This window comes from Rhizobium sp. UFLA01-1127, from assembly GCF_059803845.1.
Genome location: NZ_JAUQTZ010000009.1, coordinates 1 through 57,277, shown reverse-complemented (window position 1 = coordinate 57,277; position 57,277 = coordinate 1). Strand labels below are relative to the sequence as shown.

52 protein-coding genes and 1 pseudogene (1 of these 53 cut by a window edge) are annotated in these 57,277 nt (G+C 59.5%); 24 read left to right on the top strand and 29 right to left on the bottom strand.

Going from position 1 to position 57,277, the window contains the following annotated elements; all coding sequences use genetic code 11:
- The 6 genes from yjfF to Q4Q11_RS03945 form a co-directional block, all read left to right on the top strand.
- On the top strand, positions 1-747 hold the 3' portion of the coding sequence (gene yjfF, locus Q4Q11_RS03970; RefSeq protein ID WP_112507156.1) for a galactofuranose ABC transporter, permease protein YjfF. It extends 222 nt beyond the left edge of the window; 747 of the gene's 969 nt are visible here — the last part of the coding sequence; its start codon lies beyond the left edge, outside the window; its stop codon occupies positions 745-747.
- A 16-nt stretch (positions 748-763) separates the two neighbouring features.
- Positions 764-1,510, top strand: a complete 747-nt coding sequence (locus tag Q4Q11_RS03965) for a FadR/GntR family transcriptional regulator (protein ID WP_113215472.1) — start codon at positions 764-766, stop codon at positions 1,508-1,510.
- Between the two features lie 101 nt (positions 1,511-1,611).
- Complete coding sequence (glmU, locus tag Q4Q11_RS03960; protein WP_498568727.1) at positions 1,612-2,973, top strand: bifunctional UDP-N-acetylglucosamine diphosphorylase/glucosamine-1-phosphate N-acetyltransferase GlmU; 1,362 nt, start codon at positions 1,612-1,614, stop codon at positions 2,971-2,973.
- Positions 2,974-3,082: 109 nt separating this feature from the next.
- Positions 3,083-4,909, top strand: a complete 1,827-nt coding sequence (gene glmS, locus Q4Q11_RS03955; protein ID WP_112507150.1) for a glutamine--fructose-6-phosphate transaminase (isomerizing) — start codon at positions 3,083-3,085, stop codon at positions 4,907-4,909.
- 178 nt (positions 4,910-5,087) lie between these two features.
- On the top strand, positions 5,088-5,786 hold the full coding sequence (locus Q4Q11_RS03950; protein WP_498568726.1) for a DUF502 domain-containing protein: 699 nt from the start codon (positions 5,088-5,090) through the stop codon (positions 5,784-5,786).
- Between the two features lie 239 nt (positions 5,787-6,025).
- Complete coding sequence (locus Q4Q11_RS03945; RefSeq protein WP_498568731.1) at positions 6,026-7,513, top strand: esterase-like activity of phytase family protein; 1,488 nt, start codon at positions 6,026-6,028, stop codon at positions 7,511-7,513.
- A gap of 41 nt (positions 7,514-7,554) precedes the next feature.
- Here Q4Q11_RS03945 and recG read toward each other — a convergent pair whose 3' ends face one another.
- Positions 7,555-9,660 (bottom strand): ATP-dependent DNA helicase RecG, encoded by a 2,106-nt coding sequence (recG, locus tag Q4Q11_RS03940; protein ID WP_498568725.1) that lies wholly within the window; start codon positions 9,658-9,660, stop codon positions 7,555-7,557.
- A 173-nt stretch (positions 9,661-9,833) separates the two neighbouring features.
- Here recG and Q4Q11_RS03935 point away from each other — a divergent pair, with 173 nt between their 5' ends.
- Together Q4Q11_RS03935 and mfd are read left to right on the top strand one after the other, a co-directional pair.
- Positions 9,834-10,148 (top strand): FAD assembly factor SdhE, encoded by a 315-nt coding sequence (locus Q4Q11_RS03935; protein WP_498568724.1) that lies wholly within the window; start codon positions 9,834-9,836, stop codon positions 10,146-10,148.
- Positions 10,145-13,645 carry a transcription-repair coupling factor gene (mfd, locus tag Q4Q11_RS03930; RefSeq protein ID WP_498568723.1) on the top strand — a complete coding sequence of 1,167 codons (3,501 nt, stop codon included), beginning with the start codon at positions 10,145-10,147 and terminating at the stop codon, positions 13,643-13,645. Before Q4Q11_RS03935 ends, mfd begins: the two co-directional genes overlap by 4 nt.
- A gap of 81 nt (positions 13,646-13,726) precedes the next feature.
- Here mfd and ubiA read toward each other — a convergent pair whose 3' ends face one another.
- Both ubiA and Q4Q11_RS03920 read right to left on the bottom strand, forming a co-directional pair.
- Positions 13,727-14,641: a 4-hydroxybenzoate octaprenyltransferase gene (gene ubiA / locus Q4Q11_RS03925; protein WP_498568722.1), complete on the bottom strand. Its 915-nt coding sequence runs from the start codon at positions 14,639-14,641 to the stop codon at positions 13,727-13,729.
- A 149-nt stretch (positions 14,642-14,790) separates the two neighbouring features.
- Positions 14,791-15,213: a RidA family protein gene (locus Q4Q11_RS03920; RefSeq protein ID WP_498568721.1), complete on the bottom strand. Its 423-nt coding sequence runs from the start codon at positions 15,211-15,213 to the stop codon at positions 14,791-14,793.
- A gap of 169 nt (positions 15,214-15,382) precedes the next feature.
- Between Q4Q11_RS03920 and Q4Q11_RS03915 the strand changes: the two genes are divergently transcribed.
- The gene (locus tag Q4Q11_RS03915; protein WP_498568720.1) at positions 15,383-15,970 is read left to right on the top strand and encodes a TetR/AcrR family transcriptional regulator; all 588 of its coding nucleotides are present in this window, start codon (positions 15,383-15,385) and stop codon (positions 15,968-15,970) included.
- 76 nt (positions 15,971-16,046) lie between these two features.
- Here the strand turns inward: Q4Q11_RS03915 and Q4Q11_RS03910 are convergent, their stop codons facing one another.
- Positions 16,047-16,718, bottom strand: coding sequence for a DsbA family oxidoreductase (locus Q4Q11_RS03910; protein WP_498568719.1), 672 nt, complete (start codon positions 16,716-16,718; stop codon positions 16,047-16,049).
- A 92-nt stretch (positions 16,719-16,810) separates the two neighbouring features.
- Complete coding sequence (locus Q4Q11_RS03905) at positions 16,811-18,619, bottom strand: extracellular solute-binding protein (RefSeq protein ID WP_498568718.1); 1,809 nt, start codon at positions 18,617-18,619, stop codon at positions 16,811-16,813.
- Positions 18,620-18,883: 264 nt separating this feature from the next.
- Here Q4Q11_RS03905 and Q4Q11_RS03900 point away from each other — a divergent pair, with 264 nt between their 5' ends.
- Positions 18,884-19,543 (top strand): invasion associated locus B family protein, encoded by a 660-nt coding sequence (locus Q4Q11_RS03900; protein WP_112507132.1) that lies wholly within the window; start codon positions 18,884-18,886, stop codon positions 19,541-19,543.
- A 150-nt stretch (positions 19,544-19,693) separates the two neighbouring features.
- Here the strand turns inward: Q4Q11_RS03900 and hspQ are convergent, their stop codons facing one another.
- The 3 genes from hspQ to Q4Q11_RS03885 all read right to left on the bottom strand — a co-directional run bounded on the left by hspQ (position 19,694) and on the right by Q4Q11_RS03885 (position 22,050).
- Positions 19,694-20,023 (bottom strand): heat shock protein HspQ, encoded by a 330-nt coding sequence (gene hspQ, locus Q4Q11_RS03895; protein ID WP_112507130.1) that lies wholly within the window; start codon positions 20,021-20,023, stop codon positions 19,694-19,696.
- Between the two features lie 214 nt (positions 20,024-20,237).
- Positions 20,238-21,647 carry a type I glutamate--ammonia ligase gene (gene glnA / locus Q4Q11_RS03890; protein ID WP_112507128.1) on the bottom strand — a complete coding sequence of 470 codons (1,410 nt, stop codon included), beginning with the start codon at positions 21,645-21,647 and terminating at the stop codon, positions 20,238-20,240.
- A 64-nt stretch (positions 21,648-21,711) separates the two neighbouring features.
- A complete protein-coding gene (locus tag Q4Q11_RS03885) occupies positions 21,712-22,050 on the bottom strand; it encodes a P-II family nitrogen regulator (RefSeq protein WP_015339877.1) in 339 nt (112 codons plus the stop codon).
- Positions 22,051-22,397: 347 nt separating this feature from the next.
- On the opposite strand from Q4Q11_RS03885, the gene Q4Q11_RS03880 reads away from it, so the two are divergent.
- The gene (locus Q4Q11_RS03880) at positions 22,398-23,873 is read left to right on the top strand and encodes an NAD(P)H-hydrate dehydratase (protein WP_498568717.1); all 1,476 of its coding nucleotides are present in this window, start codon (positions 22,398-22,400) and stop codon (positions 23,871-23,873) included.
- Between the two features lie 16 nt (positions 23,874-23,889).
- On the opposite strand, the gene Q4Q11_RS03875 is transcribed toward Q4Q11_RS03880, so the two are convergent.
- Together Q4Q11_RS03875 and uvrA are read right to left on the bottom strand one after the other, a co-directional pair.
- On the bottom strand, positions 23,890-24,696 hold the full coding sequence (locus Q4Q11_RS03875; protein WP_113215461.1) for a DUF72 domain-containing protein: 807 nt from the start codon (positions 24,694-24,696) through the stop codon (positions 23,890-23,892).
- A 33-nt stretch (positions 24,697-24,729) separates the two neighbouring features.
- Positions 24,730-27,651 (bottom strand): excinuclease ABC subunit UvrA, encoded by a 2,922-nt coding sequence (gene uvrA, locus Q4Q11_RS03870; protein ID WP_112507122.1) that lies wholly within the window; start codon positions 27,649-27,651, stop codon positions 24,730-24,732.
- A 271-nt stretch (positions 27,652-27,922) separates the two neighbouring features.
- Between uvrA and Q4Q11_RS03865 the strand changes: the two genes are divergently transcribed.
- Positions 27,923-28,489: a single-stranded DNA-binding protein gene (locus tag Q4Q11_RS03865; protein ID WP_113215480.1), complete on the top strand. Its 567-nt coding sequence runs from the start codon at positions 27,923-27,925 to the stop codon at positions 28,487-28,489.
- A 65-nt stretch (positions 28,490-28,554) separates the two neighbouring features.
- Here the strand turns inward: Q4Q11_RS03865 and Q4Q11_RS03860 are convergent, their stop codons facing one another.
- Positions 28,555-29,187, bottom strand: a complete 633-nt coding sequence (locus Q4Q11_RS03860; RefSeq protein WP_113215481.1) for a MarC family protein — start codon at positions 29,185-29,187, stop codon at positions 28,555-28,557.
- 225 nt (positions 29,188-29,412) lie between these two features.
- On the opposite strand from Q4Q11_RS03860, the gene gyrA reads away from it, so the two are divergent.
- On the top strand, positions 29,413-32,205 hold the full coding sequence (gene gyrA / locus Q4Q11_RS03855) for a DNA gyrase subunit A (protein ID WP_498568716.1): 2,793 nt from the start codon (positions 29,413-29,415) through the stop codon (positions 32,203-32,205).
- Positions 32,206-32,351: 146 nt separating this feature from the next.
- Here gyrA and Q4Q11_RS03850 read toward each other — a convergent pair whose 3' ends face one another.
- The 4 genes from Q4Q11_RS03850 to Q4Q11_RS03835 form a co-directional block, all read right to left on the bottom strand.
- A complete protein-coding gene (locus Q4Q11_RS03850; RefSeq protein WP_498568715.1) occupies positions 32,352-33,242 on the bottom strand; it encodes an NAD-dependent epimerase/dehydratase family protein in 891 nt (296 codons plus the stop codon).
- Between the two features lie 181 nt (positions 33,243-33,423).
- Complete coding sequence (locus Q4Q11_RS03845) at positions 33,424-33,558, bottom strand: hypothetical protein (RefSeq protein ID WP_257713997.1); 135 nt, start codon at positions 33,556-33,558, stop codon at positions 33,424-33,426.
- Between the two features lie 39 nt (positions 33,559-33,597).
- Positions 33,598-33,756, bottom strand: a complete 159-nt coding sequence (locus Q4Q11_RS03840; RefSeq protein ID WP_498568714.1) for a hypothetical protein — start codon at positions 33,754-33,756, stop codon at positions 33,598-33,600.
- 91 nt (positions 33,757-33,847) lie between these two features.
- The gene (locus Q4Q11_RS03835; protein WP_498568713.1) at positions 33,848-34,147 is read right to left on the bottom strand and encodes a hypothetical protein; all 300 of its coding nucleotides are present in this window, start codon (positions 34,145-34,147) and stop codon (positions 33,848-33,850) included.
- Between the two features lie 126 nt (positions 34,148-34,273).
- On the opposite strand from Q4Q11_RS03835, the gene coaD reads away from it, so the two are divergent.
- From coaD to Q4Q11_RS03805, 6 genes are all read left to right on the top strand, one after another.
- Positions 34,274-34,786 carry a pantetheine-phosphate adenylyltransferase gene (gene coaD, locus Q4Q11_RS03830; RefSeq protein ID WP_112507114.1) on the top strand — a complete coding sequence of 171 codons (513 nt, stop codon included), beginning with the start codon at positions 34,274-34,276 and terminating at the stop codon, positions 34,784-34,786.
- 29 nt (positions 34,787-34,815) lie between these two features.
- Positions 34,816-35,388, top strand: a complete 573-nt coding sequence (locus Q4Q11_RS03825) for a peptidylprolyl isomerase (RefSeq protein ID WP_498568712.1) — start codon at positions 34,816-34,818, stop codon at positions 35,386-35,388.
- Positions 35,389-35,466: 78 nt separating this feature from the next.
- Complete coding sequence (locus tag Q4Q11_RS03820) at positions 35,467-35,976, top strand: peptidylprolyl isomerase (RefSeq protein ID WP_498568711.1); 510 nt, start codon at positions 35,467-35,469, stop codon at positions 35,974-35,976.
- 75 nt (positions 35,977-36,051) lie between these two features.
- Positions 36,052-37,137, top strand: coding sequence for a tRNA preQ1(34) S-adenosylmethionine ribosyltransferase-isomerase QueA (gene queA, locus Q4Q11_RS03815; protein ID WP_498568710.1), 1,086 nt, complete (start codon positions 36,052-36,054; stop codon positions 37,135-37,137).
- A gap of 6 nt (positions 37,138-37,143) precedes the next feature.
- Positions 37,144-38,274 carry a tRNA guanosine(34) transglycosylase Tgt gene (gene tgt / locus Q4Q11_RS03810; protein WP_498568709.1) on the top strand — a complete coding sequence of 377 codons (1,131 nt, stop codon included), beginning with the start codon at positions 37,144-37,146 and terminating at the stop codon, positions 38,272-38,274.
- A 502-nt stretch (positions 38,275-38,776) separates the two neighbouring features.
- Positions 38,777-39,667 carry a cell wall hydrolase gene (locus tag Q4Q11_RS03805; protein WP_112507106.1) on the top strand — a complete coding sequence of 297 codons (891 nt, stop codon included), beginning with the start codon at positions 38,777-38,779 and terminating at the stop codon, positions 39,665-39,667.
- Between the two features lie 78 nt (positions 39,668-39,745).
- Here the strand turns inward: Q4Q11_RS03805 and Q4Q11_RS03800 are convergent, their stop codons facing one another.
- The 6 genes from Q4Q11_RS03800 to Q4Q11_RS03775 all read right to left on the bottom strand — a co-directional run bounded on the left by Q4Q11_RS03800 (position 39,746) and on the right by Q4Q11_RS03775 (position 46,643).
- Complete coding sequence (locus Q4Q11_RS03800; RefSeq protein WP_498568708.1) at positions 39,746-40,168, bottom strand: DUF4864 domain-containing protein; 423 nt, start codon at positions 40,166-40,168, stop codon at positions 39,746-39,748.
- Positions 40,169-40,225: 57 nt separating this feature from the next.
- A complete protein-coding gene (gene fabF, locus Q4Q11_RS03795; protein ID WP_498568707.1) occupies positions 40,226-41,491 on the bottom strand; it encodes a beta-ketoacyl-ACP synthase II in 1,266 nt (421 codons plus the stop codon).
- Positions 41,492-41,508: 17 nt separating this feature from the next.
- Positions 41,509-42,015 (bottom strand): winged helix-turn-helix transcriptional regulator, encoded by a 507-nt coding sequence (locus Q4Q11_RS03790; RefSeq protein WP_498568706.1) that lies wholly within the window; start codon positions 42,013-42,015, stop codon positions 41,509-41,511.
- A gap of 208 nt (positions 42,016-42,223) precedes the next feature.
- Entirely contained in the window at positions 42,224-42,814 is a 591-nt protein-coding gene (locus Q4Q11_RS03785; protein WP_112507097.1) for an NADPH-dependent FMN reductase, read from the bottom strand.
- Positions 42,815-42,849: 35 nt separating this feature from the next.
- Entirely contained in the window at positions 42,850-44,751 is a 1,902-nt protein-coding gene (locus tag Q4Q11_RS03780) for an ABC transporter ATP-binding protein (RefSeq protein WP_498568705.1), read from the bottom strand.
- A gap of 2 nt (positions 44,752-44,753) precedes the next feature.
- Positions 44,754-46,643 (bottom strand): ABC transporter ATP-binding protein, encoded by a 1,890-nt coding sequence (locus Q4Q11_RS03775; RefSeq protein WP_498568704.1) that lies wholly within the window; start codon positions 46,641-46,643, stop codon positions 44,754-44,756.
- Positions 46,644-46,914: 271 nt separating this feature from the next.
- Between Q4Q11_RS03775 and Q4Q11_RS03770 the strand changes: the two genes are divergently transcribed.
- Positions 46,915-47,526, top strand: a complete 612-nt coding sequence (locus tag Q4Q11_RS03770) for a dihydrofolate reductase family protein (protein WP_498568703.1) — start codon at positions 46,915-46,917, stop codon at positions 47,524-47,526.
- A 41-nt stretch (positions 47,527-47,567) separates the two neighbouring features.
- Here the strand turns inward: Q4Q11_RS03770 and Q4Q11_RS03765 are convergent, their stop codons facing one another.
- The 4 genes from Q4Q11_RS03765 to Q4Q11_RS03750 form a co-directional block, all read right to left on the bottom strand.
- On the bottom strand, positions 47,568-47,777 hold the full coding sequence (locus Q4Q11_RS03765) for a hypothetical protein (protein ID WP_112507091.1): 210 nt from the start codon (positions 47,775-47,777) through the stop codon (positions 47,568-47,570).
- Positions 47,774-48,064 carry a 30S ribosomal protein S21 gene (gene rpsU, locus Q4Q11_RS03760; RefSeq protein WP_112507089.1) on the bottom strand — a complete coding sequence of 97 codons (291 nt, stop codon included), beginning with the start codon at positions 48,062-48,064 and terminating at the stop codon, positions 47,774-47,776. Before rpsU ends, Q4Q11_RS03765 begins: the two co-directional genes overlap by 4 nt.
- 420 nt (positions 48,065-48,484) lie before the next feature.
- The gene (locus Q4Q11_RS03755; RefSeq protein ID WP_075852595.1) at positions 48,485-48,694 is read right to left on the bottom strand and encodes a cold-shock protein; all 210 of its coding nucleotides are present in this window, start codon (positions 48,692-48,694) and stop codon (positions 48,485-48,487) included.
- A 409-nt stretch (positions 48,695-49,103) separates the two neighbouring features.
- The gene (locus Q4Q11_RS03750; RefSeq protein ID WP_498568702.1) at positions 49,104-49,994 is read right to left on the bottom strand and encodes a LysR family transcriptional regulator; all 891 of its coding nucleotides are present in this window, start codon (positions 49,992-49,994) and stop codon (positions 49,104-49,106) included.
- A gap of 102 nt (positions 49,995-50,096) precedes the next feature.
- Here Q4Q11_RS03750 and Q4Q11_RS03745 point away from each other — a divergent pair, with 102 nt between their 5' ends.
- Positions 50,097-50,321 carry a DUF1127 domain-containing protein gene (locus tag Q4Q11_RS03745; RefSeq protein ID WP_498568701.1) on the top strand — a complete coding sequence of 75 codons (225 nt, stop codon included), beginning with the start codon at positions 50,097-50,099 and terminating at the stop codon, positions 50,319-50,321.
- A 426-nt stretch (positions 50,322-50,747) separates the two neighbouring features.
- A complete protein-coding gene (locus Q4Q11_RS03740) occupies positions 50,748-51,602 on the top strand; it encodes a D-alanyl-D-alanine carboxypeptidase family protein (protein WP_112507081.1) in 855 nt (284 codons plus the stop codon).
- 544 nt (positions 51,603-52,146) lie between these two features.
- Here Q4Q11_RS03740 and Q4Q11_RS03735 read toward each other — a convergent pair.
- The 4 genes from Q4Q11_RS03735 to metG are packed head-to-tail and all read right to left on the bottom strand — an operon-like array spanning position 52,147 to position 55,811.
- The gene (locus tag Q4Q11_RS03735; RefSeq protein ID WP_112507079.1) at positions 52,147-52,638 is read right to left on the bottom strand and encodes a YbaK/EbsC family protein; all 492 of its coding nucleotides are present in this window, start codon (positions 52,636-52,638) and stop codon (positions 52,147-52,149) included.
- Positions 52,635-53,462 carry an MBL fold metallo-hydrolase gene (locus tag Q4Q11_RS03730; protein ID WP_498568700.1) on the bottom strand — a complete coding sequence of 276 codons (828 nt, stop codon included), beginning with the start codon at positions 53,460-53,462 and terminating at the stop codon, positions 52,635-52,637. The genes Q4Q11_RS03735 and Q4Q11_RS03730 overlap by 4 nt, the downstream gene beginning before the upstream one ends.
- Before the next feature lie 4 nt (positions 53,463-53,466).
- Positions 53,467-54,249: a TatD family hydrolase gene (locus Q4Q11_RS03725; RefSeq protein ID WP_113214007.1), complete on the bottom strand. Its 783-nt coding sequence runs from the start codon at positions 54,247-54,249 to the stop codon at positions 53,467-53,469.
- A gap of 8 nt (positions 54,250-54,257) precedes the next feature.
- Entirely contained in the window at positions 54,258-55,811 is a 1,554-nt protein-coding gene (gene metG / locus Q4Q11_RS03720) for a methionine--tRNA ligase (protein WP_498568699.1), read from the bottom strand.
- Positions 55,812-56,059: 248 nt separating this feature from the next.
- Here metG and Q4Q11_RS03715 point away from each other — a divergent pair, with 248 nt between their 5' ends.
- Both Q4Q11_RS03715 and Q4Q11_RS03710 read left to right on the top strand, forming a co-directional pair.
- Positions 56,060-56,860 (top strand): sulfite exporter TauE/SafE family protein, encoded by an 801-nt coding sequence (locus Q4Q11_RS03715; RefSeq protein ID WP_498568698.1) that lies wholly within the window; start codon positions 56,060-56,062, stop codon positions 56,858-56,860.
- A gap of 235 nt (positions 56,861-57,095) precedes the next feature.
- Positions 57,096-57,277, top strand: a pseudogene (locus Q4Q11_RS03710) (NAD(+)--rifampin ADP-ribosyltransferase); the annotation flags it as partial.

Below are 57,277 nucleotides of genomic sequence, written 5' to 3'. Positions count from 1 at the left end.
TTTCTGGCCGTCATTTTGCGCGATACGCCGATCCATCCGTTGATCGCATTCGCCCTGGCGCTTGTCATTACGACGTTTTTTGGCGCTGGCATGGGTGCCATCATCCACTATCTCAGCATGCCGCCTTTCATCGTGACGCTGGCCGGCATGTTTCTGGCGCGCGGTATCGCCTTCGTGCTGTCGATCGACAGTATCCCGATCGAGCATGATTTCTATTCTCAGCTCAACGATCTCTATTGGCTGATGCCTGGCGGCGGCAGGCTGACATTGATCGGCGGGCTCATGCTGCTCGTCTTTGCCGGCGGCATCTTGCTGGCGCAGCGCACCCGTTTCGGTGCCAATGTCTATGCACTTGGCGGCGGCGCGCAGACCGCGGAACTCATGGGCGTGCCGGTGGGGAAAACGACGATCCAGATTTATGCACTGTCGGGATTTCTAGCTGGCCTATCCGGAATCGTTTTTTCGATCTACACATCTGCCGGATATTCGCTTGCCACGGTCGGTGTCGAACTCGATGCGATTGCTGCCGTGGTCATAGGCGGAACACTGCTGACTGGAGGAGCGGGGTTCGTCGGGGGAACACTCATCGGAATTCTCATACAGGGCTTGATTCAGACCTACATCACCTTCGACGGGACGCTTTCCAGCTGGTGGACGAAGATATTGATCGGCTTGTTGCTGTTTGCTTTTATTCTGATGCAGAAGGGTCTTCTGCTGCTTTCCCGCCTGAATCGACGATATGTCTAAGGGAAGGGCTGAACGCTTGCGCGACCGATTGCTTGAGACCGGAAAATCCGAGGGAAAATCGCGCACGAGCCACGCTCAGGTGGTCGATGAACTGGGTAAGGCGATCGTCTCTGGCGCATTTCCGATCGGAAGCATCCTTCCAGGCGACAGCGAGCTTCTGCAACGATTCAAGGTATCCCGAACCGTTCTGCGCGAAAGCATGAAGACCTTGGCCGCAAAGGGACTGGTCGTGCCGCGCGCGCGTGTCGGTACGCGCGTCACCGAAAAGATCCATTGGAACATGTTCGACAACGAGGTGCTCAACTGGCATTTCGAGAGCGGGGTCAACAAGGAATTCCTTCTCCACCTTTACGACATACGCATGGCATTCGAGCCCTTCGCAGCCAGTCTGGTGGCCGAGCGGGCCAGCCGGGAGGACATCGATCTGCTTCGCAGTCTCGCGGCATCGATGGCTGAGCCTCATCACACCTCGGACAGCCTCGCCATCGCCGATCTGCATTTCCATCTTGCCGTCACCGAGGCATCGCAGAATCCGTTCATGCGATCGCTGGGTGGGCTTATCGAAGCTGCACTCGTCGGCATGTTTCGCATGAGTGCGCCGCCTTCAGCCAATGGTTTTGCCAATATTGCGGATACGCACATGGCCATAGTGGATGCGATAGCGGCACGTGACGGCCTGGCTGCCCATAAGGCGATGGAATTTGTGATCATCGATGGACGTCAACACGTTCTTGAAGCTTTCGAGGCTTTCGTCGAGGCCTGAGCCTTGCTTTGAATTTCTCCATAGTTCATCGCTCGACTTGTTGCTATGAGGGGACTCGCCCGGTCCCGGGCGACGCCTGACCGTATATTTCGGAGCTTGAAATGGAACGCAGCTGTCTCGCCATCATCCTCGCCGCCGGCGACAGTACCCGCATGAAATCGTCGATGTCGAAGGTCCTGCATCCGATCGCCTCCCGTCCGATGATCGCCCATGTCATGGAGGCGATCGCCAGGACCGATATAGCGGCGGCGGCTCTGGTCGTTGGGCGCAACGCCGATGAAGTCACTGCCGCAGCGTCGATCGGCGGCATAGATGTCGACTCCTATCTGCAGAAAGAGCGGCTCGGAACCGGTCATGCCGTGCTGGCGGCGCGCGAGGCGATTGCCCGCGGATATGACGATATTCTTGTTGCCTACGGAGACGTGCCGCTGCTGACCGACGCGCCGCTGCGCGCCGCCCGCCAGGGACTGGCTGACGGCAACGACGTCGTCGTCATCGGCTTTCACACCGATCATCCCAATGCCTATGGCCGATTGCTGGTCAAGGACGGCGAATTGATCGCCATCCGCGAGGCGAAGGACGCAACCGATGCCGAGCTGGCGGTAACGTGGTGCAACAGCGGCTTGATGGCGATCAACGGCCGCAAGGCGCTCGATTTGCTCGATCGCATCGGCAACAGCAATGCCAAGGGCGAGTATTATCTCACCGACCTCGTCGAGATTGCCCGCTCGCTGGGCGGCCGAGCCGTTGCCGTCGATGCGCCCGAGGTCGAGATGACAGGCTGCAACAACCGCGCCGAACTCGCCGTCATCGAGCGCCTGTGGCAGGAGCGCCGCCGGCATGAGCTCATGCTGTCGGGCGTGACCATGGTTGCGCCGGAAACGGTGTTCCTCGCCTACGACACCGTGATCGGCCAGGATGCGCTGATCGAGCCCAATGTTGTCTTCGGACCAGGCGCGGTAATCGAGGGAGGCGCGGTCATCCACGCCTTCTCGCATATCGAAGGCGCTCACGTCAGCGCCGGAGCGACCGTCGGGCCGTTTGCGCGGCTGCGTCCGGGCGCCAATCTTGCCGGCGGTTCCAAGGTCGGCAATTTCTGCGAGGTCAAGAACGGGAAGATCGGCGAGGGCGCCAAGGTCAATCATCTGACCTATATCGGCGACGCGACGGTCGGGTCTGGCAGCAATATCGGCGCGGGCACGATCACCTGCAATTATGACGGGGTGAACAAGTACGAAACCCATATAGGCGCCAATGCCTTTGTCGGCTCCAATTCCTCGCTGGTAGCCCCCATTCGCATCGGCGACGGCGCCTATATCGCTTCCGGCAGCGTCATCACGGATGATGTTCCAGCCGATGCGCTGGCCTTCGGCCGCGCACGCCAGGAGGTGAAGCCGGAGCGTGCGAAGGTCTTGCGCGAACGAGCCTTGGCCATCAAGGCGGCGAAGAAGAGCGGTCACTAGAGCGGATTCAGGTAACGGTCCGAAATCGAAAGTGACCGTCGTGGCAATTGAGAAAATTGCAGGATTGATTAGGAGTTGCCCTCAAATCTGAGGTCAGACGGAGAGCTGTATGTGCGGTATTGTTGGGATCGTCGGAACGGCGCCTGTGGCGGATCGCTTGGTGGATGCGCTGCGGCGCCTCGAATATCGCGGTTATGATTCGGCCGGCGTTGCGACGATCCATAACGGCGTGATGGATCGCCGCCGCGCGGAAGGAAAGCTGTTCAATCTGGAGAAACGGCTAGAAACGGATCCTCTGCCGGGCACGACGGGCATCGCGCATACGCGCTGGGCGACCCATGGCGTTCCGAATGAAACCAATGCCCACCCGCATTTCGTCGAAGGCGTTGCCGTCGTTCATAACGGCATCATCGAAAACTTCTCGGAACTGCGTGAGGAATTGAAGGCCGGGGGCAGGGTGTTTTCTTCGCAGACGGACACGGAAGTCGTGGCGCACCTGCTTGCGAACTATATCCGCGAAGGGCTGGATTCCCGCGCTGCCATGCTCAAAATGCTGAACCGCGTGACGGGCGCCTACGCATTGGCTGTGATGTTCGAGAACGATCCCGGCACGCTGATGGCGGCACGCTCCGGTCCGCCGCTCGCAGTCGGGCATGGCAAGGGCGAGATGTTCCTCGGCTCGGATGCCATTGCGCTCGCACCGTTCACCAGCGAGATCACCTACCTCGTCGATGGCGATTGCGCGATCGTCACCCACGCAGGTGCCACGATCCTCGATTACACTGGCAAGGAAGTGACAAGGCCCAGGCAGATTTCCCATGCGACCGCCTATGTCGTCGACAAAGGCAATCATCGCCATTTCATGGAAAAGGAAATCTACGAGCAGCCCGAAGTCATCTCCCATGCGCTCAGCCACTATGTCGATTTCGCCAGCCACCGCGTGCATCCCGAAGTATCGGCCATCGACTTTGGGAAGGTATCGGGCCTGGCGATCTCCGCCTGCGGCACGGCCTATCTCGCCGGCCTGGTCGGCAAATACTGGTTCGAGCGCTATGCGCGTCTTCCGGTCGAAATTGATGTTGCCTCCGAATTCCGATACCGCGAAATGCCCCTGCAGCCTTCGCAGGCGGCGCTGTTCATCTCTCAGTCCGGCGAGACGGCCGATACGCTGGCTTCGCTGCGCTATTGCCGCGACAACGGCCTGAAGATCGGTGCCGTCGTCAACGTGAAAGAATCGACGATCGCGCGCGAATCCGACGCCGTATTCCCGATCATGGCCGGTCCGGAGATCGGGGTTGCTTCGACGAAGGCCTTCACCTGCCAGCTGGCGGTTCTGGCATCTCTGGCGATCGGAGCCGGTGTCGCTCGCGGCACCGTCAGCGCCGCGGACGAGAAGGAACTGGTGCACCATCTCGTCGAAATGCCGCGCATCATGGCGCAGGTGCTGAACATCATTCAGCCCCAGATTGAAAGCCTTTCCCGTGAAATTTCGAAATACAAGGATGTGCTCTATCTCGGCCGTGGCACCAGCTTCCCGCTCGCCATGGAAGGCGCGCTGAAGCTTAAGGAGATTTCCTACATTCATGCCGAAGGCTACGCCGCCGGCGAGCTCAAGCATGGTCCGATCGCGCTCATCGACGAGAACATGCCCGTTATCGTCATCGCCCCGCATGATCGCTTCTTCGACAAGACCGTCTCCAACATGCAGGAAGTGGCGGCGCGCGGCGGGCGAATCATTTTCATCACGGATGCGAAAGGTGCCGCCGCGTCGACATTGCCGACCATGGCGACCATTACCCTGCCGGTCGTCGATGAAATCATCGCGCCGATTATCTTTTCGCTGCCGATTCAATTGCTTGCCTATCACACCGCCGTCTTCATGGGCACCGATGTCGATCAGCCGCGCAACCTTGCCAAATCGGTGACGGTGGAATAGGCCCGCCTGCGGTCACGCTTTTGCTTTCACGTCGTCGTGAGCCGGGCGTCTGTTCGGCTTGGCGGCGTGACTGACGGGTTGTATGCATTGATGATTTCTGGCACGTTTCCTGGACGGAGATGGTGGGGAGGTTTTGCCGGTTAGGGGTGGGCGACGGAACGGAGTTTTCGAGCGGCGAATGACTGAAAAGCTCATCAAGATGTCCGTAACCATGCGGATCAGAAACAATTTCCTGGCCGGCCTCATTATCTGTGCTCCGATAGCAATCACGCTTTGGCTGACCTGGTCCGTCGTTCATTGGGCCGACAGTTGGGTTCGCCCCTATATTCCCGCGCGCTACGACCCTGAGAGCTATCTGAATTTCGCCGTTCCCGGCACCGGCCTGCTGATCGCGATGATCTTCATCACGCTGGTCGGTTTCCTGGCCAAGAACCTGATCGGCCAGAGCATCGTCCGCTTCGGCGAGTTGATCGTCAATCGCGTTCCGCTGGTGCGGACGATCTACAAAAGCGTCAAGCAGATATTCGAAACGGTGCTGAAGGAGCAGGGCACCTCCTTCAAGAAGGTCGGGCTGATCGAGTATCCGAGCCCGGGCCTCTGGTCCATGGTTTTCATATCGACGGATGCCAAAGGCGAGATCGCCTCGAAGTTCAACGCCATGGGGCAGGACATGGTGGCGGTCTTCCTGCCGCCTACACCCGTGCCGACGGCCGGTTTTCTTGTCTTCGTTCCTCGCGACAAGATTACGGTGCTCGACATGAGTCCCGAGGATGGCGCCAAGCTCCTGATATCGGGCGGTCTCGTTGCGCCAGAATATAAGGAGCTGGTCGCGGCCAAGGAACTGCGGCAACCCGTTCCCATAAAGTCCCTCTCCTAGAATTGCTCCGGTTCCTATAGTTGGATGGGTGACCTCGCGTATTGCGCGAACTGTCATGTCCCTATCATATTGACACCTTAGAGCGTCGTTGGGGACAGATTGCCGGATGCGTCTCATCATCGGATGCCCGGCGCTTCCGTGCCGGGCTGTCGTTTTCTGACCCGATCTGAAATCGGGCCGGAGATGGATGCCGTTGTCTCCATAAGGGCTTTCATCAGGAGGATATTGTCTTGACCTATATGCGTTCGAAGAGCTCGCGGCTCCTGTCGGCTGCACTCGCCACATTCGTTTTCGCCGCGCCGGCCGCGGTACTCGCCGATACGTCCGTAACCGTTCAAGGCGTGACGCTCGTCAATAAGGGCCGCGTCGCCATCGGTCGCATTCCAGCCAATCAGCGGGACAAGTTCGGCGAAACCTTCGGTTCCGGCTCGGGCATGTCGATCGACATTAAGAACTGGACCCGCAATGCCGACGGCACCTACAAAGGTTCGCTGTGGCTGCTGCCGGACCGCGGCTACAATGTCGCCGGCACCACGGATTACGGCGCGCGTCTCAACACCATCGATATCAAGCTGACGCCGGTCGCTCCCGGTGCAACGCCGCCGGCCGGCAAAGAACAGTCGGGTGTCGAAGCCAAGCTCGCGGATACGCTGCTGCTGAGGGACAATAAGGGCACCGAAACCACGGGGCTCGATCCGGCGAACGGCGTCCGCAATCCGGAAGGCGCCATGCCGTTGCTGCCGCAGGCGCCGAACGGCAAGATCTCGCTCGACAACGAGGCCATTGTGCGGCTGCCCGATGGCTCGATGTTCATCAGCGATGAATACGGTCCCTACATCTACCGCTTCTCGGCGGATGGAAAGATGATCTCGGCCACGGCACCGCCGGCCGCGTTTCTGCCGATGCGACACGGCACGGTGAATTTCTCCTCGAACAATCCAGGCCCTGGCGAAGCGGCTCCCGATCCGAAGGACCCGACGAGCGGGCGTCAGAACAACCAGGGCTTCGAGGGCATGTCCCTGACCCCCGACGGCAAGTTCCTGATCGCCGTACTCCAGTCCGCGACCCGTCAGGATGGTGGTGATTCCAGCTCGACGAGACAGAACACACGCGCCCTGGTCTACGACGCTGCCGATCTCGATCACCTGAAACTGGTGCACGAATATGTCGTGCCTTTGCCGGTTTTCACCAACGACAAGGGCAAGACCGCCGTCGCCGCCCAGAGCGAAATCGTGGCGCTTTCACCAACAAGCTTCCTGATGCTCGCGCGCGACAGCAACAACGGCTACGGCCAGAAGGGTGACAAGTCGATCTATCGCAGTGTTGTCACCGTCGATGTGTCCGCCGCCACCGACATTGCCGGCGGCAGGTTCGACGGCGATACCGCTGTCGCTCCGAAGGGCGTTCTCGATCCCTCGGTCAAGCCGGCTGTCCTCAGCCAGTTCATCGACATCAACGACAGCGCCGATCTTGCTCGCTTTGGCCTTCACAACGGCGCTCCGAACGATCGCAACAATCTCTCGGAAAAGTGGGAAGCCATGTCGCTCGCCAGCGTCCAGGATCCGAAGCTGCCGGACGATTACTTCCTGTTCGTCGCCAACGATAACGACTTCATCACGCAGGACGGCTTCCAGGTCGGCGCCGCCTACAAGGATGACAGCGGCGCCGATGTCGACACCATGTTCCAAGTGTTCCAAGTCACCATTCCAGGCCTCTCCGCCAAGTAATGTCGCGAAAAGGGATGGGCGCGGTTACCGCGTCCATCCGCTCATCCCGCCCGCAGGAAGCGGATGGCTTCGTCGCGGCGGAAGAGATAGAGCAGCGTGCGCACCGCCACACCCCGCTCGCTCGTCAGCTCCGGATCGCGCTCGATCAGATAGGCGGCATCCTTGCGGGCGATTTCCAGGAGGTCGGCATGGGCTTCCAGACTGGCAATACGGAAGCCAGGCGTGCCCGACTGGCGCGTTCCGAGAAGCTCACCTTCGCCACGCAGTTTCAAATCCTCCTCGGCAATCCGGAAGCCGTCCTCGGTCTCGCGCATGATCGACAGCCGCGCATGCCCTGTTTCGCCGAGCGGGCCTTTGTAGAGCAGGATGCAGGTGGATGCTTCGTCGCCGCGGCCGACGCGGCCGCGCAGCTGGTGAAGCTGCGCCAGACCGAAACGCTCCGCATGTTCGATGACCATGATCGTCGCGTCCGGCACATCGACGCCCACTTCCACCACGGTCGTGGCGACCAGCAGACGGATCTCGCCGTTCTTGAAGGCCATCATGACGGCATCTTTTTCCGGGCCGCTCATTCGGCCATGGATCAGGCCGATACCGGGGCCGAGTGCCTTCGTCAGCGTTTCATGGCGTTCCTCGACGGACATTAAATCGGATTCTTCGGATTCTTCGACAAGTGGGCATATCCAATAGGCTTTTTTGCCTTCCGATAAGGCACTCTTCAAGCGGGCAACGATATCGCCGGTTCGCTCGTTCGGAATGGTGATCGTCTGAATCGGCTTGCGACCCGCCGGCTTCTCAGTAAGCTTGGAAACGTCCATGTCGCCGAAGGCGGCCAGTACCAGCGTTCGCGGGATCGGTGTTGCGGTCATGACGAGCATATGCGGCGAGATGCCCTTCGCGGTCAGGCGCATGCGCTGGTGAACGCCGAAGCGATGCTGCTCATCGACGACGGCCAGCATCAGGTTGGCATAGGCAACGCTGTCCTGAAACAGGGCGTGGGTGCCGATGATGATCTGCGCTTCTCCCGAAGCGATGCGCTCCAGGATCGCATCCCGCTCGCGGCCCTTCGTGCGGCCTGTTAGAACTTCGACAGAAATGTTTGCATTTGCTGCGAATTTTGAAATCGTTAGATGATGCTGCCGCGCCAGAATTTCGGTCGGCGCCATCAGCACCGCCTGACCGCCGCTTTCGATCACGGCGGCGATTGCCATCAGCGCAACCAGCGTCTTTCCCGCGCCGACATCGCCCTGCAGCAGCCGGAGCATGCGTTCCGTGCCGGCCATATCCCTGAGAATATCCGCAATCGCATCGCGCTGGCTGTTCGTCATAGAAAATGGAAGGAATTCCAGTATCTTGCCGCTGATTTCTCCGGTTGCGTGCACGGGCTGACCGGCAACCTTGCGCAGTCTCTGGCGCACGAGGGAGAGAGACAGCTGCCCCGCCAGGAACTCATCATAGGCAAGCCGGCGGCGGGCAGGCGCCTGCGGATCGATATCGGCGGCGTCCCGCGGCGCATGCAGCATGTGGAAGCTGTCGGAGATCGAGGGAAAGCCCTGCTTTTGAGTAAGGGCGACATCATCCCATTCGGGCAGTTGCGGGATGCGCGGCAGCGCCGTCTCGATGGTCTTGCGCAGGAACTTCGGCGTCAGCCCGGCGGTTAGCGGATAGACCGGTTCGACCAGCGGCAGGTTTTCCGCCTCGCTCTCGCGCATGATATAGTCCGGGTGCACCATGGACGGACGGCCGTTGAACCAGTCCACCTTGCCGCTGACGGTGACGGTCTCGTCGATCGGCAACTGCTTTTCCAGCCATTGCGCCTTACCGCGGAAGAAGACCAGCGCAAGCTCGCCTGTTTCGTCATGCAGATAGACGCGATAGGGCACGTTGCTGCGCGCGTTGGGCGGCGGCTGATGGCGATCGACGCGGCCGGTGATGGTGACGATGGCGCCCTGCGGCGCGCGGGCGATGCCAGGCTGTTCGCGCCGGTCGATGATCGAATGCGGCGCGTGGAAAATAAGGTCGATGACGCGGCAATCGTCGATGGTTTCGCGGTCGAGCAACTTGACCAGCAGCTCGGATGCTTTCGGCCCGACGCCGGGCAGCGAAGAGATGGAGGCAAATAGCGGATCAAGGATGGCGGGACGCATGGTGGGCAAAATGCGACGGGCGGGGCGTATTTGGCAAGGGGCGCGCGGGAACTCGGCTCCATTGTATCAAACGCTCCCCGGAAAATTGCGTTGCAGGTGCTTTTTTCTGAAAAACCGGTTCCCACCTTACAACGCTGGTTTTATAGAGACGCATCAACATAAAGGTGTTCTTGATGACTGGGCTTACCCTCAGCAGTGCCGATCTCGATCCTCGCCGTCGGCGCATCCTTTTCCGTTGCTGGCATCGCGGCATCCGCGAGATGGATCTGGTCTTCGGCCAGTTTGCCGATAACGAGCTGCCAGGCCTTGCCGAAGCCGATCTCGACGAGCTGGAGCGCATCATGGCCGAGGAAGACAATGATCTGCTCAAGTGGATCCTCGGCAGCCAGCCGACGCCGCAGCACCTGCAGACCCCGCTCTTTGAGCGTTTGGCCTCGTACAAGCCCGATTTCGAAGAGATCGCCGAAAGGTTCGGATTAGCGAAATGATCCCCGGTTTCGACGCGAAGAAGCTGCTCGCCGCCAGTGAGCCGATGACGATCGGGCATGTCCCGGCCGGTCTCGAGCCGTTCCTGGTTGCCGAAATGGCGAGAGCCGGCCAGCCGATCGCCTATGTCATGTCCGACGGCCAGCATATGGCCGACGTCGAGCAGATGCTTGGCTTCATCGCGCCTGAAATTCCGGTCCTCACCCTGCCGGCCTGGGACTGCCTTCCCTATGACCGCGTTTCCCCAAGTTCCGACACGTCTGCGCGACGCCTTGCGGCGCTGTCTGGCCTCATTGCCCATCATCGCAAGCCGCATGCGGCGGTGGTGCTGGTAACCGTCAATGCCATGCTGCAGAAAGTGTCGCCGCAGGACATTATCGAGAGCCTGGCGTTTTCTGCCCGACCGGGCAACCAGGTCCGGATGGACGATATCGCGGCCCGCCTGGAGCGCAACGGCTTCGAGCGCGTGGCGACCGTGCGCGAGGTCGGCGAATATGCCGTGCGCGGCGGCATTCTCGATGTCTTCGTTCCGGGCACCGAGGAACCGGTGCGCCTGGATTTCTTCGGCGATACGCTGGAAAGCATCCGCAGCTTCGATCCCGCCAGCCAGCGCACGACCGGGCAGGTCCGCTCGCTCGATCTCAATCCGATGAGCGAAGTGACGCTGACGCCGGATACGATCAGCCGCTTCCGCAAGAACTATCTCTCCGCCTTTGGCGCCGCCACGCGCGACGACGCGCTCTATCTCGCCGTGTCAGAAGGGCGTCGCTACGCCGGCATGGAACATTGGCTGCCGCTCTTCTACGAGAAGCTGGAGACGGTCTTCGACTACCTTAAAGGCTTCCGGCTGGTGACGGACCATACCGTACGCGAGGCGGCCGAGGAGCGCTCCAAGCTCGTTTTCGACTATTACGACGCCCGCCTTCAATCCGGCCAGCCTGCCAAAGGTCAGATGGCGCAGGGCACCCCTTATAAGCCCGTGACGCCGGGCCAGCTCTATCTGGATGGCAAGGCCTTCGGCAATGCGCTCGATGCCTTCGGCGCCGTCCGCATTTCGCCCTTCAACGAACATGAGGGCGAGGCGCGTCGCGTCATCGAGCTTGATGCCCGCCAGGGGCCGCGCTGGGCGCGGTCAGCGACCGACACAACCGATAGCGAGCGCGTCAACGTCTTCGACGCCGTCGTCAAGCATATCGCCGACAAGCGGGCTGCGGGCGGCAAGGTGCTGATTTCGGCCTGGACCGAAGGCTCGCTCGATCGCCTCTTGCAGGTGCTCTCCGAACATGGGCTGGCGCGCGTCAAGACGATCGAGGCGTTCAAGGATCTCGGCGGCCTGGCGAAGGGCGAGGCGGCAGCGGCGGTGCTCAGCCTGGAAGCCGGTTTCGAGGCCGGCGATCTGATCGTCATCGGCGAGCAGGATATTCTCGGCGACCGCATGGTGCGTCGCTCGAAGCGCCGCAAGCGGGCCGCCGATTTCATCTCGGAAGTGGCAGGCCTGGACGAAGGCTCGATCGTCGTTCATGCCGAGCATGGCATTGGCCGCTTCGTCGGGCTCCGGACTATCGAGGCTGCCGGGGCGCCGCATGCCTGCCTTGAGCTGCAATATGCCGACGAGGCCAAGCTGTTCCTGCCGGTCGAAAACATCGATCTCCTGTCGCGCTATGGCGGCGAGGGCACCGAGGCGCAGCTTGACAAGCTCGGCGGCGGCGCCTGGCAGATGCGCAAGGCCAAGCTTAAGAAGCGTCTGCTGGATATGGCAGGTGCCTTGATCCGCGTCGCGGCAGAACGCCTGACCCGCCATGCGCCCGTGCTCAGCACTCCGGATGGCCTCTACGACGAGTTCGCCGCGCGTTTTCCTTATGACGAGACCGACGACCAGATGAACGCCATCGAGGCGGTGCGCGACGATCTCGGCGCCGGACGGCCGATGGACCGCCTCGTCTGCGGCGACGTCGGCTTCGGCAAGACGGAAGTGGCCCTGCGTGCCGCCTTTGTGGCGGCCATGAATGGCGTGCAGGTCGCCGTCGTCGTGCCGACGACCCTGCTTTCGCGCCAGCATTTCAAGACCTTCTCCGAGCGTTTCCGCGGTCTGCCGATCCGCGTGCAGCAAGCGTCTCGTCTGGTCGGTTCCAAGGATCTGGCGCTTACCAAGAAGGAAGTGGCCGAGGGCAAGACGGATATCGTCGTCGGCACGCACGCGTTGCTCGGCGCCGGCATCAAGTTCGCCAATCTCGGCCTGCTGGTCATCGACGAGGAGCAGCATTTCGGCGTGAAGCACAAGGAGCGCCTGAAGGAGCTGAAGAGCGACGTGCATGTGCTGACGCTCTCGGCGACGCCGATCCCGCGCACGCTGCAGCTGGCGATGACGGGTGTGCGCGAACTGTCGCTCATCACCACGCCGCCGGTCGACCGCATGGCGGTGCGCACCTTCATCTCGCCCTTCGATTCCCTCGTGATCCGTGAGACGCTGATGCGCGAGCATTATCGCGGTGGCCAGAGCTTCTATGTCTGTCCGCGTCTCGCCGATCTCGCCGATATCCATGCCTTCCTGCAATCGGATGTGCCGGAGCTGAAGGTGGCGGTCGCGCACGGCCAGATGCCGGCCGGCGAGCTGGAAGACATCATGAATGCCTTCTACGAAGGCCGTTACGATGTGCTGCTCTCCACCACCATCGTCGAATCCGGCCTAGACGTGCCGACGGCCAACACGCTGATCGTCCATCGTGCCGACATGTTTGGCCTCGCCCAGCTCTATCAGCTTCGCGGCCGTGTCGGCCGCTCCAAGGTCCGCGCTTTCGCGCTCTTCACCCTGCCGGTCAACAAGGTGCTGACCACGACGGCCGAGCGCCGGCTGAAAGTGCTGCAGTCGCTCGACACGCTCGGCGCCGGCTTCCAGCTCGCCAGCCACGATCTCGATATTCGCGGCGCCGGCAATCTGCTCGGCGAGGAACAGTCGGGGCATATCAAGGAAGTGGGCTTCGAGCTTTACCAGCAGATGCTCGAGGAGGCGGTTGCCGAGGTCAAGGGCGTCGACGAGATCCAGGATACCGGCTGGTCGCCGCAGATCTCCGTCGGCACGCCGGTCATGATCCCCGACGATTACGTGCCGGATTTGCATCTGCGCATGGCGCTTTATCGTCGTCTCGGCGAGATCACCGAAATCAAGGAGATCGACGGTTTCGGCGCCGAGATGATCGATCGTTTCGGTCCGTTGCCGATCGAGGTGCAACACCTCCTCAAGATCGTCTACATCAAGTCGCTCTGCCGCATCGCCAATGTCGAGAAGCTGGACGCCGGCCCGAAGGGCGTCGTCGTGCAGTTCCGCAACAAGGAATTCCCGAATCCCGCCAATCTCGTCGGCTACATCGCCAAGCAGGGCACGATGGCCAAGATCCGTCCCGACCAGAGCGTGTTCCTGACGCGCGATCTTCCGACGCCGGAGAAGCGGCTGCAGGGAGCGGCGGTTGTCATGACGCAGCTGGCGGAATTGGCGAAGTAGGAAGGCATCGTAGCCGAAGGCCGCACCGGCAGGATCGTAGGGAAGGCTATCGAACGCCAACTCTCTGTCTGGTTGGACTGCTTACAGCGTTCCAGCGAAGACTGTGGCCGCCAGCAATATGCCTGTCAGGATATTCGCCAAAAACAGTCTGTAATTGATCTCGGGCCGCGCAAGATCGAGGCGCCATGTCTGCCAGCCGAGATGTGCGGCGATGACTAGCATTCCGACGGCATAGGGCAATGACATGCCGGTCATCCATCCCCCGACCGACCATGCTGCGACAGCCACGGCATAGAATAGGCCGATACATGCCCTGCCACGGTTGCCAAACAGTATGGCGGTCGACTTCAAGCCCAGTTGCATGTCGTCCCGAACATCGACATAGGCATAAACGGTATCGTAGCCGATCTGCCAGGCGATGGCTCCGAGCCACATCAGGAGCGCTCCGGCGGGGATCTCGCCTGTGATCTCCGACCATGCCATCACCATTCCCCAGTTGAATGCCGCGCCAAGAATGGCCTGCGGCCAATAAGTGAAGCGCTTGCAGAGCGGATAGACAAAGACAAGCGGCAGGACGCAGATGGCGATGACACGTGTGTAGGATGTCAGGAAGAGAAGGAGCGAAGCGGCCAATGCGAGTTCCACCGCCAGGAACATGAGTGCCCACGGCACGCCGATCTGTCCGCTCGCCAATGGCCGAAAGCGTGTGCGCTCGACATGCCCATCAAACTTTCGATCGGCAATGTCGTTGACCGTCGAGCCGGCGCTTCTCATCAGCGATGCACCCAGCGAGAAGATGGCCAGTTGTCTGAGGTCTGGAAAACCATGCGAGGCTTGGATCAGCGCTGCCCAGCAGGGAAAAAGCGTCAGCCAAATGCCAACCGGCCGATCCAGCCGCGCAAGCCGCGTGTAGGGTCTCAACGCCGCAGGCAAACGACGATCCACCCAGTCTCCGAGTCTTATATCGCTTAGGTCAGGACGGATGGAAACGTTCATCATCGAAATCCGCAGTTTAATGGCCGAAGGAAAATAGCGACTTCGGCACATGTCGCAACGGCCTGAAGCGCGGTTGCGTCAATTTCGCTTCGATGTGATTTTCGACCCACGGCTGCCTTTTTTGCCGTGGGTCGGAATCTGATTATGCCTTACGCCGCTTCCGGTTTGCCCGCCTCTCCAGCATCTGGAATGCGCGCGAGGACCTTGATTTCGAAATCGAAGCCAGCCAGCCAGTTGACGCCGACAGCCGTCCAGTTCGGATAGGGTTTTTCGCTGAAGACCCGGTTCTTGCCGGTCATGATCGTACCGAACTGCTGCTCGGGATCTGTGTGGAACGTCGTGACATCGATGATGTCGTCGAAAGTGCAGCCTGCCGCCTCCAGAGTCGCTTTCAGATTGTCGAAGGCGAGCTGGACCTGTTTTTCGAAATCCGGCTCGGGGCTCCCATCGGTGCGGCTGCCGACCTGGCCGGAGACGAACAGCAGATCGCCGGAACGAATCGCGGCGGAATAGCCATGCTCCTCGTAAAGCGCATGTCTGTTCTTCGGGAAAATCGCATTCCTGGTCGTCATCATATTCGCCTCTCATTTGCGTTGACGTGAAATGGTAGGAAAGGCGCAAGCTTGCGCGGCCATTCCAAAGCGCCGTCCTATTTGATATACGGAATGTATGTGACATATTCGCATACGTTCCGTATGTCAATATTTCAAATACGAGGCGTATACGAACTTGGAGGGTGATATGGCAAAGCGCCTGGAAACGATGGAAGAAAACCGCAACAAGCTGATTGCCGCTGCAAGAAAAGCCTTCGCCGAGAAAGGGTTCGCCGCGGCTTCGATGGATGAGTTGACGGCGGATGCCGGTCTGACGAGGGGTGCTCTCTACCACAATTTCGGAGACAAGCGCGGATTGCTCGCCGTGATCGTGGATCACATCGACAATGAGATGGCGTTGCGGGCGAAGGAAATCGGCACGCAGGCGGGCGGCGGCTGGCAAGGGCTGCTTGCGGAAGGCGAAGCCTATATCAAGATGGCGCTCGATCCCGAGGTGCAGCGCATCGTTCTGCTCGATGGCCCAGCCGTTCTGGGCGATCCTTCGAAATGGCCCAGCCAGAACAGCTGTCTCGCCGGCACCCGGCAGACGGTGTCGAATCTTCTGGAGCAGGGGGTCGTCAAGCCGGTGGATGCCGAGGCGGCAGCCCGGCTCCTGTCAGGCGCTGCGCTGAATGCAGCCCTCTGGGTTGCCGCCAGCGAGAATCCGACTGATGTGTTGCCCAAGGCGGTAGAAGCCTTCCGGGCAATGGCTTCGGGATTGCTGGCTAAGGCCTGATGCCGGTTATCGCTGGATGAATTCCGCTATCGGCGTCGCGGAAGCCCTTTCAGCTATATGGAACACCGAGCCGCGTTCAATTCATCCCCGCCCGCGCCTCCGCCTTCATCTTGGCGATATCCTGCAGTGCGCTTGCAAGCACATCCGGAGTCTGCGCGCCGCTCACGGCATATTGCTGGTCGAAGATGAAGAAGGGCACGCCGTTGACGCCGATCTTCTGGGCGGCGTCGATTTCGCCGACGATGAGATCGCGATCTGCATCGGAGGCAAGCAGGGTTGATATGACGGAGCGGTCGAGCCCGGCCTTTTCCGCGATGTCGAGCAGAACCGCACGGTCGCCGACGTTGCGGCCCTCTTCGAAATTGGCCTTGAACAGGGCATCCACCACCTTGTCCTGCTTCTCCCGGCTTTCGGTGACGGCCCAGTGGATGAGGCGGTGTGCGTCGAGCGTGTTGGGGCCGATCTTGATGGCGTCGAAATCGAATTTGATACCCACGTCGCGGCCGAGATCGGTCAGCATCTTGTGCCCCTGCGCGACACGTTCCGCGCCGCCGAGCTTCTGCTCGAGAGCCTTCTTCTGGTCGACGCCTTCGGGCGGATAGTCCGGATTGAGACGGTAGGGCCGCCAGTTGAGGTCGACGCCGACTTCGCCCTGCACCTCGGCGATCGCCAGTTCCAGACGAGCCTTGCCGAGATAGCACCATGGGCAGACGACGTCGGAGACGATGTCGATCGTGATGCGTTCCATGGTTCTGTCCTTTCGGTTTTCGGGCTGTTCTCTTCCATCTAGGCCTTTGTGCCGATGGCTTCAACCGGTTACCGAAAGGGAACCATGGGACGCTATTGCACGGAGGCGTCCCACCATGCCGGCAGGTAATAGCCATAGAGCGGCAGAACGTTTGGATGATCGATGCGACTGCGCCGTGCCGCCCATTGCTGACCGACATGATAGAGCGGCACCATGTAATAGCCAGATATCAAGATGCGGTCGAAGGAGCGCACTGCGTCGCGGAAATCCTCAGCTGAATGGGCCGTCAGGAAGTGTCCCATCAGAGCGTCAACATTAGGATCAGCGACACCGGCATAATTGAAACTGCCTGCCGCCTTGGCCGCAGCCGATCCCCATCGTCCAAGCTGTTCCGTGCCGGGAGATAGCGAGGAGGGATAGGCTTTCAAGATCATGTCGTAATCGTAGTTCCCCGTCCGCAGCTGATACTGCGAATCGTCGACAGTGCGGATCGTGACGGCAATGCCGAGGAGCGCGAGCGACCGGCGATAAGCAATTGCAATACGTTCCTGGTCCGCATTCTGTGTCATGATCTCGAAGCTGAGTTGCCGCCCGGCGCTGTCGACCATACGTTCGCCCTTGATCGTGTAGCCCCCCTGCTTGAGGAAGTTGACTGCCTTGCGCAGGATCTTGCGGTCGCGGCCGGAGCCGTCGCTGACGGGCAGCTTGTAGGTGCCATCAAGCACATCGGCGTCGATATGGTCCTTGATCGGGCCAAGCATGGTGAGTTCGTTGGCATCTGCGGGCACACCGAAGGAGGAAAGGTCGGAATTCTGCCAGTAACTTTCGGTGCGTGTATAGGCATTGGAGGCAAGGCTGCGGTTGAACCATTCGAAATCGAAGGCGAGGGTCAAACCCTTGCGTACATTCTTGTCGGCGAAAATCGGTCGGCGCGTGTTAAAAACGAAACCCAGCATGCCGCTCGGCGTTTTCGGCATAAACGCCTCCTTGACTACGGCGCCGGAGCTGACGGCTGGGAAATTATACGCGTCCTGCCAGTGGCTGGGGCTGCCGTCGGGATAGACGTCGATATCGCCCTTCTTGAACGATTCGAACAGCGTGGTCTCCTGCAGGAAATAGGTAACGGATATCTCGTCGTAGTTATCGACGCCGACTTTCGTGGGAATATCCTTTCCCCAATAGTCGGGATCCCGCTGATAGATGATGCGCTGGCCTGGATCGATGCTCTTGATCTTGTAAGGCCCGGAGCCGACGGGAATGGCGAGTGTTGTGCGCTCGAAATTATCCGCATCGATGACGTGCTTCGGCAGGATCGGCAGCATGGCAATGATCAGCGGTGTTTCGCGGTTCGCTGCCTCGTTGAAGTGGATCAGCACGCTACGCTCGCCGACCTTCTCCATCTTGGCGACTCCTTTCAACGGAGATGAAAGGTTGGGGCGACCTTTTTCGCGCAGAAGCTGGAAGGTAAAGATTACATCGTCCGGTGTCACCGGCTGCCCGTCCGACCATCTGGCCTTCGGATCGAGGTTGAACTGGATAAAGCTGCGATTGTCGTCCCATTCGACCGTCTGCGCCAGCAATCCGTAAAGGGTGAAGGGCTCGTCGCTCGATCGTTGCATCAGCGATTCGTAGACGAGATTGCCGTATTCCGGGTCCCACATGCCGCGCGCCGTTGTGCGCATGCTCTTCAGAATGAAGGGATTGAGATTGTCGAAGGTGCCGACGACGCCATAACTGATATGGCCGCCCTTTTTGACATTCGGATTGACGTAAGGGAAATGCTTGAAGTCCGCCGGCAGTGCAGGATCTCCATGCATGGCGATACCATAGAGCGGTTGCGCCGCTGCGGCGTTGCACAAGGCTGCGAAGAACAGGAAGACAGCGATCCGGAGCGCTTGCATGGCATCCTTTCCGGTAAGGGTACGATTCGGCCAGACCTTATCATGAGCGTGCCGAATTCAACACGCGGCTGCGGAAATCTTGGGTCTCGACAGAAAAGGCCAAAGAAAAGCTGGATATCCGTTCCAGTGCGATGTAACAGGGGTGCCGGGTTTCTCGGGTCATGTATTTGCCTTATTCATTCGACAGGTGGACGACGGTTTGACCCGAATAGCATGGGACGGCACGCCGTCGTCCCGAAGCGGATTTCAGGAGGCGGTTTCGCTATGATGTTCAAGACTGACAACAAAATGCGGGCAGGTCTCTCTGCTCTGGCTCTCATGATCGGTGCGGCCATGCCGGCTGCTGCCTTTGCTCAGGATGCGTCCAACGCAGCTCCTGCCGACGGCGCCAGCGATCCCAACCAGCCGCGTCTGGGCTGGTACAAGACCTGCGCCAAGCAGGATGATGCCGATATCTGCATCGTGCAGAACCTGATCATGGCAAACAACGGCCAGCTCGTGACGGCTGTCGGCCTCATCTCCGTCGATGGCAAGGTCAACCGCAAGATCCTGCAGATTTCCGTTCCGACGGCTCGCCTGATTCCGCCCGGCATCACCATGCAGGTCGATGGCGGCAAGGGTCAGAAGCTCGACTACGCCGTCTGCCTTCCGGACAAGTGCACCGCCGAAGTTCCCCTGACGGATGCGATGATCGCTTCGCTGAAGAAGGGCACCGACGTGACCTTCACCTCGGTCAACTTCCGCCGCGCTCCGAACCCGATCAAGATCTCGCTGACGGGCTTCGGCGCCGCCTATGATGGCCCGGCAATCTCCGACAGCAAGCTTGCCGAAAGCCAGAAGAGCCTGCAGGACAGCATGCAGAAGAAGGCAGAGGAAGCCCGCAAGAAGCTGGAAGACGCCCAGAAGGCCGCCAAGCAGCAGTAAGCTGGCTGATTCCATTTCATCAAAGAAAAAGCCCGGAGCGATCCGGGCTTTTTCTTTGCAACTGTTGCAGCTGCAGGGTCAGATGCCGTTCAAGCAAGAAGGGAAGGCGTTGGGGCGCCTTCCCTTCGGAAACTGTTGCTTTGATGGTGCTTAGTGGGCGAAGCTCATCTTGGGTTTGAGCTGTCCCGTCGGGGCACGGTCGAAGATCTGAGTAATCTGCGGATTGCGCAAGGGAACACCGCTCTCATCATTCACGAGATTCTGTTCCGATACGTATGCGACATATTCCGTCTCGTCATTTTCGGCGAGAAGGTGATAGAAGGGTTGATCCTTATCGGGCCGTACTTCGGCCGGAATGGAATTCCACCATTCTTCGGTATTTGCGAACTCCGGATCGACATCGAAGATGACACCGCGGAAGGGGAACATCCGGTGTCGAACCACGTCGCCAATATTGAATTTTGCGTTGCGTTGTTTCATGGCACGACTTCCTTTCAGCTAATCATGTGGTGACTTTCACCACTGATATCAAGGATTTTGCCCCCGTTCCTTCATCGAACTGTCACATTCTGTCCGGCCTTATCTCGAATGCCCAGCCGTCGCCCGATGTGAAAATTCCATTCCGTTGGGCACCTGCCACCGGCTTTCCCATCATGAAGAAAGCCCCGGCAGGCCGGGGCTTTCGTATCGGATATCAGGCCGAATAGTACATGTCGTATTCGACCGGATGCGGGGTCATTTCGAAGCGCATGACCTCCTGCATCTTCAGTTCGATGAAGGCATCGATCTGGTCGTCGTCGAAGACCCCGCCGGCGGTCAGGAACTTGCGGTCCTTGTCCAGGCTTTCCAGAGCTTCGCGCAGCGAACCGCAGACGGTCGGGATCTTCTTCAGTTCCTTCGGCGGCAGGTCGTACAGATCCTTGTCCATGGCCTTGCCCGGATGAATCTTGTTCTTGATGCCGTCGAGGCCAGCCATCAGCATGGCGGCGAAACCGAGATAGGGGTTGGCGGTCGGGTCAGGGAAGCGGACTTCGACGCGCTTTGCCTTCGGGTTCGAGCCGAACGGAATACGGCAGGAAGCGGAGCGATTGCGAGCGGAATAGGCGAGCAGGACCGGCGCTTCGTAACCCGGGACGAGACGCTTGTACGAATTCGTCGACGGGTTGGTGAAGGCGTTGATTGCCTTGGCGTGCTTGATGATGCCGCCGATGTAGTAGAGGCAGGTTTCGGAGAGGCCTGCATATTCGTCGCCGGCGAAGGTCGGCTTGCCGCCCTTCCAGATCGACTGGTGAACGTGCATGCCCGAGCCATTGTCGCCGAAGATCGGCTTCGGCATGAAGGTTGCCGTCTTGCCATAGGCGTTGGCGACCTGATGCACCACGTACTTGTAGATCTGCATGCCGTCGGCGCTACGGACCAGCGTCTCGAACTTGATGCCGAGTTCGTGCTGGGCGGCTGCGACTTCGTGGTGATGCTTTTCGACGACGACGCCCATTTCGGCGAGAACCGTCAGCATTTCCGAGCGCATATCCTGGCAGCTGTCGATCGGCGGAACAGGGAAGTAGCCGCCCTTGACGCGCGGACGATGGCCGAGGTTGCCGGTCTCATAGTCGGTGTCGTCGTTGGACGGAAGTTCGCTGGAGTCGAGCTTGAAGCCGGTATTGTAGGGATCGGCCTTGTACTTGACGTCGTCGAAGACGAAGAATTCGGCTTCCGGGCCGAAGAAGGCGGTATCGCCGATGCCGGAGGCCTTGAGATAAGCTTCGGCCTTCTTGGCGGTGCCGCGGGGATCGCGGTTATAGGCTTCGCCGGAGACCGGGTCCAGAATGTCGCAGAGGATGACCATCGTGGACTGCGCGAAGAACGGATCCATATGCACCGTATCCGGATCGGGCATCAGCACCATGTCGGATTCGTTGATGGCCTTCCAACCCGCGATCGAGGAGCCGTCGAACATGACGCCATCGGCGAACATGTCTTCATCGACGCAGACCACGTCCATCGTGACGTGCTGCAGCTTGCCTTTCGGGTCGGTGAAGCGCAGATCAACGAACTTGACGTCGTTGTCCTTGATTTGCTTCAAAATTTCGCTTGCGGTCGTCATTAAATTGCTTCCCTTGACTTAGATGACGATTAAACGAGCCTCGGCCGAGAAAGGGCCGGGCGGATTAGATGGCGTCGATGCCCGTTTCGCCGGTGCGGATTCGAATGACTTCTTCCACGTTGGAAACGAAAATCTTTCCGTCGCCGATACGGCCTGTTTGCGCGGCCTTGCGGATGGCCTCGATCACCGCCTCCGCATTTTCGTCCGCCAGTACAACTTCGACCTTCACCTTCGGCAGGAAGTCGACGACGTATTCCGCGCCACGATAAAGTTCCGTGTGGCCCTTCTGACGACCGAAGCCCTTCGCTTCCGTGACGGTGATGCCCTGCAGACCGACTTCCTGAAGGGCTTCCTTCACTTCGTCGAGCTTGAAGGGCTTAATGATCGCTTCGATCTTTTTCATGAGAAAATGTCTCTCCGCTTCTCCTGTTACAGCAGGAATACTCCCCGCTCGGCCAACATAATGCACGTATCATGCCAGTTGAGGATGCTCCGCTGTAAAAAATCCCGGCGAATTGACACCGAGACGATGAATTGATGAGGATTTTTCGGGAAAATGGAAGCGATTTCGCGCGCAAATGCGTTGGATAAGCAAAATTTCGTAAAAAAGTGCCGCGCGCAACACGTTTGTGCTCTGGCAAGTCCTTGAATGCTATTGATTAATTATCATGCAAATGCACACATATAAGTCAATTCTGGTGCCGGAATAACGGTTGTTTTTAAGGCAGATTTCGCATCTATAATGCTTGCATGATGTTGCCGCTCGCCGACCTGCTCCTCACTCCGGACGAAATGGCCGCCGTTGATAGCGACGCTGCCGCGTCCGGCATCGATTCCTATGGACTGATGGAAAAAGCGGGGCAAGCCGTTGCCGCAGCGGCACTCAGAACCTTCCCCGAGGCGCTTCGATACATCGTTCTTTGCGGACCGGGCAATAATGGCGGAGACGGCTATGTTGCTGCCCGCGCACTGCAGCAGGCCGGAGCAGACGTGCAGCTCTTCCGCCTCGGTGATCCGCAACGGCTCAAGGGCGATGCCGCCCGAGCCTCTGCCGATTGTCCCATACGTGGCGCAGGGATTGCCGGTTATGCTCCGCACGCCGGAGATGTCGTCATCGATGCCATCTTCGGTGCGGGCCTTTCCCGCCCCGTTCCCGACGAAGTGGCTGCCGTCATCGCCCGGGTTGCCGAGGCGGATATTCCGGTAATTGCCATTGATCTGCCATCCGGTCTCGATGGGCGCAGCGGGAAGGTACTGCGTGCGGCTTTCCATGCCGAGCGCACGGTGACCTTCATGACGCGCAAGCCGGGTCACCTTCTTCTTCCCGGCCGTGAGCTGTGCGGGGAACTTGAGGTCTTCGACATCGGTATTCCCGGCCGTATCGTCCGCGCCCACGCCGGCGGACTGATCGCTGAAAACACGCCCGAGCAGTGGCAGCCGAAAATACCGTCGGCGGGCGCCGATGCGCACAAATACAAGCGCGGCCATCTCGTCGTCTTTTCAGGCGGCCCGAACGCGACGGGTGCCGCGCGCATGTCGGCCATGGCGGGCCTGAAGGCAGGGGCAGGGCTCGTCACCATCGCCTCTCCGCCGGAGGCGATGGACGTCAATGCAGGGTTGCTCACGGCAATCATGCTGCATCCGATCGACGGCGAAGCCTCGCTCCGGGAATGGCTTGCCGATCAACGTCTCTCGACCTTCGTTCTCGGGCCGGGTTTCGGCGCCGGCGACAAGGCGCGGCAATTCTGTCTTGCGCTTGCGGACCGCCATCTGGTGCTGGATGCGGACGGCATCACCTCTTTCCGCGATGATCCACAGCGTTTGTTCGATGCCTTTGCCGAGGGGCGGACGCGGCTGGTTCTGACACCGCACGAGGGGGAGTTTGGCCGTCTTTTTCCCGATATCGCCGCCGATGAGAGGTTGAGCAAGATCGACAAGGCAAGAGCGGCGGCAAAGAGAGCCCATGCCGCCATCATCTGCAAGGGCGCCGACAGCGTAATCGCCGCCCCGGACGGCAGGGCTTTGATAAATGCGAATGCGCCGCCCTGGCTGGCAACTGCCGGCTCCGGCGATGTCCTCGCCGGTATTGTCGGCGGTCTTATGGCGCAGGGGGCTCCGGCCTTCGAGGCTGCCGCCGCCGGCGTCTGGCTGCATGGGCTTGCCGGCCAGCATGCGGGCAAAGGGCTGACGGCCGAAGATCTCGTGGAAGCCGTCAAGCCGCTATAGCACTGTTCGCATAGCGCTATTTGGCAACTTCTTCCTGTAATGCAATCGCACCGGGAGGCGCATTCACCTTGCCCTCGTGGATCATGAAGGCAAAGACATCGCGCGGCTCGGTCTTGACTTTGCGCTTCGCATCGATCAGCGGCAGATCATCCGGTACCTTGCCTTCCGCCCATGTTTTCAGGCGATCCGCCCAAGCTCTGAGATCCTTCGGCGGATAGCAGGTCTTGATATCGTCCGACCCTTTCTGCAGTCGGGCATAGACGAAATCGGCCGTCACATCGGCGATCATCGGATATTCGAAATGCTCGGCACAGACCGGCGCCACATTGTATCTCTCGAGCAGTGCGACGAACTCCGGCACCTTGAAGGAATCGTGCCGGACCTCGACGACATGCCGCAGTGCGAGGCCATCCTGCTTGGCCGGCAACAGCTTCAGGAAAGCCTCGAAATCATCCGGATCGAATTTCTTCGTCGGCGCGAATTGCCACAGCAAAGGTCCGAGATGATCGCCGAGCTCGCTGATGCCGGACTCCAGGAACTTCTGCATCGATTCACCGGCTTCGGACAGAACCCGGCGGTTGGTGACGAAGCGGGTGGCTTTCAGGGAAAAAATGAAACCATCGGGAACGTCAGCGGCCCATTTGGCGAAGACCTCGGGCTTCTGCGTGCTGTAATAGGTGCCGTTGACCTCGATCACTCTCAGCTTTCTGCTGGCGTAATGGAGTTCGTCCTTCTGCTTCAGCGTGTCGGGATAGAAAGTCCCGCGCCAAGGCTCAAAAGTCCAGCCGCCAATGCCTGTGCGGATCTCGCCCGCTTTGGTCATTCTCTCCTCCTTGGACGTTTGTCCGAGTGAATCTTACTCCGCGGCCACAACCTTCTTCATCGGCCGTCGTTCCAGCAGCTCCCTCAGGAATTGCCCCGTATAGGAGCGCTTCTCCTTGACGATCGCCTCCGGTGTTCCCACGGCAACGATCTCGCCGCCGCCATCGCCGCCTTCGGGACCGAAATCGAGGATCCAGTCGGCGGTCTTGATGACTTCGAGATTGTGCTCGATGACGACGACAGAATTGCCTTGATTGACCAGTTCATGCAGCATTTCCAGAAGCTTGGCGACGTCATGGAAGTGCAGCCCGGTTGTGGGTTCGTCGAGAATGTAGAGCGTGCGGCCCGTCGATCGCTTCGACAGTTCCTTGGCCAGCTTGACGCGCTGCGCCTCGCCACCCGAAAGCGTATTGGCCTGCTGTCCCACTTTGATATAGCCGAGGCCGACATCCTTCAGGCTCTGCAGCTTGTCGCGCACGGCGGGAACCGCCGCAAAGAAATCGACGCCTTCTTCCACCGTCATGTCGAGCACGTCGGCAATCGACTTGCTCTTGAACGTCACATCGAGCGTTTCGCGGTTATAGCGCTTGCCGTGGCAGACGTCGCAGGTGACGTAAACGTCGGGCAGGAAATGCATCTCGATCTTGATGACGCCATCGCCTTGGCACGCTTCGCAGCGGCCGCCCTTGACGTTGAAGGAGAAACGGCCTGGCTGATAGCCGCGCGCCTTGGCTTCCGGCAGGCCGGCAAACCAGTCGCGGATCGGGGTGAAGGCGCCGGTGTAGGTCGCCGGGTTCGAGCGCGGCGTGCGGCCGATCGGCGACTGGTCGATATCGATCACCTTGTCGATATGCTCGAAACCGTCGATGCGGTCGTGATCGGCGGGAATTTCACGGGCGCCCATGACGCGACGCGCGGCCGACTTATACAATGTCTCGATCAGGAAGGTGGACTTGCCGCCGCCCGATACACCGGTGACGGCTGTGAATACGCCGAGCGGAATGGACGCCGTGACGTTCTTGAGGTTGTTGCCCCTTGCGCCGACGACCTTGATTTCCTTGCCCTTCTTGGGCTTGCGGCGCTCGTCCGGGACCGGCACGCCGAGTTCGCCGGAGAGATATTTACCGGTCAGCGACTTCGGGTTTGCCATGATATCCTGCGGTGTGCCATGCGCCACCACCTGGCCGCCATGCACCCCGGCCGCCGGGCCGATATCGACCACGTCATCGGCCGTCAGGATCGCATCCTCGTCGTGTTCGACGACGATGACGGTGTTGCCGATATCGCGCAGGTGCTTCAGCGTCTCCAGCAGGCGGGCATTGTCGCGCTGATGCAGGCCGATCGACGGCTCGTCAAGCACGTAGAGAACGCCCGTCAGACCCGACCCGATCTGTGACGCCAGCCGTATGCGCTGGCTCTCGCCGCCGGACAGCGTGCCCGAATTGCGCGACAGGCTCAGATATTCGAGGCCGACATCGTTGAGGAAGCGCAGGCGATCGCGGATTTCCTTGAGGATACGAACCGCGATTTCGTTCTGCTTGTCGGTGAACGTGCCCGGCAGTGCGTTGAACCAGTCCCGGGCAACGCGGATGGACATTTCCGCGACCTGGCTGATGTGCAGCTTGTCGATCTTGACCGCCAGGGCTTCCGGCTTCAGGCGGTAGCCGTTGCAGGCCGGGCAGGGCGCCGCCGACATGAAGCGCTCGATCTCTTCGCGCGCCCAAGCGGAATCCGTTTCCTTCCAGCGGCGCTCGAGGTTCGGCACGATGCCTTCGAAATTCTTGTGCGTGGTGTAGGAGCGCGCGCCGTCGGCATAATGGAATTCGATCTTGTCTTCGGTGCCGTTCAGGATGACATCCTTGGCCTTGTCGGACAGCTCGTTCCAGCGGTTGCCGAGCTTGAAGCCGTAATGTTTGCCGAGCGCTTCCAGCGTCTGATTGTAATAGGGCGATGTCGATTTGGCCCAAGGCGCGATCGCGCCGTCGCGCAGCGTGCGTTCCGGCTCCGGCACGATCAGGTCCGGATCGATCTTCTGCTGCGAGCCGAGACCGTCGCAGGACGGACAGGCGCCGAAGGGATTGTTGAATGAGAACAGGCGCGGTTCGATTTCCGGAATGGTGAAGCCGGATACCGGGCAGGCGAATTTCTCAGAGAAGAGCACGCGTTCATGCGTCTCGTTCAGCGACTTGTTGGCCGAACCGCCGGCAGCGGTTTCCTCCGGCGGCAATGGCTTGTCGGCGAATTCTGCAACCGCAAGTCCGTCTGCGAGCCGCAGCGATGTCTCGAAACTGTCCGCAAGGCGAGCCGCCATGTCGGGGCGGACGACGATACGGTCGACGACGATGTCGATGTCGTGCTTGTATTTCTTGTCGAGCGCCGGCACATCGGCGATCTCGTAGAACTGGCCGTCGACCTTGACGCGCTGGAAGCCCTTTTTCATGAGCTCCGCCAATTCCTTCTTGTATTCGCCCTTACGCCCGCGCACGAGTGGTGCGAGAATATAGAGCCTCGTGCCTTCCTCATAGGCGAGCACGCGGTCGACCATCTGGCTGACCGTCTGGCTCTCGATCGGCAGGCCAGTCACGGGCGAATAGGGAACGCCGACGCGGGCAAACAGCAGGCGCATATAGTCATAGATCTCGGTGACCGTGCCAACCGTCGAGCGCGGATTGCGCGATGTCGTCTTCTGCTCGATCGAAATGGCCGGCGAGAGACCGTCGATCTGGTCGACATCCGGCTTCTGCATCATTTCGAGGAACTGGCGCGCATAGGCCGAAAGGCTTTCGACATAGCGTCGCTGCCCCTCGGCATAGATCGTGTCGAAGGCGAGCGACGATTTGCCCGAGCCTGAGAGGCCGGTCATGACGATCAGCTTGTTGCGTGGCAGGTCAAGATCGATGCCCTTGAGATTGTGCTCGCGCGCACCACGTATCGAAATAGTCTTCAGTTCGCTCATCGTCGTATGCAGGTCCTTTGGAGTCTGCCTTTATTTAGTGATGTCAGCCCGCGAGTCGAGGCTGAAATGAAGGAGTGGAGCCGGTTTTCGATTCCGTTGACATCATCATAAGGATAAATTAGAACAAAGAAAGAACAAAATTATCGCGGCGATTTCTTTGTGGATGAACGGAGCTGGGAAGGCCGCATAAATAGCACCCGACGCCCCCTATGGGTTAAGGTGCACCGATAGAGTTTCAAGGCCGTCGATGGGCGGCAAGCAGGGTGGTATCATGGCTGGTAGTGTGAACAAGGTAATTCTGGTTGGAAATCTGGGGGCGGACCCGGAAATCCGCCGCACGCAAGACGGCCGTCCGATCGCCAACCTCAACATTGCCACCTCGGAAACCTGGCGGGACCGCAATTCCGGCGAGCGCAAGGAAAAGACCGAATGGCATCGCGTCGTTATCTTCAATGAAGGCCTCTGCAAGGTCGCCGAGCAGTATCTGAAGAAGGGTGCCAAGGTTTACATCGAAGGTGCGCTGCAGACCCGCAAGTGGCAGGACCAGAACGGTCAGGATCGCTATTCGACCGAAGTGGTGTTGCAGGGCTTCAATTCAACGCTGACGATGCTTGACGGCCGCGGAGAAGGCGGCGGTTCCCTCGAAGGTGGCAGCCGTGGTGGCCGCGGCGGCGGTGAGTTCGGTGGCGGTTATGGCGGCGGCGATTACGGTGGCGATGATTACGGCCAGTCGTCTTCACAGGGCTCCTCACGCGGCGGCAGCGGCAATCGTGGTAGCAGCAGCCAGGGCGGCGGCGGCAATTTCTCGCGCGATCTGGATGATGACATCCCGTTCTGAGATGGGCGTACACAGCCAAATCTTGAAAACCCGCCGCGTCGCGGGTTTTCTGTGAACAGGTCCATTTATGAAAGCGTGAGCGCCGCTTTTGCCCCGTCCACGACGAATTGTGCTGCAAGCGCCGCAAGGATGACCCCGAGCAGGCGGGTCAGGATGGCGCGGCCGGTTGCGCCGAGCATGCGGTCGAGCCTGTCGGAAATGGCAAGGGCCGCAAAGACCAGGGCGAGGTTGATGGCGATCACGCCGATGAGTTGCGCTCGGTCGAGTGTCGTCTGAAGCGATCCTGCCAAGAGGATTGTGGCCGAGATTGCACCGGGACCGGCGATCAGTGGCAAGGCTAATGGAAAGACCGCGATGTTGCGGATATGATCCTGGGTGATTGCGACTTCCGTCGTCTTCTCCTTCCTGTCCTGCCGCCGCTCGAACACCATTTCGAAAGCGATCCAGAATAGCAGCAGCCCGCCGGCGATGCGGAAGGCGCCGATCGAAATGCCGAGAACGCCAAGCACGCTTGCTCCGAACAACGCAAAGGCTGCCAGGATAAAGAAGGCGATCAGCGAGCCACGCAGCGCCACCTGCTTGCGCTCGGCGCGATTCATGCCGGCCGTGAGCCCGATGAAGAGCGGCGCGAGCCCCGGCGGATCGACAGTCACAAGCAGAGTCGTGAAGGCATTGATTAGCGTATCCGCGCTCGCCATATAGTCCCCGAAGCTTGTTTTGTCGTTGTTATCGCGCATTGTTATGCGAGGAATGGGCTTTCGCAAAGAGCTGTGCTCCGCTATTGCCGGGTTGCGCCACGGAAATGTTCGATTTCGTGGCTTATACAGGCAAAAGTCTGTTCAAAAACATTGGCCCAAATTGGCGCTCACCGGGCCTTTCCGCTATAAATTTCGCAGTGATTCTAAAAGAGATCGTGATCTGTTTTGACTGAGCAAACACCACCCGGCGGCGGGAAGCTCCCGCCAGGCATCGAGCCGATTTCCATCATGGAGGAAATGCAGCGGTCGTATCTCGATTACGCCATGAGCGTGATCGTCAGCCGCGCGCTTCCCGACGTTCGCGATGGTTTGAAGCCAGTTCATCGGCGCATCCTCTATGCGGCGCATCAGAGCGGCTATCACTGGAACCGCAAATATGTGAAGTCGGCGCGCCCCGTCGCAGATGTCATGGGTAGCTATCATCCGCACGGCGACGCCTCGATCTATGACGCCTTGGTCCGCATGGCGCAGGACTGGTCGATGCGCGTGCCGCTCATCGACGGGCAGGGCAATTTCGGCTCGATCGACGGCGACCCGCCGGCGGCGATGCGCTACACGGAATCCCGCCTGACGAAGGTCGCTCACGAGCTTCTCGAAGATATCGACAAGGAAACGGTCGATTTCCAGGAAAACTACGACGCAACGACGGAAGAGCCGAAGGTCCTGCCCGCGCGCTTCCCGAACCTGCTCGTCAACGGCTCCGGCGGTATCGCCGTCGGCATGGCGACGAATATTCCGCCGCACAACCTCTCGGAAGTGATCGACGGCTGTATCGCGCTGATCGACAATCCCGCCATCGAACTGCCCGAGATGATGCAGATCATCCCCGGACCAGATTTCCCGACGGGTGCGAAGATTCTCGGCCGCGCCGGCATCCGTTCCGCCTATGAAACGGGCCGGGGCTCCGTCGTCATGCGTGGTGTTGCGACCATCGAACCCATGCGCGGCGATCGCGAACAGATCATCATCACCGAGATCCCCTATCAGGTGAACAAGGCGTCGATGATCGAGAAGATGGCCGAGCTCGTGCGCGAGAAGCGCATCGAAGGCATCTCGGACCTTCGCGACGAATCCGACCGTCAGGGCTATCGCGTCGTCGTCGAACTGAAGCGCGATGCCAATGCCGATGTCATCCTGAACCAGCTTTATCGCTATACGCCTCTGCAGACCTCCTTCGGCTGCAACATGGTGGCGCTGAACGGCGGCAAGCCGGAACAGATGAACCTGATGGACATGCTGCGGGCTTTCGTGGCATTCCGCGAGGAAGTCATCAGCCGCCGCACCAAGTACCTGCTTCGCAAGGCGCGAGATCGCGCCCACGTCTTGGTCGGTCTGGCGATTGCCGTTGCCAATATCGACGAAGTCATCCGCGTTATCCGCCAGGCGCCCGATCCGCAATCGGCCCGCGAAGAGCTGATGACTCGACGCTGGAATGCGGCGGACGTCGAATCGCTTATCCGGCTAATTGACGACCCCCGCCACCGCATCAACGAGGACGGAACCTACAACCTCTCGGAAGAGCAGGCCCGCGCCATCCTCGAACTGCGCCTGGCCCGCCTGACCGCTCTTGGCCGTGATGAAATCGACGAAGAACTCAATCAGATCGGCGTCGAGATCAAGGACTATCTCGATATTCTCTCGTCGCGCGCCCGCATCCAAACTATTGTAAAAGAAGAGCTTGCCGCCGTTCGCGACGAGTTCGGAACGCCGCGCCGCACTGAGATCGTCGATGGCGGTCTCGAGATGGACGACGAGGATCTGATCGCCCGCGAAGATATGGTCGTCACCGTTTCTCATCTCGGCTACATCAAGCGCGTGCCGCTGACGACTTATCGTGCGCAGCGTCGCGGCGGCAAGGGCCGCTCCGGCATGACTACCCGCGACGAGGATTTCGTTACTCGGCTATTTGTTCTCAATACGCATACGCCGGTTCTGTTCTTCTCGTCCCGCGGTATTGTCTACAAGGAAAAGGTCTGGCGGCTGCCGATCGGCACGCCGACTTCGCGCGGCAAGGCGCTGATTAACATGCTGCCGCTGGAGCCCGGCGAACGGATCACCACGATCATGCCTCTGCCCGAGGATGAGGACAGCTGGGATGATCTCGACGTCATGTTCACGACGACGCGCGGAACCGTGCGCCGCAACAAGCTGTCGGATTTCGTGCAGGTGAACCGCAACGGCAAGATTGCCATGAAGCTCGAAGAGGAAGGCGATGAAATCCTCTCCGTCGAGACCTGTACTGAGCGTGACGACGTGCTGATGACGACGGCGCTCGGCCAGTGCATCCGTTTCTCTGTCTCGGATGTGCGTGTCTTTGCCGGCCGCAATTCGATCGGCGTGCGCGGCATCACCCTTGCATCCGGCGATCGCATCATTTCGATGACCATCGTCCGCCACGTCGATGCCGAACCCTGGGAGCGTGCCGCCTACCTCAAGCGCTCCGTCAGCGAGCGTCGCTCGGCGACCGGCGAGGACGAGGAAATCGCGCTGGTCGGCGAAGAAGTCACCGAAGAGGGGCAGCTCAGCGACGAGCGCTATGAAGAGCTCAAGGCTCTCGAGCAATTCGTTCTGACGGTGTCGGAAAAGGGTTTCGGCAAACGTTCGTCCTCTTACGATTTCCGTATCTCCGGCCGCGGCGGCAAGGGCATCCGTGCCACCGACACGTCGAAGACGGGCGAGATCGGCGAGCTTGTTGCCGCATTCCCGGTCGAGGACGGCGATCAGATCATGCTCGTCTCGGATGGCGGTCAGCTGATCCGCGTCCCCGTTGGCGGTATCCGTATCGCCAGCCGCGCCACCAAGGGCGTCACCATTTTCTCCACTGCGAAGGATGAGAAGGTCGTGTCGGTCGAGCGTATTAGCGAACCGGAGACCGACGAGGACGATGCCGCGGCTGCAGAAGGTGATGCCGTTGCTGGTGAAGCTGGAGATACCGGCGAAGGGGGCAGCGAAGAATGAACTTCGCTGCACCTGTGGGACAAGCCCGTAGCTGACCGGTCGATCCGCTCGAAAATCGAACAGTTTCAATCGCATGAGCTTGACAACAGGCTCATGCGATTGCTTTTGCGGCTTAGCTCGGACTTCACCGTCGCGTGGCCATCGTTCTATTCCGATTGGCTATTGCTTCGGGAAAGGGGCGGCAAAACCTCGAGGCTTGTCCGATCCAGCTGCGCGAAAACTTCGTCATAACCGAAGCGGAAATGCCACCCGAGAGAGGAGCCCGCGGATTTCGACGCGTAGATGCGATCGATCCTTTGAGGCAGAGGCCAGTTTCGTTGCGCAAATTTCGCAGCGAGACCGGGCGCGCGTAACCGGATGACGGAAGCGGCATCGATCGCCAAGGTCTCGCAATCCTCCGGTTTGAATAGCGTTCCCGCAGAGATGATATGCCGTTGAAAGTGATTGCCGCTATTGGTCAAGGCGGCCGCATGGGCATCGGCAACGTCCCTTATGTCGATGCCGCGATGCAATCGGTAAGCGGCCATGACATTAGCGGGCTCCGGAAAACTGCGAGACATGCGCAAAACGCGTAGCTGCAAATCTGGTCCGGCCATGTCCTCCAGCAGCCGTTCGGCCTCCAGCTTCGTGCGATGATAGATGCTTTTGGGTTGCGGAACAGTGTCTTCATCGGTCCATATGCAGCGGTCTGGAACGACTGCATGGCCATAAAGGGCTGTGGTGCTGGTGAATATAAGCCTGCTGACGCCGGCAGACAGAGCCGCCTCCGCCAATAAGCGTGTTCCCTCCACATTGACGCTGCGGAATTCATCGTCGGAAACCGTTCCGACATGAGGAGCATGAAGGGCGGCGCAATGGATGATCGCATCGCTGTCTTTGAGTGCCTTGCGCAGCAGCGCCGGATCGGTGAAATCTCCGACAAGATGTGTTGTCGAAAATGGTGAGCGATCGATTCCGACAACCGAATGATGCACCGCCAATATATTGAAGATGGCGCGGCCGAGCCGCCCCGAACTGCCGGTCAGAACAATGCGCATTATCGCTCCCCAAAATGAAGCTGGATCGCAGTATAGCGATAGCTGCTTTCGATGTCGCGAAATTAGGCGGTCATGGCAATCGATTGAAATTACGCAATAAAAAAACCGGACGCTGGCGGGGAGCGTCCGGTTCGGTGTCCATCCGAGCATATGGCGGGGGGAGATGCCCGGTACGCGGAGATCAGAGCGTCTTGTGACGCTTATGCAGTCTCTTGCTCTCTTCGCTTTCGCGATGGAGTGCCGAAATGGTGGATGCGACTGACACGACAAACATGATGCTGATGAAAAGTGTAAGCAGCGTCAAAATTGTGAACATGATCGCTCCCTCCTTTGGTGGGACTAGCGTTCAGATCCCTTAGTACTGGCTCGAGGCAACGAAGGGACGAGCCGAAGCAAAGGGACCGTAGATCTTCGACTGGTCGGGTTTCTGGTCGTAAAGCGCAACGGTTGCTGCGAGCATTCCCGAAATCATGGCCATCCAAACAACGTTAATAAGGGTGATCTTGTGGGACATGCTCATTTTCCTTCTTGCCGCAATATGCAGTCTGAGTTTCGAAGTTGAAACGCGGCGGTTTGCAAATGGTTCCGCCGATGTTGAGAGGTATCTAGCAATGCATGCCTGAAGCGACTTTGAATGCCTTGTTCATCTGGCGTTCAGATTCGCGATGCGTTTTGCGCATGGCAGTGGCGATTTCTTGGGCAAAATCGATGTCCTTGCCGTTTTCTGAGGCAAAGTCCCATTCGATTTCATAATTGTCGGCGAAAAGATGAACGAGGTACTCGACGAAAAATGAACCGATGATGGCGCCTGCGATAATGAAGACGAGCATGGCATGATTTCCCTGCAGCGGAGACCGGCGGGCTGTTGATCCGGGCCCGTTTCGATGTTGATGCCAGTAAATCATTGCCGAGCTGAAACGGGCTTGAATGCTGCATTCATCTGCTGTTCAGCAGTGGTCCTTGGGTTGCAAATGACTTGCGATGCGGCGTCATCCGTGACAAAAGGCGTCGAAACAACGAGCCGGCTTGGTATGACGACAGCCTTCTATCCCGGATCTTTCGATCCGATGACCAACGGACATTTGGATGTCCTCGTGCAGGCGTTGAATGTCGCCTCGAAGGTGATCGTCGGGATCGGCATTCATCCCGGCAAGAAGCCGCTTTTTTCCTTCGAGGAGCGGGCGGAGCTGATCCGGCGATCGCTCGGCGAAGCCCTGCCGCAAAAGGTGGGTGATATTTCCGTCGTCGCCTTCGACAATCTGGTCGTCGATGCCGCCCGCACCCATGGCGCGACCTTGCTTGTGCGCGGCCTGCGCGATGGCACCGACCTCGATTATGAAATGCAGATGGCAGGCATGAACAGGCAGATGGCGCCGGACATTCAGACGCTGTTTCTGCCGGCCGGCACGGCCTCGCGGCCCATAACCGCCACATTGGTGCGGCAGATCGCATCCATGGGCGGCGATGTCAGCGCCTTCGTGCCGTCGGCGGTGCTGGAAGCCCTGACTGCCAAACTCAAAAATATGGCCGGCGGCAACAGCTGAGCCGAAATCCAATCCCGAATGGAGCATCCATGAAACTCTTTCATATTGCATTGGCAGGATTCCTGAGCCTAGCCGCCTTCGCAGGCAGCGCGTTCTCGGCCGCAGCCGCAGATCTTCTGACCATCCAGCTCAAGGACGGACCGGTGGTCATCCAGTTGATGCCGGAGGTCGCTCCGAAGCATGTCGCGCAGATTGAAGCGCTGGCAAAGAAGGGTGCATACGACAACGTCGTCTTCCATCGCGTCATCGACGGCTTCATGGCCCAGACGGGCGATGTTCAGTACGGCAATGCGGCGAAGGGCTACGATCCGCGCAAGGCCGGCACCGGTGGTTCAGATCTGCCGAACCTTCCTGCCGAATTCTCCAAGGTTCCGTTCCAGCGCGGCACCGTCGGCATGGCGCGCGCCCAGGACCCGAACTCCGCCAACTCGCAGTTCTTCATCATGTTCGCCAATGGCGATTTCCTGAACGGCCAGTACACTGTCGTCGGCAAGGTCGTTTCGGGCATGGAATTCGTCGACAAGATCAAGCGCGGCGAAGGCCAAAACGGCGAAGTGAGCAGCCCTGACAAGATGATCAAGGTCACTGTCACCAAGAAGTGATTTCACGGCATGATCCTGAACGGCGTCGGCCACCCAGGATGCATGCGTAACCAAACTAGAGAGAACAAGGAAACGAACATGGCTGAGATCAAGGACCCGGAAAACACCCTCATCCTGGAAACCACCAAGGGCCAGGTTGTCATTCAGCTTCTGCCGCAGGTCGCTCCCGAACATGTCGCCCGCATCAAGGAGCTGGCGCGCGAGAAGGCCTATGACGGCGTCGTCTTCCATCGCGTCATCGACGGCTTCATGGCCCAGAGCGGCGACGTGCAGTTCGGCAAGCAGGGCAGTGAAACCTTCAACCCAGGCCGTGCCGGCATGGGCGGCTCCTCCAAGCCCGACCTGAAGGCCGAGTTCTCCGCCACGTCGCATATTCGCGGCACCTGCTCCATGGCGCGTTCACAGAACCCGAACTCCGCCAATTCGCAGTTCTTCATCTGTTTTGCCGACGCTCCTTGGCTCAACAAGCAGTATTCCGTCTGGGGCCAGGTGATCTCCGGTATGGAATTCGTCGACCAGATCAAGCGCGGCGAGCCGGTAAAGGATCCGGACTCGATCGTATCTGCGCGGGTTGCCGCCGACGTCTGATCGTGATTATTCCAGAAACCCGCCTCTTGCGCCTTTGGTGCGAGGGGCGGGTTTCGCTTTGCATGGAAGAACCAAATGCGTGTTGACCTTTTCGACTTCGATCTGCCGGATGAGCGTATAGCGCTCAGGCCCGCCGAGCCGCGCGACAGCGCGCGCCTGCTCGTCGTCGATCCCAACAATGGCATGCGCACGCTGAGCGACCATCAGGTGCGCGATCTTCCATCCTTCCTGCGCCCCGGCGACGCCATGGTCTTCAACGATACCAAGGTGATACCGGCGCAGCTCGAAGGCATTCGCCACCGTGAAGGCGCGCCCGGCCAGCACGTCTCGGCGACCTTGCATATGCGTGCCGCGCCCGATCGCTGGAAGGCCTTTGCCAAGCCGGGAAAACGCATCAAGATCGGTGATCGCATTCGGTTCGGTCATGGCGAGAATGTCTGCGCGCTCGGTTCGCTCGATGCGACGGTCGAGGAAAAGGGTGAGGGCGGTGAGATCACCTTGCGGTTCGATCTGTCCGGTCCCGCTCTCGATGAGGCGATCGCAGCGGTGGGGCATATTCCGCTGCCACCCTATATCGCGGCGAAGCGCCCGGAAGACGAGCGCGATCGCGCCGATTATCAGACGATCTACGCCCGCGAAGAGGGCGCTGTTGCCGCCCCGACCGCCGGCCTGCATTTCACGCCATCGTTGTTTGCTGCGCTCGATGCCATGGGCGTCGAGCGGCATTTCGTGACGCTGCATGTCGGCGCCGGCACTTTCCTGCCCGTCAAGGCCGACGACACCGACGATCACAAGATGCATTTCGAAATCGGCCATGTCGATGGCGCGACTGCCGCAAAGCTGAACACCGTGAAGGCGAGGGGCGGGCGCATCGTCTGCGTCGGCACCACCTCGCTGCGATTGATCGAAAGCGCCGCCGGTGACGACGGCACGATCAAGCCCTGGCAGGGTGCCACGGGCATTTTCATCACGCCTGGCTACCGCTTCAAGGCCGTCGACATGCTGATGACCAATTTTCACCTGCCGCGCTCGACCCTGTTCATGCTCGTTTCGGCCTTTGCCGGCCTCGATACGATGCGCGCAGCCTATACCCATGCTATCGAGACGGGCTATCGCTTCTATTCCTATGGCGATGGCAGCCTGCTCTACCGGAAAGACTAGGACGACATGAGCGAGAGCTTTCAGTTTCAATTGAAGAAGACCGACGGCGGCGCGCGCCTCGGCGAAGTCTCCATGCCCCGCGGCACGATCCGTACCCCTGCCTTCATGCCGGTCGGCACGGTCGGAACCGTCAAGGCCATGTATCTCGATCAGGTGCGAGAGACCGGCGCCGATATCATTCTCGGCAATACCTATCACCTGATGCTGCGCCCGACGGCCGAGCGCGTCGCCCGACTCGGCGGCTTGCACCAGCTGATCCGCTGGCCGCACCCGATCCTCACCGATTCCGGCGGCTTCCAGGTGATGTCGCTGTCCGGCCTGCGAAAGCTGGACGAACAGGGCGTTACCTTCAAGTCGCATGTCGATGGCAGCCTGCATCATATGTCGCCGGAGCGCTCGATCGAAATCCAGGGCCTGCTCGATTCCGATATCCAGATGCAGCTCGACGAATGCGTTGCTCTTCCAGCAACGCCGAAGGACATCGAGCGCGCCATGGAAATGTCGCTGCGCTGGGCAGAACGCTGCAAGGTGGCTTTCGGCAATCAGCCCGGCAAGGCAATGTTCGGCATCGTCCAAGGCGGCGATATTCCCGAACTTCGCGTTCGTTCCGCGCAAGCGCTGAGCGGCATGGACCTGAAGGGCTATGCGGTCGGCGGCCTTGCTGTCGGCGAACCGCAGGAGGTCATGCTGCACATGCTTGAAATTACCTTGCCGGAGCTGCCGACCGGGAAGCCGCGCTATCTGATGGGCGTCGGCACGCCGGACGATATATTGAAATCCGTCGCTCGCGGCATCGACATGTTCGATTGCGTGATGCCGACCCGCTCGGGTCGTCACGGATTGGCTTTCACGCGTCGCGGCAAGGTGAACATCCGCAATGCGCGCCACGCCGAAGACATCCGCCCGCTGGATGAGCAGTCGAACTGCCCGGCTTCGCGGGACTATTCGCGCGCCTATCTGCATCATCTCGTTCGCGCCAACGAAGCGCTCGGCGGCATGCTGCTGTCCTGGCACAATCTCGCCTATTATCAGGAGCTGATGCAGGGCATTCGTCAGGCGATCGCCGAAGGCCGCTTTGCAGATTTCATGGCCGAGACAATGGAGAACTGGGCGAGAGGTGATCTCGAGCCGGCTTGATCGCCAACATAGGTAATTTGCATGTTCCCGATGTCGCCGCGACCACTTGCCGTCTTGCGAGGCGATCGACGCGCAATATGAGAAGGTCGGGGCAGAGGATGGCGAGGTCTGGCATCCGCCTGCCGCCGTGCATGGCGGATGGCTGTTCTGCTGCTTCGCGCCCGGGCGAATTCTCATCGAAGCGGGGTGGCGCCAAACGTCTTAAAGCGTTTGGTAAATCTTTTATTATCGATTGATCGCTATCTTTGAAACACATCGTTTTGAGCTGGCTGGAACAGGCGTGCCCTCGGCATCCTCTGTCTTCGGCTATTTCTTGAAATGGCATTGGTTACAATAAAGCATTGGGAAAAATAGCGAATCGGAATAAACGGTCCATCCGCCTTTGAAAAACGTCATTGGCTGATTTGATTGCGTGACCGCTTGGAATTTTCAAAAAATCCGGCTAAAACGCATTCTCTTGATCGATAAGGGCTGTACTACCGAAAATAGGAGGCACTTGCCGTTGAGGGCGCAACGCAAATTCGGGGCATGTCTTTCGGGGCTATTGGTTGTCGGTCTGGCAGCTACGAGCTGCACGACGACACAGAAGACAACACCCGCCCCGCGCAATACCACCAAGCCCATTCGTGGTGCGAAGGTGACATATAATTACACGACGAAGGATAAGGACTGTCTCGAACGCGCGATGTACTTCGAGTCGCAGCGTTCCGATCCCAGCGGTTACATGGCCGTTGGTACGGTCGTGATGAACAGGCTGACTTCCGGTGCCTATCCGCCTACGATCTGTGGCGTCGTCTCCCAGGAAAAGCAGTTTGCCCCGGGTGTTATGACCAGGGAAGTCAAGGATCAAGCGAAGCCGGATCTCGACTCGGCCGCCGCGGCGATCCTGCGTGGCGAGCGGCATCCTCAGGTGAAGGACGCGATGTTCTTCCATACGGAAGGTCTGAGATTCCCGTACGATAATATGCATTATGTCGCCTATGCCGGCGGCAACGCATTCTATGAAAAGCGCGGCCGGGATGGCCAGCTTCAGACGCCCGCGCCGCTTCCGGCCTACGAAGTCGCGATGAATTACGTACCCGCGCAGGGCGCGCCGCAATCTCCGTTCGTGCTGCCGGAAACGCAGCCGTTATCGACGACCTCGGCCGTGGCGGCCTTTACGCCTGTCTCGAACCCGATGGTGACGATGCCGCAGAGCGCCGTCGCCATCCCGACCGCGGTTCCAATCCCGACGCCGGCGCCGACGAACATGGCGATTTCCGGACCGCTTTCGAACGACGAGGCGACATACACGAACACGCCGATGCCGGCTTCGACGGTTGTCATTCCGCAGCCGCGGCCCGAATTCGACGGCAATATGCCGGCAGGAAATTCGCTTCGAATTCGCGGTTAAAAGGTTCGACCAAAGCTATTACAACAGCGCGTTCCTCTTTGAGAGGCGCGCTGTTTTCATTTTGGGCACGACGAATGCTCAGATGCCCTCGCTTGCCGCTTTGGCAAGAATCTGCACGCCATTGATCTTATAGCTGCCATCGGGCTGGCGGGTTATCTGATAGATCGCTGTCCAGTCCTTGCCATCGGTGCCCGTGATCAGCACCTCCTGATAGACCGCCGCGCCGCCGCCGATCGCGCGGCTTTTGCCGAAGGCATAGTTGCCGGGATGATAAACCGGCTGGTAGCTCTTTTTCACCATGGAGAAGAAACTGTCCTTGTCCGGGAAAAGCGCCTTGATGCCGGGTGCTGCAAAGGTATAGGCCGTCGCCGCATCATCGTGCAGAAAGGCTTCGATCTGTTGTTCGATGAGGTTCTGTGCCGTCTGCACCGGATCTTCCGCATAGGCCGCCGGTGCTAAGGCGATGCAGAAGAGAGAAGCGGCCATGAAAAAAGCGCGCATGTTCTACCCCAGCCATATGGAGTGAGCATAGCGCGCTTTGATCTTGAACAGAAGCGGTTACTGCCAGCGGCGGAAGAGGGCGCTGGCGTTGACACCGCCAAAACCGAAACCATTGGAGATCGCATAGTCCATGGCCATCGGTCGGGCACTGGCGCCTAGAATATCGATGCCTTCGGCAGCTGGATCAGGATTCTGCAGATTGCGGGTCGGCGGCGCAATCTGGTCGCGCAGCGCCATGATGGTGAAGATCGCTTCCATGCCGCCGGCCGCACCCAGAAGATGGCCTGTTGCCGCCTTCGTACCGCTGACCGCAATCGCGCCTTCACGGCCGAAAACCGTTTTGATGGCTTCCATCTCGCCGCGGTCGCCGACCGGTGTCGATGTGGCATGCGCGTTCAGATGCTTGACTTCGGCCGGAGAAATCCGAGCCTGGGAAAGGGCCGCGAGCATGGCCCGGCGCGCACCGTCGCCATCTTCCGGTCCTGCCGTCATATGATAGGCATCTGCCGCCGTACCATAACCCACAAGCTCCGCGAGTGGCGTCGCGCCGCGGGCGAGCGCGTGGTCCAATGTTTCGATAACGAGCATGCCTGCGCCTTCGCCCATGACGAAGCCGTCGCGGCCGCTGTCGAAGGGGCGGGAGGCCTCTTCCGGCCGGTTGCTGAAGCCGGTCGAGAGCGCGCGTGCGGCCGCGAAGCCACCGAGGCTCACCTTGTCGATGCAGGCTTCCGCGCCGCCGCAGATAGCGATATCGGCCTCTCCGGCACGGATCAGTCGCGCGGCATCGCCGATCGCCTGGACGCTGGCGGCACAGGCGGTGACGGGCGCGCCGAGTGGTCCCTTGTATCCGTAACGGATACTGACCTGGCCGGCGGCGAGATTGACGAGGAAGGATGGGATGGTGAACGGCGACAATCGCTTGACGCCGCGCGTTTCAGCTGTGCGCACAGCATCGGCTATAGCCGGAAAGCCGCCGACGCCCGATGCGATGATCGTAGCCGTGCGCTCCAAATCGCCAAGCTCTGTCGGCTGCCATCCGGACTGGAGGATCGCTTCCTCGGCTGCGGCCATGGCGAAGAGAATGAAGCGATCCATCTTCTTCTGATCCTTGACCGGCACATAGCGGTCGACATCGAAACCGGCCTCGGTATCCTCCGCGATATGAGGGACAATACCGCCGACCTTGGCGGCGAGATCACCCACCATCTCCTCCGGCAGCAGCCGCAGGCCCGAACGGCCCTCAATCAACCGCTTCCAGCTGGCGGTGACACCCACGCCCAGGGGAGAAACCAGTCCCATGCCAGTGACGACGATACGATCCATGTCTTGCTCCTATTTGGTCAGGCGTCGAAGCTTAGAAACCATGCTTTCATCTGGCCGATGCGTTCGTGAACGGCGTCGTCGGCCGCTGGCCCCGGCACGAGAATCGTATCCTCGGGCTGAAAGGTGCGGCCGGTGACGCGGTCGATGAGAAGCGGGTCGCGGTCTGCGCCGGTATTGGCGTCGGCGAGCCGCACGGCAACCTCTTCGGGCGGCAGATGCCGGTTGCCCCAGGTGAAGAGTGCCATGAGAACGGGGAAGAAATCGCGGCCCTTGTCGGTCAGCACATATTCGTATCGCGGCGGCCGCTCGTTGTAGAGGCGCCGGGCGAACAGGCCTTCATCGGTCAGGTGCTTGAGCCGCCGCGTCAGGATATTCGGCGCAACGCCGAGATTTTTCTGGAACTCGTCGAACCGGCTCAGTCCCTGCAGCGCGTCCCGCAGGATCAGGATACTCCACCAGTCGCCGACGCTTTCGAGCGCACGGGCAGCGGGGCATTTGAAGGTGCTGAAGCTGGTTCTTTGCATGGGCAGGGCTGATAACATGAGTAACTAGCATAATGCAAGTTACAAACGTGAAGCGAGCTCGACACCGAGTGAATGCCCAATTTGCTATCGTGAGATTTGGCCGTCTCTTGAGTCCGAGAATAAATTCGCAAAGGTATTCTTTGCGGCCAAGTGTTCGGCGGCCAAGAAGAGATGACCGCCGGCTGCGTGCCCACAGGTTCCGGATTTTTCAGTACGGAGGTGCCTTGCGGGCGCGCTGCTGTTTCGCGGCCTCGGTCCACCAGGCGAGATCGTCGGCAAAACGGGGAAAAGCTTTTGCGAGCGCATCGCCTCCGCTTCCGGTCGGTTTGCTGTCGGCGTCTAAAGCGGCCGATATATTCGCGACGGCAAGCGTGCTCGAGATGACGATCATTCCCATCTCGGAAAGGGCGCCATGCCAGGCGACCGCCGCATGCGCGCCGGAAAGGCGGCCGCCAGAGTAGCTGGCAATGGCCGCCGGGCGCCAAAACCACTCCTCAAGGTAATGATCAGTCAAGTTCTTCAGCCCGGGTTGCATGCCCCAATTATATTCGCCGGTGACGAAAACAAAGGCATCGGCGGCGCGAATTTTTTCGGCGAGCTTCTCCATCGCCGAGGGAGCGGAACCTTTGGGGTATTCCTTATACATCCGATCGAGCATTGGCAGTCCGGCCGCTTGCGCATCGATGAGCTCCACATCGTTTCCGCGTTGCCGTAGACTGCTTACGAGATAATTCGCAAGACGGATGCCGACGCGATCCGATCGGTAGGAACCGTAGAGAACCAGAATACTGTCGGCCATTGTCGATTATGTCCCCACAGTCTTGTGCGAAGTGTCTATGTCTGTGACTCCGCCGGCACCGAAGCGGAGACTTCCTCCTCCGGAATATCGTCGAAGGACGCATAATTGAGGTTATAGAGCTTCGAATAGAGTTTGCCATTCGCCATCAGCTGATTGTGATTGCCGCTTTCAAGCAGCTGGCCATTTTGCAGCACGAGGATGCGATCAGCCTCGCGGATGGTCGCCAGACGATGGGCGATGACAAGGCCTGTACGGCCTTCGAGCAGCTTCACCAATGCCTTCTGGATCAGCATTTCGGTATAGCTGTCGATATTCGCCGTCGCTTCGTCGAGCACGAGGATCTTGGCATCCGCCACGAGGGCGCGGGCGAAGCTGATGAGCTGGCGCTGACCGAGCGAGAGACCGCCGCCGCGCTGGCCGAGAACGCTGTCGTAGCCATCGGGCAGCCGCATGATGAATTCATGCGCGCCAACGGCCTTGGCGGCTTCGATGACTTCCTCGCGCGTCGCTTCCGTCTTGTTGTAGCGGATATTCTCCAGCAGCGTGCCGGTGAATAGGAACGGCTCCTGCAGCACCATGGCGATCTGGCGGCCGAGCGATTCCTGGGTGAGGGACCGCACGTCGTGACCGCCGACCAGCACCTGACCCTGTTGCACGTCATAGAAGCGATGGATGAGTGCCATCGAGCTCGATTTACCCGAACCCGTCGGCCCGATCAGCGCGACGGTTTCGCCGGGATTGACCCGGAAGCTGACATTCTTCAGCACGGGATGCTTTGGATCATAGCCGAAGACGACGTCGCGGAATTCGACCGAGCCGTCCATGTCCGGCGACAGCTCCTTTGCATCAGGCGCATCCTTGATATCGACCGGGACATCGAGCACCTCGGTCAACCGCTGGCCGGAGGCCATGGCGCGCTGCATAACCGAATACTGCATGGTCAGCGAGCGGATCGGGTCGAAGAAGCGCTGAATGTAGAAGAGGAAGGCGACCATGATGCCGACGTCGAGCCTGTGGTTCAGCACCATCGAACCGCCGACGATGATGACGATCGCCATCGCCATGCCTGTCAGCGTATCGACGATCGGCACCATGATCTGGGCATAACGCGCAGCCGTCAGATGCGATTGCAGATTTGTATGAGCTTTGTCGTCGAAAAGAGCAAAATTGACCGCTTGCCGATGCATGCCCTGAACGGCGCGGACACCATGGATGGCTTCCGCCAGCGCGCCATTGGTGACGGAATTCGTCTCATGGGCGTTCATGAAAGCAACGCGCGCCTTGGGCAGCCAGAACAGGCGTACGATGAACAGGATCGGCATGACGGAAAGCGTCAGGAGGCCGAGCCGGAAATCGAGCGACAGCATAACGAAGACGATACCGAAAAGCAGGGCGATATCGCCGACGGAAAGCACTGATGTTTCAAGGAATTCCTGCATGGAGTTGACATCGCCCTGCAGGCGCGACATCAGGCGGCCGACCTCGGTTTTGTCCATGAAGGACAGCGAGACGCGCTGGAGATGCGCAAACATGGCCCGGCGGATATCGAACAGCACTTCCTCCGCCACCTGGCCGACATAGGTTTCCTGCACATAGCTCGCCCCGTAATTGACGAGGATGGCGGCCGTGAAAACCCCGAGAGACAGCCAGAGAGCCGAATAATCCACGGCGCCGGGCGCCATGGCGCCGTCGATTGCATGACGGATGACGAGCGGAATGACGATCTGCGATCCGGTAAAGAGCAGAACGGCCGCGACCGAAATATAGATCTGCCGACGATAAGGGCTGACAAAGGCCCATATTCGGCGGATGATCTTGCCATCGAAGACCTCGCCGAAGATCTCCTCTTCGACGCGATGCGAGCCGACGACGGCGCGGGGAGGGCGACGACCATCCTCACGCACGTCATTGCGCTCGGTTTCGGTGATTTCCGACATTGTCATACCTCCCTTTTCGCTCTTCCGAGCATGTCGCCCGATGCCTTGACGACATCGTCCTCCGGGCGAACCTGGAGATCGTAAAGCGCCTTGTAGCGCCCACCTGCGGCCAAAAGCTGCTCATGGGTGCCGCGTTCGACGATTTCGCCATCCTCGATGAACAGGATCTGGTCGGCATGCATCAGCGAGCTTAGCCGGTGGGCGACGATCAGGGTCACCCGGTCGCGGGCAAAACGTTTCATGGCGCTGCGGATGCGCTGCTCCGTCGCGGCGTCGATGGCGGCGGTGGAATCGTCGAAGACCATCACGGCAGGTTTCAGCATCAATGTCCGGGCGATCGTCAGGCGCTGGCGCTGACCGCCGGAAAGAGACACGCCGCGCTCGCCGACGACGGTCGTGTAGCCGGCCGGCAGACCGAGAATGTAATTATGCAGCTGCGCCGACTCCGCGGCGCGCTCGATGCGGCTCTCCTTCGCCCAGGGATCGCCATAGGCGATATTGTTCTCGATGCTCGTCGTGAAGAGGAAGGAATCCTGCTGCACGACGGCAACGTTCTGCCGCAGCGATTGCAGCGTCGCCTTGCGGATATCCTGCCCGTCGAGGGTGATCCGCCCGGCCGTGACATCGTAAAAGCGCGGAATGAGGTGGGCGATGGTGGATTTGCCGCTGCCTGGAGGCCCGACGATGCCTATCGTCTCGCCCCGCTTTGCCTCGAAGCAGATGTTCTTCAGCACCGGCCGCGTTTCGGAGCCCGGATAGCTGAAGTCGACGTTCTCGAACCGCAGCGTGCCGTCGGTCACGACGAGTGGTCTGGCGTCCGGAGCATCCTTGATGGGGATATCGAGATCGAGAAGGTCAAACAGGCGCGAACCGCAGGTGGAAGCGCGTGCGAACGCATTTACCATCAAGCCGAGCTGGCGCACCGGCATCTGCAGGATGGTCATGAAGGTCAGGAACGAGGCCAGCGTGCCGACGCTGATTTCGCCGTTGATGACCTTGAGACCGCCGAGCCAGAGCACAAGCCCCATCGACATGAAGAAGGAAAGGTTCATGGCGCTGGTATTGATGACGCGGATGCCGACGCGCCTGTGGGCGAGGGAAAGCGCGTCGTGCGAGGCCCGGTCGAACTTCATGAGTTCGTGCGCCTGCGCGGCGAAGGCACGCACCACACGGATGCCGCCGAGATTTTCCTCCATGACGCGGGTCAACACCGAGAGGCGTTCCTGCAGGTCGAGCCAAGTCGAGCGCAGCCGCAGCTGCGTGACGGAAGAGCGCCATGCCACGAAAGGCACGAAGCTCAGAGCCAGCAGGCCGAGCGCGACATCGGTCGACAGCAGCATATAGGCACCGACACCGATCAGCATGGCGAGCAGCACCATGCGCACCAGTGCCGTCGAGAAATACATGCGCACGCCTTCGAGATCGAGCAGGCCGACCGTGATGAGATCGCCGGAATGGGCTTTGTCATGGAAGCTGAAGGAGAGCTGCTGGATTTTCTCGTAACAGGCGAGCCGGAGCTCATAACCCATGTGATGACCAACGGCCTCGCTGTAATAGTTCTGCACCATCGTAAACAGGCCACGCAGAATACTGACGACGAGCAGCAGCATGGCCGTTGTCATCAATGCATTTTCGGCGATCTGCCCGGCGGTGCCGCCGGCGACTGCCGTCTGTGTCTGATCGACGGCGCGGCCCAGCAGGCGCGGTATTAGGAGCTGCAACGTTGCAGCTATAAAAGTTGCCCCAATGGCGAAGCTGGTTTGCCAGGGATGGCGCAGCGTCATGTGGGTGATCCGGATGATCGTCGACAGGCCTTGGCCCCAGCCAACCGCATTGACATGCGCACGCGAGGCCAATGGCTTCGCCGCGCTTCTTGATGAATCGCTGCTCACGCTTTTATCCAGGCATAATTAAACGAGGCCGGCCCGCAGACGGGTTCGTATCTCGGAGGAAATATTGATAGGATGAATTTTGCCGATTCCGTGGCGACGTTCAAGAGTCAATCGGTCACAAGTCCAGCGCGAACGTTAGATTACGTGTTCAAAAAATAGTCGATGACATGTCGGCATCGAAATCGGCGAGACGTCCTTCGGGTACCATGCCAGAGAAGGAGGACATCATGCGCAAGGTCATGCAGCCACATTCGTCAGCCTCGACGGTGTCATGCAGGCACCAGGCGGGCCGGACGAGGATCCGACGGGCGGTTTTGAGCACGGCGGTTGGGTATTCCCTTATTTCGACGAGGCGAGCGGCAAGACGCACTTCGAACTGTTCGAAAAACCGTTCGATCTGCTGCTGGGACACAAGACCTACGATATTTTTGCTGCCTACTGGCCCTATATCGGCGATGATAATCCAATCGCCAAGCGATTTAACAATGTCACCAAATATGTCGCAACGCGCGGCGATGCCGAGCTGAAATGGAACAAGAGCCGGTCCCTCGGCAAGGATGTCGTGGCGGCGATCAAGGAGCTGAAAGCCGGCGAGGGGCCGGATCTCCTTATCCAGGGCAGCGGCCATCTCACTCAGACCCTTTTACACCATGGACTGATCAATGAATTCAATCTTGTGATCTTTCCGCTCCTGCTGGGCGGCGGCAAGAAGCTGTTCGCCGGCGGGGTGGTTCCTGTCGCAATGAAACTGCTGCATACCCAATCGTCGCCGACCGGTGTCATCTTTGCGACTTATCAGCCGGACGGTCCGGTGAAGACCGGTTCCTTCGTTGGATCGGATCCGTCCGAAGAGGAGATCGAGCGCCGCAAGCGGCTGGAATAACCGGTCATATCGAAGGGAACGCCACCGGACTCGGGCGATCGTTATCCTTTCGTGGTCTTCTTTTTTGCTTTCGGTGCCGGTCCAAGCTCTGCCTCCTGCGCCAAACGAAGCGCACGAAGCCTCTCTGTCTTCTTTTGCCGGGTAGACGCCTCATGAGCCAGGATATCCTTGGCAATCGACGTCGTCTGCTCGGACTTGGCCTGTGCAGACAGCTTTTCAGGCTTGAAGAGGTTGTCTTTCGCCTTGGTCATGCTTCGCCTTTATCAGCGTGCGCGTTTGCGGGAGACGGCGGACGTCCACGACCCGACGCCATCACTTTCTTCTTCGGTGCCGGCACCAGGCCTTCACGCTGAGCTTGCTTACGGGCAAGTTTCCGAGCGCGGCGGATCGCATCGCTTTTTTCGCGGGCACGCTTTTCGGAGGGCTTTTCGTAGGCGCTGCGCGCCTTCATCTCACGAAACACGCCTTCGCGCTGCAACTTCTTCTTCAGGACGCGGAGTGCCTGATCGACGTTATTGTCTCTAACCAGAACCTGCAAAGTTTCTCCTTACTCAGCTCACGCTGCGTTTATTTCTTGGTACGGATTGAGTTCGAGTTGATCCAGCTCGATTTCGATATTTGCGGTATCTCGGCTTGCGCTCGCGAAAGCGGCGATGGTGACGCCTCAACGTCGATATCGTCCTGACGGATGCTTCGCTCGAAATTCTCGTTCTGGAAGCGGACGCGGTAGTGAACAACGCCCTGTGATACAGGTTGGACAGACACGATTCTGCCAGAAGATTGGGCGCTTCCAAAAATTCCAGACTTCAGGACGACGCTGTCGCCCGGCCGGTAACGACCATGTGCCATGTCGTTCTCCGTTCGAAATGAAAAACAAAAGGCCGGGACGTCTCCCGACCTTCCGCGATCATGGTTTCAGCGCGCCAGTACATCCGTGGTCGCGCGAAGCCGTGACAAATTATGCGGCCCGAAGATTGTCGGCCGAGCTCTTGCCAGATCTGCGATCCTGCACGATGTCGTAAGTAATCTTCTGACCATCGTTGAGCGAACGCATGCCGGCGCGCTCTACTGCCGAGATATGGACAAAAACGTCCGTGCTGCCATCGTCAGGCTGAATGAAGCCGAAGCCCTTGGTGGAGTTGAACCACTTTACAGTACCAGTGTTCATAACGATTTCCTTTCATAGTAACCGTTGTTGCTCCCGCGATACCTTGCGGGATTTGATCGATTATTTGAGAGGAAATCCGGCGAGAGCACGGTGGCTGTTCGGCGATGTCACAAGCAATGGTCGATAGGTCTTATATAGGTTCAATTTACATTTTGGCAACAGAGCCGGTCTCAGAGTTTTCGTCCGGCAGCTTTCTGAGGCGAACATCGGGCTGATAGGCCCGTTCCAATAGGCCAGTCATCGGATTCGCAACGCGTTCAGCGAAAGCACGTCGGCGTGCTCGTGTACGAGACGTGTCTCTTCGCCGTCCGGAGACCGAATCACGGTCTGTCCCGCTCAGAGCAGGCGACCGCGGGCGTTTCTCTTTGGTTTCAAAGCGAAAGGTCGCAATCAAGATATCCCTTTTACGCTATACCGTATGTTCCGACACACGAAATTGGCGAAGGGATTTCATGATTTCGCGAAGACCTTTGGTGAGATGCTTGTCCCGCCGCAGCACGATGCCGAGCTGCCGAACCAGCCTCGGCCTGAGCGGCGAGGTCACCAGAAGGTCGGATTTATCCCGCCTCAGTGCCATATCCGGGAGGATGGACCATCCAAGGCCGGCGGCCACCAGCTCCTTGATGGCTTCGACGCTTCCGAACTCCATCGCCGGCTCGGGACGAAACCCGCCAGCCCCGAACCATTCGTTCGTGGCGCGCCGCGTGTTGCCGCCTTCGTAAAGCAGCAGCGTTTTGTCTTTCATGAATTCCACGTCCGGCCCGCCATCCGGCATCACGCTTCCCTTGGGCGCCACGGCCAGTAGCTCGTCCTCATGGAACGGTTCGACTTCGAGCGAACGGCCGGAAGCGGGCAGGGCGACCACTGCGAGATCCAGTGCATTGGCTTCGAGATCACGCAGGATTTCGTCGATATTGCCGACACGAACAATAATCTCGAGATCGGGCATACATTTCTTCGCCATAGCGATGGCGCGCGGCAGCAGATGAATCGAGGCCGTGCCGCCGCTGCCGATCCGCACGCGGCCGACAGATCCCTCCCGAAAGGGCGTCATCGCCTCCTCAGCCATGGAGCAGGCTTCGATAATGCGCCGTGCATACGGAAGCAAATCATGTCCGGCCGGCGAGGGTTGCGCCCGCCGCCCGCCGCGCTCGATCAGTCTCACGCCGAGGCGCTGTTCCAGCAGCTTTACCTGCAGGCTGACGGCCGGTTGTGAAAGCCCGGCCTTGTCGGCAGCCGCGGTGAAACTGCCGAGATCGACCACGCTGATGAAGGCGGCGAGCTGATCCAGATTGAGCACTAGAAGAATTCCTTATGGATTGCATAAAGATCATAAGCTTCATTCATTGCTAATACCAGCGCATCCTTAGGCCATATCGAGATGAACCTGAGGAGCAGGAAAATGACAACCGATATCGATAGGCCGATGCAGCCAAAGGCGGGCGTCGGCAGGGATCTGCGAAAGCGAGGATTTCTGCGGAAGGAGTTTGCAAGATTTCTGGCCTATCTCGAAAAACGTGAAACGAGATGGGATCTGCGTGACCTGACCGACGAGCAACTTCGCGATATCGGCGTGACACGCGCCGAAGCGCGCACCGAGGTCGGCAAGTCATGGTTCTGGGATTAGGACGTTCAAAGGCGTCCCGACGTTCGGCAGGACACCTTGAACCGCGTATCTCCTGTGGGGGCCTTGTAGGGTAGGGGTTACCGGGGATATTTGAGCGGGGCTGCGACGTTACGACCCTGTTCCAGATAGCAAACGCCGCTTTCGCACATCGCGTCGCGATGGTTCGCGATATTCCGCACGTTCACTGCCGCGATCAGGCCGACATGGTCTTTATGACAGGATCAGCATGAGGCGAGAGCCAAGAGCAAACAGTCTGGGGACTTATTTTCGGACGGTCCATTTTTTCCTGGCATCGTTCTTTTTTCCGCCACAGATTTGCCCGATCCATTCCGCTCGAAAGCTGGCCGCCAGTTCGCTCCGGTCGTCTGCTGCTCCGCCAGGAACACCCATAAACAAGAACACCAATAAAAGAGACCGCAAAAATCCATGCTCAATAAAGCCTCCTTTCTGCTCGCCACGGCGATCTCGACCTTGGTGCTTCTCGGTGCGGCTTCGGCTGCGGAGGCAGGGCAGGCAAGCTACGTCGTGGACGCGCGCAGCGGTCAGGTGCTGGAAGCATCGAATGAGAACGAGCTGAACTATCCGGCCTCGCTCACAAAGATGATGACGCTCTATCTCGCTTTCGAAGCGCTGCATGAAGGCCGTCTGAAATGGGATCAGAAGCTGACCATGTCGGCGAATGCCGAGAGCAAGGAGCCCTTCAAATTCGCGATCGGCGCCGGCCGCAAGGTGACGGTGCGCGAAGCCGTCGAAGGTATCGTCGTCCTTTCGGCCAATGATGCCGCGGTTGCGATTAGCGAGCAGCTTGGTGGTTCCGAGGAGAGCTTCGGCAAGATGATGACCGCAAAGGCGCATCAGCTCGGCATGAGCAAGACGGTCTTCAAGAATCCCTCCGGCCTGCCAGATCCGGAGCAGGTCACGACGGCCCGCGACATGGCGACGCTCGGCGTTGCGCTGATGCGCGATTTTCCGGAAGAGTTCAAACTTTTCTCGCTGCGCGGCATGAAGTTCCGCGGCATGAAACTGCGTGGCCACAACAATCTGATGTATCGCTATGCCGGAGCCGACGGCATCAAGACTGGATATACCGATGCTTCCGGCTACAATCTCGTGACGTCTGCGGCGAAGAATGGCCGCCGCGTCGTCGGTGTCGTGATGGGTGAGAAGACCGCGCAGATTCGCGATGACAAGATGGCGAACCTTCTGGATACCTACTTGGCTCCGACGGCGAAGACAGCCACGGTATCGACAGACGCCGCAAAGCAGAGTTCGGCGAATTGAGGATACGCTGCCGACACTAGCGTCATGCGGCCGGCCATCGCCTTCGACAAAATCTCGATCCGCTGCACATCGCGCTCGCTCATCGCAATCAGTCCCATCCGCAATCTCCCACGTCATCAAATGCGGGGAGAGTGACATTCCAACTTTGCAGGATCAGGACACTTTAACTTTGCGGCTACACATAAATATCAGATAACATAGGTTATGGAACTAAAATGGACTGGAGCGCAGCAAAAAAATAAAACTTTTTTCTTTTATTCCAGATAGTTGGTTAGATTGTCGAGAGTCGATCTCAAGCCCTCATCATGGTCCCTTGCTGATACCGTAAGGCACGTTCTCGCAAGTTGTCGTGACCGGCATGCCTGACGGTCCTTCTGCCAAGGACTAGGTCATGATCATCATGCCGTCGAATGCCGCGTCCTCGGATTCGAAATTCATTGCTTGCACGATGCGTTCGTAAGGCGCGATCTCGATGAACCGACCCGAGACGATATCACTATGTTCGGAGGATTTTCCGGGCGCCGAACGATCCGGTGTATTGTACTCAGTTCGCCTTGATGCGGATTACCTTGGCCCCAATCTTCTCGGCTAGCGTCTTCGGATTGCACGCAAATATGCTGTCCGGCCGCCCGGCCGCGCACCACACCTGATCGTAAGCCAAAAAGCTCTCATCCATGAAGACAGGCAGACTGACGCGATGGCCGATCGGTGCAACGCCGCCAATGGCAAAGCCGGTTTCATCGCGAACGCGATCGATATCGGCGCGCTTCAATCGAAGCCCGTAAGTCGCTGCGATATATGCCGTATCGGCGTTATGGGCGCCGGAGACGAGAAGCAGTGTCAAGGCATGTGTATCGGCATCGACGAAGACAAGAGACTTCACGATTTGCCCGACCGCGCAGCCCGCGGCCTTGGCGGCCTCTTCAGCGGTCCGTGTCGATTGCTCCATGCGCTTGATCGAGATATCCAGCCCCAACTCGCGCGCTGCAAGCTCGACGCGCTCCAGGCTGGAAAGCTTCTTGATGTCTTCGCTCATAGATCGTCATCCTCCACGTCGAGTTCGATCTGCATCTGATCGTAGGCCGGCTCGACATGGTCGGGCGTTTCAGCCAGCACGGTTTCATAATCGAGCGGCGTATGCATGTGGGTCAAGATGGCATGTTTCGGCTGCAGGCGTTCGATCCACCCAAGCGATTGTTCCAGCGATAGATGGCTTGGATGCGGCCGATACTGCAGAGCGTCGATAATCAGGATATCGAGGTTCTGAACTTTTTCTATCGATTCCGGTGGGAAGTCGCTGATATCACTGCAATAAGCAAGCTTACCGATACGAAACCCGAGCGAATGGATGTCACCGTGCAGCTGCTTGTGTGGCCAGAAGCGGATAGGGCCGCCTGCCCCATCGATCGTGAAACTTTTATCGAGATTTTCGATTAGCACCGGCCGTACGATCGGCGGATAGCTGCTGCCGGGCGGCGTTTCCAGGCAGTAGCGGAAGCCCTCGCGAATGCGATCCATGGTCGGCGGATCGGCATAGATCGGGATGCGCTCGTTCGAAATATGGAAATAGCCGCGCAGGTCGTCGATGCCGTGAATATGGTCGGCATGCGCATGGGTGTAGAGAACCGCGTCGATGGCGTTGACGCCGGCATGGATCATCTGCTCGCGGAAATCCGGTCCCGTATCGATGACGACGGTGGTGATGCCGCCATCCGGCGCGATCTGCTCTACGAGGAAGGCAGCGCGCGTGCGGCGGTTTTTCGCGTTTTTGGGATCGCAGGCGCCCCAATCGCCGGTAATGCGCGGCACACCTGGCGACGATGAACAGCCCAAAATGGTGAAGCGCCGCCGGAATGTCACGACGTCAGACCCTCGTCATCCTGGAGAAGCAGCGGAATGCGTTTGCCGTGGTGATCTCCGCGATCTCAGCCATGCTGACGCCGATCGTATCGGCCAGCACCTCGGCCGTGTTGACGACATAGGACGGCTCGTTGCGTTTCCCACGCCACCGCTTCGGCGCGAGATATGGCGCATCGGTTTCGACCAGCAGCCGATCGTGCGGGATCGTCCTGGCGATCTCCCGCAGATCCTCCGATTTCGGAAAAGTCAGGATGCCTGAGAAGGAGATATAGCCGCCGAGTTCGACGCCCGTACGGGCAAGGGCAGGGCCGGCGGAGAAGCAGTGAAGGATGAAGGGGAAAGCCCCCTTCCCCGTCTCTTCCGTCAGGATCGCGGCCATATCCTCGTCGGCGCTGCGGCTGTGAATGACGAGCGGCAGCTTCGTTTCGCGCGCGGCGGCGATATGGCGCAGGAAGCCGGTTTTCTGATCTGCCGGCTTGACGGTGTCGTAGAAGTAGTCGAGCCCCGCCTCGCCGATCGCGACGATCTTCTGGTGCTGGTTTGCTAGGCGCACGAGATCTTCCGTCTGGATATCAAGCTCCTGGTCGGCGTTGTTCGGATGCGTGCCGACCGAACAGAAAACCGATGGATAACGCTCGGTGAGCGCGAGCAATCCGTCGAGTTTCCTGACCTTGGTCGAGATGGTGACCATCTGCTTGACGCCGACTTCGTGAGCGCGAGCGACGATCGCGTCGCGCTCCTCCTCGAAATCGGCGAAATCCAGATGGCAATGCGTGTCGATCAGCATGGAAAACCTTATTCGGCTGTCTGTGCAACATAGCGGGGGAAGACCGGCTTCGGTGCTTCCAGCGGCGTTCCGGCGACGAGGCGACCTGCATCGCCGAGCGCCGCGAAATCGCGCTTGTCGGCCGGGATGGCAATGAGATCAAGGAGCTTGCCCGAAGATTCCGGCATGAAGGGCTGCAGCAGAATGCCGATCTGGCGCACGACCTCCGCCGTGACATAGAGAACGGTCGCCATGCGGGCCGGATCGGTCTTCTTCAGCGCCCAGGGCTCCTGGCTGGCAAAATAGCGATCGCTCTCGGAGACGACTGATATGATCGAAGCCAAAGCGCGGTGAATGAGCTGCTTGCCCATGTCTTCGCGCGTCGAAGCGAGCAACGCGTCGGCCTGCGCGAGAAGCGCCCTGTCCTCGTCCGTCAGCGGGCCGCATTCGGGAATCCGGCCGTCGCAGTTCTTGACGATCATCGATAGCGAACGGCTGGCGAGGTTGCCGATTCCGTTGGCGAGATCGGAGTTGATGCGCGTGCCGATCGCCTCTTCGCTATAGCTGCCATCCTGGCCGAAGGAGACTTCGCGCAGGAAGAAATAGCGCACCTGGTCGAGGCCGAAGTGGTTGACGAGGTTGACCGGATCGACGACGTTGCCGAGCGACTTCGACATCTTCTCGCCCTTGTTGAGCAGGAATCCGTGGGCATAGACGCGCTTCGGCAGCGGCAGCTTCGCCGACATCAGGAAGGCCGGCCAGTAGACCGCGTGGAATCGGATGATGTCCTTGCCGATGACATGCAGGTCGGCCGGCCAATATTTCGCCCGCGGATTGTCGCGGTCTTCGATATAGCCGGTCGCCGTAATGTAGTTCGTGAGCGCATCGACCCAGACATACATGACGTGAGCCGGGTCATTTGGCACCTTGATGCCCCAATCGAAGGTCGTGCGGGAAATCGACAGGTCCTTCAGACCCGATTTCACGAAGGAAATGACTTCGTTGCGGCGCTCGGCGGGACCGATGAAATCAGGATTTTCCTCATAATGCTTCAGCAACCGGTCCTGATATTCGGAGAGCTTGAAGAAATAGCTTTCCTCCTGCACCCATTCGACCGGCGTGCCTTGAGGCCCGTAGCGCACGCCGTCAGCGCGCAGCTCGGTTTCGTTTTCCTGATAATAGGCTTCGTCGCGCACCGAATACCAGCCCGCGTAGGAATCCTTGTAGATGTCGCCGGCATCGGCCATCAGATTCCATATGTTCTGCGACGTCTCGTGATGGCGCGGCTGAGTCGTGCGGATGAAGTCGTCGTTGGAGGCGTTGAGCAGCTTGCCCATCGCCTGGAATTCGTCCGAATTGCGGTTGGCGAGCTGCTGCGGTTCCAAGCCTGCGGCCCGCGCCGTTTGCTGCATCTTCTGACCATGTTCGTCCGTGCCCGTCAGGAAGAAGACGTCGCGGCCGTCGAGGCGCTGGAAGCGCGCCAGCGCGTCGGTGGCAATCAGCTCATAGGCATGGCCGATATGCGGCTTGCCATTGGGATAAGCGATTGCAGTGGTGATGTAGAACGGAGTTTTTTCGGTCATCTAGGCAGTGGTCCGCTTTTACGGTTGCGTCTCTGTTATTCTTGCTCCGCTCGCTTTAGCGCATGTTTGCCGGGAGCGAAACATCAAGTTTCGCGCCCGCAGCATTCCAAACTCCTGCGAGGTGCCTTGCTTGACAGGCTCCTGCCTCGCCTTTACCCCTTCGATAAACCGGAATACAGGACAGAGATCGCCGTGAATTTCATCTATATTTTTAGTAGTTTATCCAGCGGCTTCAAGGGGCCGTGATTTTGAGTCTGGTCGCTTCCTTTCAACCGCTTTATTCCTTTTCCGGCTTTTTCGTCGGCATGTTGGTCGGCATTACCGGCGTCGGCGGCGGTTCGCTGATGACGCCACTGCTCGTCCTTCTCTTCGGCGTGCATCCGGCGACCGCCGTCGGCACCGATCTTCTTTACGCCGCGATCACCAAGACGGCTGGAACCGCCGTGCACGGCATGCATGGGCGGGTCAATTGGAGGGTCGTCGGCCTCCTGGGCTCCGGCAGTGTCCCGGCGGCGCTCGCCATGCTCTGGATCATGGCCGGCGTCAATCGCGAGAGCCCTGCCGTCGCGCACGCCATTACGCTGTCTTTGGGCTGTCTTTTGCTTCTGACGGCGCTGATGCTGATTTTCCGCGGCCGGATACTGGAGGCCATTCGCAAATGGCGCGGTGAGCGCGGAGCCATATCGCCGCGCAGCATCGCATTGTTGACCGTCATTCTCGGCCTTATGCTCGGCATTCTCGTCACGATGACGTCCGTCGGCGCCGGAGCGCTCGGCGTCACCGTGCTTTTGGTCCTTTATCCTCAGACGGATGTCCGCGAAATCGTCGGCTCGGATATCGTCCATGCCGTGCCGCTGACCCTGATCGGCGGCATGGGTTATTGGTTTATCGGCGAGATCAACTGGACGATGCTCTTCGCCTTGCTGGTGGGATCGATTCCGGGCATTGTCACCGGCAGCCTGCTGGCGCCTCGCCTGCATGAGCGGTCCGTGCGCATCATCCTCGCCGCTACGCTCGCCATCGTCGCCTGGAAGCTGATCTTTCCTTGAAAAGCTCCAAGCGGAGCGCGAAATTATGCGGCAGGTACTACCAAGTGGACTCGGCTGCCGGATCGGCCGCATTGCGACAAAACCGGGCATCCTTCCAAGCGTTCATGAATGTCGACTTTCGACCCCATCGCGGACGTTGGCGCCGCTTAGCCAACTGACTACAGGCAGATTCACAAGATAAGGACGATCATGATGACCGAAGCGCCGGGCGAAGGCCCCTTCTTTCTTTCATGGCACAATCGCGGATTTGCGCGTGGGTGACTTCCTCACTGCTGGATACCGATCGAATTATCGTCCGGAAGTGGTGATGAACCATATCTATTTCACCGCCCTTGTGGACGGTGCAGGCCTTGCCGCTGAAATCGCGGCTGAACTCAACGAAGGCGGCGCAGTCCCGCGTGTTTACGTCGTAGAGCC

Coding starts and splice junctions, on each gene's coding strand:
- Q4Q11_RS03880 (WP_498568717.1), top strand. CDS start 22,398: ATGATGTTGCCGCTCGCCGACCTGCTCCTCACTCCGGACGAAATGGCC.
- Q4Q11_RS03820 (WP_498568711.1), top strand. CDS start 35,467: ATGGCTGAGATCAAGGACCCGGAAAACACCCTCATCCTGGAAACCACC.
- Q4Q11_RS03845 (WP_257713997.1), bottom strand. CDS start 33,558: ATGTTCACAATTTTGACGCTGCTTACACTTTTCATCAGCATCATGTTT.
- mfd (WP_498568723.1), top strand. CDS start 10,145: ATGATCCCCGGTTTCGACGCGAAGAAGCTGCTCGCCGCCAGTGAGCCG.
- Q4Q11_RS03835 (WP_498568713.1), bottom strand. CDS start 34,147: ATGATTTACTGGCATCAACATCGAAACGGGCCCGGATCAACAGCCCGC.
- glnA (WP_112507128.1), bottom strand. CDS start 21,647: ATGACGACCGCAAGCGAAATTTTGAAGCAAATCAAGGACAACGACGTC.
- Q4Q11_RS03780 (WP_498568705.1), bottom strand. CDS start 44,751: ATGTCGGAAATCACCGAAACCGAGCGCAATGACGTGCGTGAGGATGGT.
- Q4Q11_RS03915 (WP_498568720.1), top strand. CDS start 15,383: ATGGCAAAGCGCCTGGAAACGATGGAAGAAAACCGCAACAAGCTGATT.
- Q4Q11_RS03950 (WP_498568726.1), top strand. CDS start 5,088: ATGACTGAAAAGCTCATCAAGATGTCCGTAACCATGCGGATCAGAAAC.
- Q4Q11_RS03840 (WP_498568714.1), bottom strand. CDS start 33,756: ATGTCCCACAAGATCACCCTTATTAACGTTGTTTGGATGGCCATGATT.
- Q4Q11_RS03900 (WP_112507132.1), top strand. CDS start 18,884: ATGATGTTCAAGACTGACAACAAAATGCGGGCAGGTCTCTCTGCTCTG.
- Q4Q11_RS03740 (WP_112507081.1), top strand. CDS start 50,748: ATGCTCAATAAAGCCTCCTTTCTGCTCGCCACGGCGATCTCGACCTTG.
- hspQ (WP_112507130.1), bottom strand. CDS start 20,023: ATGAAACAACGCAACGCAAAATTCAATATTGGCGACGTGGTTCGACAC.
- recG (WP_498568725.1), bottom strand. CDS start 9,660: ATGCGTCCCGCCATCCTTGATCCGCTATTTGCCTCCATCTCTTCGCTG.
- Q4Q11_RS03945 (WP_498568731.1), top strand. CDS start 6,026: ATGCGTTCGAAGAGCTCGCGGCTCCTGTCGGCTGCACTCGCCACATTC.
- Q4Q11_RS03865 (WP_113215480.1), top strand. CDS start 27,923: ATGGCTGGTAGTGTGAACAAGGTAATTCTGGTTGGAAATCTGGGGGCG.
- tgt (WP_498568709.1), top strand. CDS start 37,144: ATGAGCGAGAGCTTTCAGTTTCAATTGAAGAAGACCGACGGCGGCGCG.
- Q4Q11_RS03905 (WP_498568718.1), bottom strand. CDS start 18,619: ATGCAAGCGCTCCGGATCGCTGTCTTCCTGTTCTTCGCAGCCTTGTGC.
- Q4Q11_RS03765 (WP_112507091.1), bottom strand. CDS start 47,777: ATGACCAAGGCGAAAGACAACCTCTTCAAGCCTGAAAAGCTGTCTGCA.
- fabF (WP_498568707.1), bottom strand. CDS start 41,491: ATGGATCGTATCGTCGTCACTGGCATGGGACTGGTTTCTCCCCTGGGC.
- Q4Q11_RS03735 (WP_112507079.1), bottom strand. CDS start 52,638: ATGAGCGAAGACATCAAGAAGCTTTCCAGCCTGGAGCGCGTCGAGCTT.
- ubiA (WP_498568722.1), bottom strand. CDS start 14,641: ATGAACGTTTCCATCCGTCCTGACCTAAGCGATATAAGACTCGGAGAC.
- uvrA (WP_112507122.1), bottom strand. CDS start 27,651: ATGAGCGAACTGAAGACTATTTCGATACGTGGTGCGCGCGAGCACAAT.
- Q4Q11_RS03850 (WP_498568715.1), bottom strand. CDS start 33,242: ATGCGCATTGTTCTGACCGGCAGTTCGGGGCGGCTCGGCCGCGCCATC.
- queA (WP_498568710.1), top strand. CDS start 36,052: ATGCGTGTTGACCTTTTCGACTTCGATCTGCCGGATGAGCGTATAGCG.
- Q4Q11_RS03920 (WP_498568721.1), bottom strand. CDS start 15,213: ATGACGACCAGGAATGCGATTTTCCCGAAGAACAGACATGCGCTTTAC.
- Q4Q11_RS03745 (WP_498568701.1), top strand. CDS start 50,097: ATGACAACCGATATCGATAGGCCGATGCAGCCAAAGGCGGGCGTCGGC.
- Q4Q11_RS03755 (WP_075852595.1), bottom strand. CDS start 48,694: ATGAACACTGGTACTGTAAAGTGGTTCAACTCCACCAAGGGCTTCGGC.
- Q4Q11_RS03800 (WP_498568708.1), bottom strand. CDS start 40,168: ATGCGCGCTTTTTTCATGGCCGCTTCTCTCTTCTGCATCGCCTTAGCA.
- Q4Q11_RS03785 (WP_112507097.1), bottom strand. CDS start 42,814: ATGGCCGACAGTATTCTGGTTCTCTACGGTTCCTACCGATCGGATCGC.
- Q4Q11_RS03725 (WP_113214007.1), bottom strand. CDS start 54,249: ATGCTGATCGACACGCATTGCCATCTGGATTTCGCCGATTTCGAGGAG.
- Q4Q11_RS03770 (WP_498568703.1), top strand. CDS start 46,915: ATGCAGGCACCAGGCGGGCCGGACGAGGATCCGACGGGCGGTTTTGAG.
- Q4Q11_RS03860 (WP_113215481.1), bottom strand. CDS start 29,187: ATGGCGAGCGCGGATACGCTAATCAATGCCTTCACGACTCTGCTTGTG.
- glmU (WP_498568727.1), top strand. CDS start 1,612: ATGGAACGCAGCTGTCTCGCCATCATCCTCGCCGCCGGCGACAGTACC.
- glmS (WP_112507150.1), top strand. CDS start 3,083: ATGTGCGGTATTGTTGGGATCGTCGGAACGGCGCCTGTGGCGGATCGC.
- Q4Q11_RS03875 (WP_113215461.1), bottom strand. CDS start 24,696: ATGACCAAAGCGGGCGAGATCCGCACAGGCATTGGCGGCTGGACTTTT.
- metG (WP_498568699.1), bottom strand. CDS start 55,811: ATGACCGAAAAAACTCCGTTCTACATCACCACTGCAATCGCTTATCCC.
- Q4Q11_RS03790 (WP_498568706.1), bottom strand. CDS start 42,015: ATGCAAAGAACCAGCTTCAGCACCTTCAAATGCCCCGCTGCCCGTGCG.
- Q4Q11_RS03885 (WP_015339877.1), bottom strand. CDS start 22,050: ATGAAAAAGATCGAAGCGATCATTAAGCCCTTCAAGCTCGACGAAGTG.
- Q4Q11_RS03825 (WP_498568712.1), top strand. CDS start 34,816: ATGAAACTCTTTCATATTGCATTGGCAGGATTCCTGAGCCTAGCCGCC.
- coaD (WP_112507114.1), top strand. CDS start 34,274: ATGACGACAGCCTTCTATCCCGGATCTTTCGATCCGATGACCAACGGA.
- Q4Q11_RS03910 (WP_498568719.1), bottom strand. CDS start 16,718: ATGGAACGCATCACGATCGACATCGTCTCCGACGTCGTCTGCCCATGG.
- Q4Q11_RS03935 (WP_498568724.1), top strand. CDS start 9,834: ATGACTGGGCTTACCCTCAGCAGTGCCGATCTCGATCCTCGCCGTCGG.